55 protein-coding genes, 1 rRNA gene and 1 pseudogene (1 of these 57 cut by a window edge) are annotated in these 55,369 nt (G+C 71.7%); 36 read left to right on the top strand and 21 right to left on the bottom strand.

The window, feature by feature from the left end:
• Positions 1-24 carry the beginning of a KPN_02809 family neutral zinc metallopeptidase gene (ypfJ, locus tag ACZ4VK_RS00285; RefSeq protein WP_468346898.1) on the bottom strand. 867 nt of this gene lie to the left of the window's left edge, so 24 of the gene's 891 nt are visible here — the first part of the coding sequence; the start codon lies at positions 22-24; its stop codon lies off the left edge, out of view.
• 265 nt (positions 25-289) lie between these two features.
• On the opposite strand from ypfJ, the gene ACZ4VK_RS00280 reads away from it, so the two are divergent.
• The 3 genes from ACZ4VK_RS00280 to ACZ4VK_RS00270 all read left to right on the top strand — a co-directional run bounded on the left by ACZ4VK_RS00280 (position 290) and on the right by ACZ4VK_RS00270 (position 3,440).
• Positions 290-1,888, top strand: coding sequence for an ABC-F family ATP-binding cassette domain-containing protein (locus tag ACZ4VK_RS00280; RefSeq protein WP_468346895.1), 1,599 nt, complete (start codon positions 290-292; stop codon positions 1,886-1,888).
• Between the two features lie 398 nt (positions 1,889-2,286).
• A complete protein-coding gene (locus tag ACZ4VK_RS00275) occupies positions 2,287-2,508 on the top strand; it encodes a helix-turn-helix domain-containing protein (protein ID WP_005477683.1) in 222 nt (73 codons plus the stop codon).
• Between the two features lie 131 nt (positions 2,509-2,639).
• Positions 2,640-3,440 (top strand): enoyl-CoA hydratase/isomerase family protein, encoded by an 801-nt coding sequence (locus tag ACZ4VK_RS00270; protein WP_468346893.1) that lies wholly within the window; start codon positions 2,640-2,642, stop codon positions 3,438-3,440.
• A 54-nt stretch (positions 3,441-3,494) separates the two neighbouring features.
• On the opposite strand, the gene ACZ4VK_RS00265 is transcribed toward ACZ4VK_RS00270, so the two are convergent.
• Complete coding sequence (locus ACZ4VK_RS00265) at positions 3,495-4,202, bottom strand: hypothetical protein (RefSeq protein ID WP_468346891.1); 708 nt, start codon at positions 4,200-4,202, stop codon at positions 3,495-3,497.
• Positions 4,203-4,295: 93 nt separating this feature from the next.
• On the opposite strand from ACZ4VK_RS00265, the gene ACZ4VK_RS00260 reads away from it, so the two are divergent.
• From ACZ4VK_RS00260 to amaP, 5 genes are read left to right on the top strand one after another with little or no spacing between them, the layout of a single operon-like run.
• Entirely contained in the window at positions 4,296-4,769 is a 474-nt protein-coding gene (locus ACZ4VK_RS00260; RefSeq protein ID WP_468346889.1) for an Asp23/Gls24 family envelope stress response protein, read from the top strand.
• Positions 4,770-4,826: 57 nt separating this feature from the next.
• Positions 4,827-5,018, top strand: a complete 192-nt coding sequence (locus ACZ4VK_RS00255) for a hypothetical protein (RefSeq protein ID WP_468346887.1) — start codon at positions 4,827-4,829, stop codon at positions 5,016-5,018.
• Positions 5,019-5,021: 3 nt separating this feature from the next.
• Complete coding sequence (locus ACZ4VK_RS00250) at positions 5,022-5,378, top strand: Asp23/Gls24 family envelope stress response protein (protein WP_468346885.1); 357 nt, start codon at positions 5,022-5,024, stop codon at positions 5,376-5,378.
• Positions 5,375-5,995, top strand: coding sequence for a DUF6286 domain-containing protein (locus tag ACZ4VK_RS00245; RefSeq protein WP_468346883.1), 621 nt, complete (start codon positions 5,375-5,377; stop codon positions 5,993-5,995). The genes ACZ4VK_RS00250 and ACZ4VK_RS00245 overlap by 4 nt, the downstream gene beginning before the upstream one ends.
• Positions 5,996-6,000: 5 nt before the next feature.
• Entirely contained in the window at positions 6,001-6,588 is a 588-nt protein-coding gene (amaP, locus tag ACZ4VK_RS00240; protein WP_468346881.1) for an alkaline shock response membrane anchor protein AmaP, read from the top strand.
• 34 nt (positions 6,589-6,622) lie between these two features.
• Here amaP and ACZ4VK_RS00235 read toward each other — a convergent pair whose 3' ends face one another.
• From ACZ4VK_RS00235 to ACZ4VK_RS00215, 5 genes are all read right to left on the bottom strand, one after another.
• A complete protein-coding gene (locus ACZ4VK_RS00235) occupies positions 6,623-7,378 on the bottom strand; it encodes an SDR family oxidoreductase (protein WP_468346879.1) in 756 nt (251 codons plus the stop codon).
• Positions 7,379-7,382: 4 nt separating this feature from the next.
• Positions 7,383-9,173 (bottom strand): glycoside hydrolase family 15 protein, encoded by a 1,791-nt coding sequence (locus ACZ4VK_RS00230; RefSeq protein WP_468346877.1) that lies wholly within the window; start codon positions 9,171-9,173, stop codon positions 7,383-7,385.
• A gap of 34 nt (positions 9,174-9,207) precedes the next feature.
• Positions 9,208-10,023: an SURF1 family cytochrome oxidase biogenesis protein gene (locus ACZ4VK_RS00225; protein ID WP_468346875.1), complete on the bottom strand. Its 816-nt coding sequence runs from the start codon at positions 10,021-10,023 to the stop codon at positions 9,208-9,210.
• Positions 10,024-10,132: 109 nt separating this feature from the next.
• Positions 10,133-10,366, bottom strand: a complete 234-nt coding sequence (locus ACZ4VK_RS00220; protein WP_468346873.1) for a hypothetical protein — start codon at positions 10,364-10,366, stop codon at positions 10,133-10,135.
• 64 nt (positions 10,367-10,430) lie between these two features.
• Positions 10,431-11,417, bottom strand: a complete 987-nt coding sequence (locus ACZ4VK_RS00215) for a DEDDh family exonuclease (protein WP_468346871.1) — start codon at positions 11,415-11,417, stop codon at positions 10,431-10,433.
• Between the two features lie 493 nt (positions 11,418-11,910).
• Here ACZ4VK_RS00215 and ACZ4VK_RS00210 point away from each other — a divergent pair, with 493 nt between their 5' ends.
• The 5 genes and pseudogenes from ACZ4VK_RS00210 to ACZ4VK_RS00190 form a co-directional block, all read left to right on the top strand.
• Positions 11,911-12,624 (top strand): VIT1/CCC1 transporter family protein, encoded by a 714-nt coding sequence (locus ACZ4VK_RS00210; RefSeq protein ID WP_468346869.1) that lies wholly within the window; start codon positions 11,911-11,913, stop codon positions 12,622-12,624.
• 109 nt (positions 12,625-12,733) lie between these two features.
• Positions 12,734-13,615, top strand: a complete 882-nt coding sequence (locus ACZ4VK_RS00205; protein WP_468346868.1) for a sterol desaturase family protein — start codon at positions 12,734-12,736, stop codon at positions 13,613-13,615.
• Positions 13,612-14,244 carry a lysoplasmalogenase gene (locus tag ACZ4VK_RS00200; protein WP_468346866.1) on the top strand — a complete coding sequence of 211 codons (633 nt, stop codon included), beginning with the start codon at positions 13,612-13,614 and terminating at the stop codon, positions 14,242-14,244. Before ACZ4VK_RS00205 ends, ACZ4VK_RS00200 begins: the two co-directional genes overlap by 4 nt.
• Before the next feature lie 18 nt (positions 14,245-14,262).
• On the top strand, positions 14,263-14,454 hold the full coding sequence (locus ACZ4VK_RS00195; RefSeq protein ID WP_468346864.1) for a hypothetical protein: 192 nt from the start codon (positions 14,263-14,265) through the stop codon (positions 14,452-14,454).
• Positions 14,418-14,681 (top strand): annotated as a pseudogene (locus tag ACZ4VK_RS00190) (IMP dehydrogenase); the annotation flags it as partial. The gene ACZ4VK_RS00195 and the pseudogene ACZ4VK_RS00190, both read left to right, overlap by 37 nt.
• Here the strand turns inward: ACZ4VK_RS00190 and ACZ4VK_RS00185 are convergent.
• Complete coding sequence (locus ACZ4VK_RS00185; RefSeq protein ID WP_468346862.1) at positions 14,671-15,984, bottom strand: CoA transferase; 1,314 nt, start codon at positions 15,982-15,984, stop codon at positions 14,671-14,673. The pseudogene ACZ4VK_RS00190 and the gene ACZ4VK_RS00185 overlap by 11 nt on opposite strands.
• Positions 15,985-16,066: 82 nt before the next feature.
• Entirely contained in the window at positions 16,067-17,602 is a 1,536-nt protein-coding gene (locus ACZ4VK_RS00180; protein ID WP_468346860.1) for a S8 family peptidase, read from the bottom strand.
• A 273-nt stretch (positions 17,603-17,875) separates the two neighbouring features.
• Between ACZ4VK_RS00180 and ACZ4VK_RS00175 the strand changes: the two genes are divergently transcribed.
• The 3 genes from ACZ4VK_RS00175 (at position 17,876) to moaA (ending at position 21,069) form a co-directional block, all read left to right on the top strand.
• Positions 17,876-18,250, top strand: coding sequence for a DUF485 domain-containing protein (locus ACZ4VK_RS00175; RefSeq protein WP_468346858.1), 375 nt, complete (start codon positions 17,876-17,878; stop codon positions 18,248-18,250).
• Entirely contained in the window at positions 18,247-19,887 is a 1,641-nt protein-coding gene (locus ACZ4VK_RS00170; RefSeq protein ID WP_468346856.1) for a solute symporter family protein, read from the top strand. The genes ACZ4VK_RS00175 and ACZ4VK_RS00170 overlap by 4 nt, the downstream gene beginning before the upstream one ends.
• Positions 19,888-20,079: 192 nt before the next feature.
• Positions 20,080-21,069: a GTP 3',8-cyclase MoaA gene (gene moaA, locus ACZ4VK_RS00165; protein WP_468346854.1), complete on the top strand. Its 990-nt coding sequence runs from the start codon at positions 20,080-20,082 to the stop codon at positions 21,067-21,069.
• A 12-nt stretch (positions 21,070-21,081) separates the two neighbouring features.
• Here the strand turns inward: moaA and ACZ4VK_RS00160 are convergent, their stop codons facing one another.
• Both ACZ4VK_RS00160 and ACZ4VK_RS00155 read right to left on the bottom strand, forming a co-directional pair.
• Positions 21,082-21,309 carry a hypothetical protein gene (locus ACZ4VK_RS00160; RefSeq protein ID WP_468348769.1) on the bottom strand — a complete coding sequence of 76 codons (228 nt, stop codon included), beginning with the start codon at positions 21,307-21,309 and terminating at the stop codon, positions 21,082-21,084.
• A gap of 185 nt (positions 21,310-21,494) precedes the next feature.
• Positions 21,495-21,839 carry a DUF3099 domain-containing protein gene (locus ACZ4VK_RS00155; protein ID WP_468346852.1) on the bottom strand — a complete coding sequence of 115 codons (345 nt, stop codon included), beginning with the start codon at positions 21,837-21,839 and terminating at the stop codon, positions 21,495-21,497.
• Positions 21,840-22,008: 169 nt separating this feature from the next.
• On the opposite strand from ACZ4VK_RS00155, the gene ACZ4VK_RS00150 reads away from it, so the two are divergent.
• Positions 22,009-22,284: a GlsB/YeaQ/YmgE family stress response membrane protein gene (locus ACZ4VK_RS00150; RefSeq protein WP_389684448.1), complete on the top strand. Its 276-nt coding sequence runs from the start codon at positions 22,009-22,011 to the stop codon at positions 22,282-22,284.
• 117 nt (positions 22,285-22,401) lie between these two features.
• On the opposite strand, the gene tyrS is transcribed toward ACZ4VK_RS00150, so the two are convergent.
• From tyrS to ACZ4VK_RS00135, 3 genes are read right to left on the bottom strand one after another with little or no spacing between them, the layout of a single operon-like run.
• On the bottom strand, positions 22,402-23,670 hold the full coding sequence (gene tyrS / locus ACZ4VK_RS00145) for a tyrosine--tRNA ligase (RefSeq protein WP_468346850.1): 1,269 nt from the start codon (positions 23,668-23,670) through the stop codon (positions 22,402-22,404).
• A gap of 52 nt (positions 23,671-23,722) precedes the next feature.
• Positions 23,723-25,114 carry a metallopeptidase TldD-related protein gene (locus ACZ4VK_RS00140; RefSeq protein ID WP_468346849.1) on the bottom strand — a complete coding sequence of 464 codons (1,392 nt, stop codon included), beginning with the start codon at positions 25,112-25,114 and terminating at the stop codon, positions 23,723-23,725.
• Positions 25,111-26,634, bottom strand: a complete 1,524-nt coding sequence (locus tag ACZ4VK_RS00135) for a TldD/PmbA family protein (protein ID WP_468346847.1) — start codon at positions 26,632-26,634, stop codon at positions 25,111-25,113. Before ACZ4VK_RS00135 ends, ACZ4VK_RS00140 begins: the two co-directional genes overlap by 4 nt.
• 198 nt (positions 26,635-26,832) lie before the next feature.
• On the opposite strand from ACZ4VK_RS00135, the gene ACZ4VK_RS00130 reads away from it, so the two are divergent.
• The 5 genes from ACZ4VK_RS00130 (at position 26,833) to ACZ4VK_RS00110 (ending at position 36,685) form a co-directional block, all read left to right on the top strand.
• The gene (locus ACZ4VK_RS00130) at positions 26,833-32,751 is read left to right on the top strand and encodes a hypothetical protein (RefSeq protein ID WP_468346845.1); all 5,919 of its coding nucleotides are present in this window, start codon (positions 26,833-26,835) and stop codon (positions 32,749-32,751) included.
• A gap of 1 nt (position 32,752) precedes the next feature.
• A complete protein-coding gene (locus tag ACZ4VK_RS00125; RefSeq protein WP_468346843.1) occupies positions 32,753-34,447 on the top strand; it encodes a hypothetical protein in 1,695 nt (564 codons plus the stop codon).
• 190 nt (positions 34,448-34,637) lie between these two features.
• Positions 34,638-35,342 carry a 3-oxoacyl-[acyl-carrier-protein] reductase gene (gene fabG, locus ACZ4VK_RS00120; protein WP_468346841.1) on the top strand — a complete coding sequence of 235 codons (705 nt, stop codon included), beginning with the start codon at positions 34,638-34,640 and terminating at the stop codon, positions 35,340-35,342.
• A 5-nt stretch (positions 35,343-35,347) separates the two neighbouring features.
• Positions 35,348-36,124, top strand: a complete 777-nt coding sequence (gene fabI, locus ACZ4VK_RS00115; RefSeq protein WP_468346839.1) for an enoyl-ACP reductase FabI — start codon at positions 35,348-35,350, stop codon at positions 36,122-36,124.
• A gap of 174 nt (positions 36,125-36,298) precedes the next feature.
• Positions 36,299-36,685: a hypothetical protein gene (locus ACZ4VK_RS00110; RefSeq protein WP_468346838.1), complete on the top strand. Its 387-nt coding sequence runs from the start codon at positions 36,299-36,301 to the stop codon at positions 36,683-36,685.
• Here ACZ4VK_RS00110 and ACZ4VK_RS00105 read toward each other — a convergent pair.
• Positions 36,654-37,367 carry a FadR/GntR family transcriptional regulator gene (locus tag ACZ4VK_RS00105; protein WP_468346836.1) on the bottom strand — a complete coding sequence of 238 codons (714 nt, stop codon included), beginning with the start codon at positions 37,365-37,367 and terminating at the stop codon, positions 36,654-36,656. The two genes, ACZ4VK_RS00110 and ACZ4VK_RS00105, sit on opposite strands and share 32 nt — an antisense overlap.
• A 77-nt stretch (positions 37,368-37,444) precedes the next feature.
• On the opposite strand from ACZ4VK_RS00105, the gene ACZ4VK_RS00100 reads away from it, so the two are divergent.
• The 4 genes from ACZ4VK_RS00100 (at position 37,445) to ACZ4VK_RS00085 (ending at position 40,020) form a co-directional block, all read left to right on the top strand.
• A complete protein-coding gene (locus ACZ4VK_RS00100; protein ID WP_468346834.1) occupies positions 37,445-38,983 on the top strand; it encodes a CynX/NimT family MFS transporter in 1,539 nt (512 codons plus the stop codon).
• A 17-nt stretch (positions 38,984-39,000) separates the two neighbouring features.
• Entirely contained in the window at positions 39,001-39,117 is a 117-nt protein-coding gene (locus ACZ4VK_RS00095; RefSeq protein WP_366446183.1) for an SGM_5486 family transporter-associated protein, read from the top strand.
• A 145-nt stretch (positions 39,118-39,262) separates the two neighbouring features.
• Complete coding sequence (locus tag ACZ4VK_RS00090) at positions 39,263-39,466, top strand: hypothetical protein (RefSeq protein WP_468346831.1); 204 nt, start codon at positions 39,263-39,265, stop codon at positions 39,464-39,466.
• Between the two features lie 35 nt (positions 39,467-39,501).
• A complete protein-coding gene (locus ACZ4VK_RS00085) occupies positions 39,502-40,020 on the top strand; it encodes a SixA phosphatase family protein (protein ID WP_468346829.1) in 519 nt (172 codons plus the stop codon).
• Between the two features lie 138 nt (positions 40,021-40,158).
• Here the strand turns inward: ACZ4VK_RS00085 and serB are convergent, their stop codons facing one another.
• Complete coding sequence (gene serB / locus ACZ4VK_RS00080) at positions 40,159-41,373, bottom strand: phosphoserine phosphatase SerB (protein WP_468346827.1); 1,215 nt, start codon at positions 41,371-41,373, stop codon at positions 40,159-40,161.
• Between the two features lie 255 nt (positions 41,374-41,628).
• Between serB and ACZ4VK_RS00075 the strand changes: the two genes are divergently transcribed.
• Entirely contained in the window at positions 41,629-44,211 is a 2,583-nt protein-coding gene (locus ACZ4VK_RS00075; RefSeq protein ID WP_468346825.1) for an ABC transporter ATP-binding protein/permease, read from the top strand.
• 82 nt (positions 44,212-44,293) lie between these two features.
• Here the strand turns inward: ACZ4VK_RS00075 and ACZ4VK_RS00070 are convergent, their stop codons facing one another.
• Positions 44,294-45,073 (bottom strand): transglycosylase SLT domain-containing protein, encoded by a 780-nt coding sequence (locus ACZ4VK_RS00070; protein WP_468346823.1) that lies wholly within the window; start codon positions 45,071-45,073, stop codon positions 44,294-44,296.
• A 431-nt stretch (positions 45,074-45,504) separates the two neighbouring features.
• Here ACZ4VK_RS00070 and ACZ4VK_RS00065 point away from each other — a divergent pair, with 431 nt between their 5' ends.
• The 3 genes from ACZ4VK_RS00065 (at position 45,505) to ACZ4VK_RS00055 (ending at position 47,682) form a co-directional block, all read left to right on the top strand.
• Positions 45,505-46,650 (top strand): GAF domain-containing sensor histidine kinase, encoded by a 1,146-nt coding sequence (locus ACZ4VK_RS00065; protein WP_468346821.1) that lies wholly within the window; start codon positions 45,505-45,507, stop codon positions 46,648-46,650.
• Complete coding sequence (locus ACZ4VK_RS00060) at positions 46,643-47,287, top strand: response regulator (protein WP_468346819.1); 645 nt, start codon at positions 46,643-46,645, stop codon at positions 47,285-47,287. The genes ACZ4VK_RS00065 and ACZ4VK_RS00060 overlap by 8 nt, the downstream gene beginning before the upstream one ends.
• Before the next feature lie 152 nt (positions 47,288-47,439).
• A complete protein-coding gene (locus ACZ4VK_RS00055; protein WP_468346817.1) occupies positions 47,440-47,682 on the top strand; it encodes a chaplin in 243 nt (80 codons plus the stop codon).
• An 88-nt stretch (positions 47,683-47,770) separates the two neighbouring features.
• Here ACZ4VK_RS00055 and ACZ4VK_RS00050 read toward each other — a convergent pair whose 3' ends face one another.
• Positions 47,771-48,562 (bottom strand): hypothetical protein, encoded by a 792-nt coding sequence (locus ACZ4VK_RS00050; RefSeq protein WP_468346815.1) that lies wholly within the window; start codon positions 48,560-48,562, stop codon positions 47,771-47,773.
• 129 nt (positions 48,563-48,691) lie between these two features.
• Between ACZ4VK_RS00050 and ACZ4VK_RS00045 the strand changes: the two genes are divergently transcribed.
• From ACZ4VK_RS00045 to ACZ4VK_RS00030, 4 genes are all read left to right on the top strand, one after another.
• Positions 48,692-49,489 carry an ABC transporter ATP-binding protein gene (locus tag ACZ4VK_RS00045; protein WP_468346813.1) on the top strand — a complete coding sequence of 266 codons (798 nt, stop codon included), beginning with the start codon at positions 48,692-48,694 and terminating at the stop codon, positions 49,487-49,489.
• Positions 49,490-49,563: 74 nt separating this feature from the next.
• Positions 49,564-49,995, top strand: a complete 432-nt coding sequence (locus tag ACZ4VK_RS00040; protein ID WP_468346811.1) for an NfeD family protein — start codon at positions 49,564-49,566, stop codon at positions 49,993-49,995.
• A 93-nt stretch (positions 49,996-50,088) separates the two neighbouring features.
• On the top strand, positions 50,089-51,030 hold the full coding sequence (locus ACZ4VK_RS00035; protein WP_468346810.1) for an SPFH domain-containing protein: 942 nt from the start codon (positions 50,089-50,091) through the stop codon (positions 51,028-51,030).
• 92 nt (positions 51,031-51,122) lie between these two features.
• Complete coding sequence (locus ACZ4VK_RS00030; protein ID WP_468346808.1) at positions 51,123-51,896, top strand: sulfite exporter TauE/SafE family protein; 774 nt, start codon at positions 51,123-51,125, stop codon at positions 51,894-51,896.
• A gap of 66 nt (positions 51,897-51,962) precedes the next feature.
• Here ACZ4VK_RS00030 and ACZ4VK_RS00025 read toward each other — a convergent pair whose 3' ends face one another.
• The 3 genes from ACZ4VK_RS00025 to ACZ4VK_RS00015 all read right to left on the bottom strand — a co-directional run bounded on the left by ACZ4VK_RS00025 (position 51,963) and on the right by ACZ4VK_RS00015 (position 54,008).
• Entirely contained in the window at positions 51,963-52,469 is a 507-nt protein-coding gene (locus ACZ4VK_RS00025) for an HNH endonuclease (protein WP_468346807.1), read from the bottom strand.
• A 164-nt stretch (positions 52,470-52,633) separates the two neighbouring features.
• Complete coding sequence (locus ACZ4VK_RS00020) at positions 52,634-53,173, bottom strand: YbhB/YbcL family Raf kinase inhibitor-like protein (RefSeq protein WP_468346805.1); 540 nt, start codon at positions 53,171-53,173, stop codon at positions 52,634-52,636.
• Positions 53,174-53,225: 52 nt separating this feature from the next.
• Entirely contained in the window at positions 53,226-54,008 is a 783-nt protein-coding gene (locus ACZ4VK_RS00015; RefSeq protein ID WP_468346803.1) for a sporulation protein, read from the bottom strand.
• 87 nt (positions 54,009-54,095) lie between these two features.
• On the opposite strand from ACZ4VK_RS00015, the gene ACZ4VK_RS00010 reads away from it, so the two are divergent.
• Together ACZ4VK_RS00010 and ACZ4VK_RS00005 are read left to right on the top strand one after the other, a co-directional pair.
• The gene (locus ACZ4VK_RS00010; RefSeq protein ID WP_468346801.1) at positions 54,096-54,758 is read left to right on the top strand and encodes a DNA-3-methyladenine glycosylase; all 663 of its coding nucleotides are present in this window, start codon (positions 54,096-54,098) and stop codon (positions 54,756-54,758) included.
• Positions 54,759-55,282: 524 nt separating this feature from the next.
• Positions 55,283-55,369: ribosomal RNA gene (locus ACZ4VK_RS00005) — 16S ribosomal RNA — on the top strand; the annotation flags it as partial.

The raw sequence follows: 55,369 nt of genomic DNA, 5'->3' as shown, positions 1-55,369 counted from the left end.
ATCGGCGTCGTCGTCGAACTGCACGGCCCACCACCCTCCGCGTCTCCGCCGCGGCAGAGGCCGCCGCCTTGCGCCGAGTATCGGGCCATACCTGCGCATTCGCCCCTTTTGTGTGACATCGGCAGGAATGTGAGAAGGTTCCCGATCCGGCCCTCGCACCCCGCATGGCCGAAAAGCAGTTGCAGGGGCCCGTTAGACTGGCCGTATGGCCATTCTCCCCGTGCATTAGCGGCGTCGAAGCCCTTCCCAGCCGTCCTTCCGCCGTTTCCCACCGCCCTGGAGTCTGTCCGTGATCACCGCTTCCGGCATCGAGCTGCGCGCCGGCGCCCGTGTCCTCATCGAGTCCGCTTCCTTCCGCGTCGCCAAGGGCGACCGCATCGGCCTCGTCGGTCGCAACGGAGCGGGCAAGACCACCCTCACCAAGTGCCTCGCGGGCGAGGGCGTCCCGGCCGGCGGCACCATCGCCCGCTCCGGCGAGGTCGGCTACCTCCCGCAGGACCCGCGCACCGGCGACCTCGACGTCCTGGCCCGCGACCGCATCCTCTCCGCCCGCGGCCTCGACGTCCTCCTCAAGAAAATGCGGATGAACGAGGAGCGCATCGCCACCGGTTCCGGCGGCACCCGCGACAAGGCGATGCGGCAGTACGAGCGCCAGGAGACCGAGTTCCTGACCAAGGGCGGCTACGCGGCCGAGGCCGAGGCCTCCACCATCGCCGCCGCCCTCGGCCTCCCCGACCGGGTCCTCGGTCAGCCGCTGCACACCCTCTCCGGCGGTCAGCGCCGCCGGGTCGAGCTCGCCCGCATTTTGTTCTCGGACGCCGACACGCTCCTCCTCGACGAGCCGACGAACCACCTCGACGCCGACTCCATCGTCTGGCTGCGCGACTACCTGAAGACCTACCGCGGCGGCTTCATCGTCATCTCCCACGACGTCGACCTCGTCGAGACCGTCGTCAACAAGGTCTTCTACCTGGACGCCAACCGCTCCACGATCGACGTCTACAACATGGGCTGGAAGCTCTACCAGCAGCAGCGCGAGGCCGACGAGAAGCGCCGCAAGCGCGAGCGCCAGAACGCCGAGAAGAAGGCCGCGGCCCTCAACTCGCAGGCCGACAAGATGCGCGCCAAGGCCACCAAGACCGTCGCCGCGCAGAACATGGCCAAGCGAGCCGAGCGGCTGCTCTCCGGCCTCGAGGCGGTGCGCGCCTCCGACAAGGTCGCCAAGCTCCGCTTCCCCGACCCCGCGCCCTGCGGAAAGACCCCGCTGACGGCCGAGGGGCTCTCCAAGTCCTACGGTTCGCTCGAGATCTTCACCGATGTGGACCTCGCGATCGACAAGGGCTCCCGCGTCGTCATCCTCGGCCTCAACGGCGCGGGCAAGACCACGCTGCTCCGGCTGCTCGCCGGCGCGGAGAAGCCCGACACGGGTGAGGTCACCCCGGGCCACGGCCTCAAGCTCGGCTACTACGCCCAGGAGCACGAGACGCTCGACCCCGAGCGCAGCGTCCTGGAGAACATGCGCTCGGCCGCGCCCGACCTCGACCTCGTCCAGGTCCGCAAGACGCTCGGCTCCTTCCTCTTCTCCGGCGACGACGTCGACAAGCCGGCCGGGGTCCTCTCCGGCGGCGAGAAGACCCGCCTCGCCCTGGCGACCCTGGTCGTCTCCTCGGCGAACGTGCTCCTCCTGGACGAGCCCACCAACAACCTGGACCCGGCGAGCCGCGAGGAGATCCTCGGGGCCCTGCGCACCTACAAGGGCGCCGTCGTCCTCGTCACCCACGACGAGGGCGCGGTCGACGCGCTCGAGCCGGAGCGGATCATCCTGCTCCCCGACGGCGTCGAGGACCTGTGGGGCCCGGACTACGCGGACCTCGTGGCGCTCGCCTGACGCTCGCCTGACCACCCCGGGACCGCTCCGGAGCCCCGGAACCCGTCCCGACGCCCCGGTGAACGTCCCGGGTGATCATGGCGGGCTGGATCATTCGGCTCATGCGTGATCCTTCATCTGAGTGAGGGCGTCTCGTACCTCCCGGCGCGGTGCTCTGCTGAATCCTTCCGGCAGACCCGCGCCGTACGTGTGTTCCCACCGCGTCGCTGACCTGGCACTTCCTTCGCCGAGTGGCGTGGGACCACGCTTCCCGTCCGGCGGAATTCAAGCTTCCGGTCGTGTTGACGCGGCACTCGTCCACAAACCCGGCGGCATGGACCTTGTCGAATGGGTGGCCAGGACGGACGGGAGGGGTGATCATGAGAAGTCCAGAGCGCACTTCCCATGAGGAGGCACGGGTGGCCGAGACTCTGAAGAAGGGCAGCCGGGTGACCGGCGCCGCGCGCGACAAGCTCGCGGCAGACCTGAAGAAGAAGTACGACTCCGGTGCGAGCATCCGGGCGCTGGCCGAGGAAACGGGCCGCTCCTACGGATTCGTCCACCGGATGCTGAGCGAGTCCGGAGTCACGCTGCGCGGACGCGGCGGAGCGACCCGGGGCAAGAAGACAGCCTCGGCCTGACATCGGGGCGGCTCGACCGCCGGCCACCGGGTCTCTCGGTGGCCACCCGGTCGGTCCTCGGACCGGCCAGGTGGTTACTGTGCAGTCACTTAGCATCGGATGCAGTGCTGCACCGGAACCGGAGGCGCCCCATGACTACGCTCGACGACTCTGAGCTCGTATTCGACAAGGACGGTGTACGGCTCACCGTCGAGGACGCCGTTGCCACGGTGACCCTGACCAATCCGGCGAAGCGCAACGCTCAGTCTCCCGCTCTGTGGCGGGCGTTGACAGAAGCCGGCCGGTCGTTGCCCGGCAGCGTGCGGGTCGTTGTTCTGCGCGGCGAAGGCAAGTCCTTCTCCGCCGGACTCGACCGGCAGGCGTTCACGCCCGAGGGCTTCGACGGAGAGCCGTCCTTCCTCGATCTCGCGCGCGGTTCCGACGAGGACCTCGACGCGGAGATCGCCGCCTACCAGGAGGCGTTCACCTGGTGGCGCCGCAGCGACCTCGTGTCGATCGCGGCCGTCCAGGGGCACGCCATCGGCGCGGGCTTCCAGCTCGCCCTCGCCTGCGACCTGCGGGTCGTGGCCGAGGACGTGCAGTTCGCCATGCGCGAGACCAGCCTGGGGCTCGTCCCGGACCTGACCGGGACGCACCCGCTCGTCTCGCTCGTCGGCTACGCCCGCGCGCTCGAGATCTGCGCGACCGGCCGCTTCGTCCACGCGGAGGAGGCCGAGCGCATCGGTCTCGCCAACCTGTCCGTGCCCGTCGACGAACTCGACGCCGCGGTACGGGATCTGGCCGCCGCCCTGCTCGCGGCGCCGCGCGACGCGGTCACCGAGACCAAGGCGCTCCTCCAGGGTGCCGCCGGCCGCTCGTACGAGGAGCAGCGCGTCGCCGAGCGCGCCGCCCAGGCCCGCCGCCTGCGCGACCTCGCGGGCCTCGGCGACTGACGCCGACGCGACCTCGGGGGCCTCGGGGGCCGACGCCCGCCCGCCGGGCTCCGCTCACCCCCGCAGTTCCGACACCACAACCGTGACCGCGGCCTCCTCCGGGAGGGCCGCGGTCACGGCCGTCCGTACGGCCCGCGCCACGTCCAGGGGGCGGGCGCCGAGCGTCACGGCCAGTTCGACCCGCACCCCGTCGGGGCCCCGGCGCACCGGTGGGCCCAGCGCGTCCGTCACCGCCGCGACACCCGCCGCCCCGAGCGCCGCGAGGGCCACCGGGTCGTCCGTCGCGGGCGAGGTCCGGCCGGGTGGGGGAGCGGCCGGTCCCTCCTTCGGCGGTGCCGCGTCGAGAAGATCCGTCACCCGTAGGTCCACCGCCGCCGTCACCAGGCCGAGCCCGTCCCCGGCCGCCGCGAACAGGGCCGCCCTGAGCTCGTCGACGACTTCCGGGAGCGGCCGCCCGGCCACCACGCCGAACGAGGCGGAGACCCGCAGGGCCCCCGGTTCAGGGCGCGGTTCCGGCAGGGTCGAGCCCTCCGGCTCCGGTTTCCGCAGGGGCGGGCCCTCCGGTTCCGGCTCCCGGTCCGCGGGGCCGATCCGCAGTTCGCCGGGCACCACCCCCCGTACCGTCGCGGCGGCTCTGCCGAGCGCCTCGCGCGCCGCCCGCTCCGTGATCCACGCACCGTCCGCCGCCGTCCCGAGCGGCAGCAGCCTGCCCGGGGCGAGGCGGTCCCTCACCGCCGCGGTCCAACCGTCACTCGTCGTCATTGCCCCAGCCTGCCGTATCCCCGGGGCGAGACCGGGTAACCGCCCTTAGTGTGGGCGAAGAACCCCGAAATATCCCAGAAGGGGCGAAATCTGATGACGGACACCACCCACTCCGGCGCCACCGCCGCCGACGAACCCCGCCGCACCTCGGTCACCAAGCGGGGCGGCGGCGACCCGGCCTCCCGGGGCAGGACCACGATCGCCGACGGAGTCGTCGAGAAGATCGCCGGTCTCGCCGCCCGCGACGTCGACGGCGTCCACGCCATGGGCAGCGGCCTCTCCCGCACCTTCGGCGCCGTACGCGACCGGGTGCCCGGCGGCAGTGCCAAGTCGAGCGTCACGCGAGGCGTGAAGGCCGAGGTCGGCGAGGTACAGACCGCGCTCGACCTGGAGATCGTGATCGTCTACGGCGTCTCCATCGCGGATGTCGCCGGCGACGTCCGAGAGAACGTCATCGCGGCCGTCGAACGCATGACGGGCCTCGAGGTCGTCGAGGTGAACATCGCGGTCAGCGACGTGAAGCTGCCCGAGGACGAGGAGGAGGAGCCGGAACAGAGGCTCCAGTAGCCACCGGCGGCTGGGCACGGCACAGGGGGCCAGAAGATCCTCAGGAAGGGGTCAGGAATGAGCATGGCTGTGGTCGGCCTATTGGCCGGCATGGCCCTCGGCTTCGCCGGATACTTCGGCGGATTCGGGGCGTTTGTGCTGGTCGCGGCGTTGGGAGCGGTCGGCTTCGTGGCGGGCCGCTTCCTCGACGGCGACCTCGAACCCGGCGATCTGTTCCGCGGCCGCGAACGCGGCGACCGGCGGCGGTGACGGATGGCCCCGGAGCCGGCCCCGGACCCCGTACGGGGCCGGGGCGCGACCGTGATCGCCGACCGGGTCGTCGCGAAGATCGCCGCCCAGGCGGCCCGGGAAGCCCTGGACGCCGTCCCCGAGGGCGGCGCGCGGCCACACGCCTCCGTCGTCGTCCACCGGGACGTCGCCAGGGTCGCGGTGAGCCTCGAACTCGACTACCCCTCGGACGTCGGCCGCCGCTGCGGCGCCGTCCGGGGCCGGGTCCGCGCGCGTGTGGAGGAGCTCGTCGGCATGGAGGTCCACGAGGTCACCGTCCATGTGGAGCGCCTCCACTCCCCGCTGACCCGGCAGGCCACACGGAGGGACCGCCTGTCATGACGACCACGCCCGACCTGGACCCGGGCCCCGCCGCAGGCCGCGACGTACCCGTCCTGGCCGACGCCCCCGCCTCACCCGTCCGGCGCTTCTGGGCCGTACGCCGCATCCCCGCCGCCGTGCTCGCGGCCCTGTTCCTCGGAGCGGCCGGGCTGCTCCTCTACGACGTGGCGGCCGTACGGGCCGACCGCACCGCCATGGCCTGGCGGCGTGAACTCGCCGACGCCCTCGCGACCCGCCCGCTCGACGACCCCCTGATCCTCGTCGGCGCCTCCCTCGCGGTCGTCGTCGGCCTCTGGCTCCTCGTCCTCGCGACGACCCCCGGCCTGCGTGCCGTCCTGCCGATGCGCCGCGCGCACGCCGACGTACGGGCCGGACTCGACCGCGAGGCCGCGGCCCTCGCCCTGCGGGACCGCGCCATGGAGGTCTCCGGCGTGCAGTCCGTCCGGGTGCGCGTCGGCCGCGCCAAGGTGAACGCCAGGGCCGTCTCGCACTTCCGGGCCCTCGACGAGGTCCAAGCCGACGTCGAGAAGGCCCTCGCCGACGGCGTCGACGAACTGGCCCTCGCCCACCCGCCCGCCGTGACCGTACGGGTGGCCCGGCCGCCCAGAAAGGGGTGAGCGAGGTGACGGTCGTCCTCCGGCGCGTCAACCGCGTCCTGCTCGGCCTCGCCGGGCTGCTCCTCGTCCTCGGCGGCGGGGGAGTCCTCGCCGCCGCCCTCGACCTCTCCGTACCGTCCTGGTGGCCCTGGTCGGGCCCTTCGGACGTCCTGCTCTCCACCGCCGACCGGCAGCGCTGGCGGGACGAGGGCTGGTGGTGGCCGGTGGTCATCGCCGTCCTCGGGCTCGTCGTCCTGCTCGCCCTGTGGTGGCTGCTCGTCCAGTTCCGGCGGGCCCGGCTCGCCGAGGTCGCCGTCGACAGCGGCGACGGCGACGAGGCCGTCCTGCGCGGCCGTGCCCTGGAAGGCGTCCTGGAGGCGGACGCCGCAGCCCAGGAGGGCGTGGCGAGGGCCAGGGTCCACCTCACCGGCCGCAGGAGCGCCCCCCGCACCCGGGTCGCGCTCCACCTGGAGCCGTACGCCTCCCCGGGGGACGCCCTGGACACCCTCAGCACCCAGGCCCTCGCCCACGCCCGTACGTCCACGGGCCTTTCCGCCCTCCCCACCGAGGCGCGGCTGCGGGCGGTCAAGCACCGGGCCCGCCGGGTCACCTGATGGCGGGCCGGCCGGGGACGCCCCTGCCGGGTGCTCAGAAGCCGCTGCGCGCCCCGCCGTCCACCGGCAGCATCACGCCCGTCAGGTACGAGGCGGCCGGCGAGAGCAGGAAGGCCGCCGTCCGCCCGAACTCCTCGGGGGTGCCGTAGCGGCGCAGCGGGATGGCGGCCTCGTTGGCCGCGCGGGCCGCGTCCGCGTCGCCGGAGAGCGCGTCGAGGGACCGCACCCGGTCGGTGTCGATCCGGCTCGGAAGGAGTCCGACGACCCGCACCCCGCGCGGCCCCAGGTCGTTGGCGAGGGACTTCGCGAAGCCGGCGAGACCCGGGCGGAGCCCGTTCGAGAGGGTCAGACCGGGGATCGGCTCGTGGACCGAGGCGGACAGGACGAAGCCGATGACCCCGCCGTCGGTGAGGCTCTCGGCGGCCGCGCGGGCCAGCCGTACCGCCCCGAGGAAGACGGTGTCGAAGGCGGCCGCCCACTGCTCGTCGGTGTTGTCCGCCGCGAAGCCGGGCGCCGGACCGCCCACGCTGATCAGGATGCCGTCGAAGCCGCCGAAGCGGGCCCGCGCCTCGGCGACGAGCCGCGCCGGGGTCTCCGGGTCGGCGTTGTCGGCGGCGATCCCGGCCGCGCCGGGCCCCAGGCCCTCCACCGCGTCGGCGACGGTCTTCTCGTCCCGCCCGGTGACCAGCACCCGGGCGCCTTCGGCGAGCAGCGTCTCGGCGGAGGCACGCCCGAGCCCCCGCGTCGCCCCGGTCACCACGTACACACGGTCCTTCAGTCCAAGATCCATGGCCCTATCCTGCCGGGTCCCGATCCTCCCGGGCCAGCGCGAGCGCCGTGCCCACCAGGCCGATGTGGCTGAAGGCCTGCGGGAAGTTGCCCAGCTGGCGTCCCGCCACCGGGTCGTACTCCTCCGCCAGGAGGCCGACGTCGTTGCGCAGGACCACGAGGCGCTCGAAGAGCTCGCGGGCCTCCTCCGGCCTGCCGATCAGCAGGAGGGCGTCCGCCAGCCAGAACGAGCAGACCAGGAAGGTGCCCTCCTCGCCCGGCAGGCCGTCGATCGCGCCCGAGTCGGTGCTGTACCGGCGGAGGTATCCGCCGTGCGTCAGCTCCGCCCGTACCGCGTCCACCGTTCCCACCACCCGCGGGTCGTCCGGCGGCAGGAAGCCGACCTGGGGGATGAGCAGGGTCGCCGCGTCCAGTTCGAGCGAGCCGTACGACTGGGTGAAGGTGTTCCTGACGGGGTCGTAGGACCTGGCGCACACCTGCGCGTGGATCTCGTCGCGCATCGCCCGCCACCGGGCCGCGTCCCCCGGCAGTGAGGGATCGGCCTCCAGGGTGCGGACGGCGCGGTCGGCGGCGACCCAGGCCATCACCTTCGAGTGGGTGAAGTGGCGCCGCGGCCCGCGCACCTCCCAGAGGCCCTCGTCCGGCTCGCGCCAGGTCGACTCCAGGAAGCCGAGCAGGCTCAGCTGGAGGTTCCAGGCGTGCCGCTCCGGCGGGATCCCGGCCTCACGCGCGCGGTGGAGCGAGTCCATGACCTCGCCGTACACATCGAGCTGGAACTGGTCCACGGCCGCGTTCCCGGTCCTGACCGGCGCCGAGTCGGCGTACCCCCGCAGCCACGGCAGGGTGGTCTCGGGGAGCCGGCGCTCCCCGGCGGGCCCGTACATGATCTGCAGGTCGGCCGGGTCGCCCGCGACCGAGCGGAGGAGCCAGTCCCGCCAGGCGCGGGCCTCCTCGACGTATCCGGCGGCGAGCAGCGCGCCGAGGGTGAGGGAGGAGTCGCGCAGCCAGCAGGCCCGGTAGTCCCAGTTCCGTACGCCGCCGACCTCCTCCGGCAGGGAGGTGGTGGGGGCGGCCACGATCCCGCCGGTCGGGGCGTACGTGAGGGCCTTGAGGGTGATCAGGGAGCGCAGCACCGCCTCCCGGTACGGGCCCCGGTAGGTGCAGAGCGCCGCCCACTCCCGCCAGTCCGCGAGGGACTGCTCCAGGGCCTCGTACGGGTCGACGAGCGGGGGGCGCGGCTCGTGCGAGGGGTGCCAGGTCATGACGAAGGCCACCTTCTCGCCGGCGGCGACGGTGAAGGAGGAGCAGGTGGAGAACTGCTGGCCCCAGGTCTTCACGGGCGGTTCGCTGCGCAGCCAGACGGCGTCGGGACCCGCGACGGCGACACGGTGGCGGTCGGCGCGGCGCATCCAGGGCACGATCGAGCCGTAGTCGAAGCGGAGCCGCAGGACGGAGCTCATCTCGACGCTGCCGCTGACGCCCTCCACGATCCGCATGACGTCCGGGGCCCTGTCCCGCTGGGGCATGAAGTCGACGACCTTGACGGTGCCCGTACGGGTCTCCCAGTAGGTCTCGAGGACGAGGGTGTCCTCGACGTACCGGCGCGTGGCGCACGTCGTGGCGCCCTTGGGGGCGATCCGCCAGTGGCCGTTGTTCTCGTCGCCGAGGATCGAGGCGAAGCAGGCGGCCGAGTCGAACCGGGGCAGACACAGCCAGTCGACCGACCCGTCGCGGCCGACGAGCGCGGCGGTCTGGAGATCGCCGATGAGGGCGTAGTCGTCGATACGTTGCGTCACGCTTTGGGCTGTTCCCGGTTGAGGCGACGGCCAATCAGCGGGACGGAGTGGCCTGGATCGCGTCCGCGTCCTTCTCCGGGGCTCCGGAGTCGTCCGAACGGGCCGCCGCTTCCTGGTCGCGCTTCTCGCGGCGGACGAGGATCACCCAGCCGACGGGCACTCCGGCCGCGAAGAGCCACCACTGCACCGCGTACGCCATGTGGGCGCCGATCGAGTCGTGGTCGGGCTCCGGGATCAGTTCGGGGGTGTCGCCCGCGGGGGCGGGCTCGATCTGTTCGAGGTAGCCGCCGAGCACCTCGCGGCCGATGAGCTCGGCCTGCTGCCCGCTGTTGATCAGCATGACCTGACGGTCCGGCAGGCCCTTCAGGTCCTTGATGCCGCTCGCGCCGGTCGTCTCGTCGGCCTTGAGGCGGCCGATGATCGTGACCTCGCCCTTGGGGGCGGGCGGCACCGGCGGGAAGGAGTGCTGGTCGGCGGCGGCCGGGATCCAGCCGCGGTTGACCAGGACGATCCGGCCGTCCCGGAGGACCAGCGGAGTCAGGACGTGCACGCCGACCCGGTCGTCGGAGTTGGTGCGCCGGCGGACGACCACCTCGTGGGCGGTGTCGAAGGTGCCGGTGGCCGTGGCGGGCTTCCAGTAGTCGGAGCGCGGGACGGTGTGACCGGGGGAGGTGAGCCGCTCGACCGGGACCGGCTTCGCCGCGACGCTGTCCGCGATCAGGGCGTTCTGGGCGACCCGCCGTTCGTGCCGGTGGAACTGCCAGAAGCCCAGCTCGATCATCGTCGGAACGAGGACGAGAGCGATGAGGGTGAGGATCACCCATTGCCGGGACAACAGGAAGCGGTACACGCCGTCGACGGTACAACGTGACGAGAGGCCCCCTCACGGCGGGTGCCGCAGGGGGCCGGAAGCCATCAGAGGATCGTTTCATCACGTGTTGTCCGGACGCCGGGTCCGGTCACACCCTGTCCACGATGCCCACCTTTCCCTCCGCGCGGGCGCAGTGACCGCCGCAGTACCAGTTGCCGTCGACCTCGACGCCCTGTCCGATGATCTGGACCCGGCAGTGCTCACAGATGGGCGCCATGCGGTGGATGGCGCAGGCGAAGCAGTCGAAGACATGGATCGCGCCCTGCGCGTGGACTTCGAAGGACATGCCGTAATCGTTTCCGCAGACCTCACAACGTGCCATGCGCCACAGGGTGGGGGCTCCCGGCGGGCGTGCGCAGCTCGGCACGCCCGCAGGGCCCGGGGCGTCACCCGTCTGCCGGGCTCACGTCCCGGAGGAGCTGGGTGTACGCGGCCTCGTCGACGACCGGTGTGCCGAAGGACCTGGCCTTCAGGATCTTGGAGGTGGCGGAGTCCGGGTCGTTGGTGACGAGCAGGCTGGTCAGCCGGGAGACGCTGCCCGCGACATGGAGGCCGGCTTCCACGGTCCGGTCCTCAAGGAGCTCGCGGTCGACGGAGGTGTCCCCGGAGAAAGCCACCCGCATGCCCTGCTTGAGCGGTTTGTCCGTCTCGTACCGGCCGGGGTTGGGGTACGGGCACGCCGGACGCCTCCGCGAGGGACGCCAGCTGTTCGCCCGGTACGCCGAGGAGCCCGAGGCCTGGTGACCGATCCGGGGCCGCTCGGGAGACGGGGCCCACTCGGTCAGCGGCCGGCATTCGAGCAGCGGCAGCCGTACGCCCTGCTCGGCCGCCGCGTGCAGACTCGGCCGGAACGCCTCGGCGAGCACCCGCGCGTCGTCGAGCGCGTTGTGCGCGCGCCGCTGCACGACGCCGAAGTGAGCGGCGAGCGACTCCAGCTTGTGATTGGGCAGCGGCAGCGACAGCTCCTTGGCGAGCGCGATCGTGCACAGCCGCTGCCGCACGGGGGCGGCGGACTCCGCGCGCGCGTACTCCCGGGCGATCATCTGCCAGTCGAACATCGCGTTGTGCGCGACGAGGACCCGCCCGTCGAGCCGGGCCGCGAACTCCGCCGCGATCTCCGGGAAGAGCGGCGCGCCCTCCAGGACGTCACTCGTCAGGCCGTGGATCCAGACAGGACCCGGATCACGCTCGGGGTTGACGAGGGTGTACCAGTGGTCCTCGACGTTCCCCTGGGTGTCCAGCCGGTAGACGGCAGCCGACACTATCCGGTCGTCGCGGGCGAGTCCGGTGGTCTCCACGTCGACGACCGCGTACCCCTGCGGGTAGGCGGCCGGCCACGTCGCTGCTGTCGTACGGTCGTCAAGCACGGTCACTGAGAATACGGCCCGCGACCGACAACTCCGTCCCCGGTGTCCCGGCAGGCCGCCGGAACCGGCCGCGCCCGTCATCGGTGACGCGCCGTCCGTCGGGCGTCCCCCATGTCCGGATCCGGTCCGCGAAGGCCTCCACCGCCTCGTCGGTACCCCGCTCGTACACGCGCAGTTCGTCCGGCCCTCGTGGCCGCGCCGCAGCACGTGCACCGCGTCGGCCCGGGCGGCGGCATGCCGGAACGGCGACGTCGAAGCGGGACGCGGTGCCGAGCCGACGCGGCAGCTCGCTCTCCAGGAGGGCGCAGACCTCCTCGGCGAGCGCCGCCGACAGGGGCGCGCGCCGGTCGTCCGTCGTGTACGCGTGCGTGACCCTGCCGCGGGGGAAGAACTCCCGCCGTTCGCCCGGGAGAAGGTCCCGGAGGGGGCGACCGGCCCCGCCTTCGCCCCGGGCGGGTCGGTCCGTGTCTCGTGACGGACGGGGTGAGACCCTCCCGGGGTGACTGACGCACCCCTCGACGACTCCGCCCACGAGGGAGGACTCGGCACCCGTCTCAACTGGCTCCGGGCCGCCGTGCTCGGAGCCAACGACGGCGTCGTCTCCACCGCCGGTCTCGTCGTCGGCGTCGCCGGTGCCACCGAATCCCGGGCCACGCTGCTCACCGCCGGTCTCGCCGGGCTGCTCTCCGGTTCGCTGTCGATGGCGGCGGGGGAGTACGTCTCGGTCTCCACCCAGCGCGACTCCGAGAAGGCCGCGCTCGCCCAGGAGAAGCGCGAACTGCGGGACGACCCGGAGGCCGAACTCGACGAATTGACCGGGCTGCTGTCCGCCCGCGGCCTCTCCCCGGCCGTCGCGCGCGAGGCCGCCGAGCAGCTCACCGAGCGCGACGCCCTGCGCGCCCACGCGCGCGTGGAGCTGGGCATCGATCCGGACGACCTCACCAACCCGTGGCACGCGGCCGGGGCGAGCTTCCTCGCCTTCACCGTCGGCGCCCTGCTGCCCCTCCTCGCGATGGTCCTCCCGCCGGCCGCCGCGCGGCTCTGGGTCACGGTGCTCTCCGTCCTCGCGGCCCTCGCCCTCACCGGCTGGTGGAGCGCCCGCCTCGGCGAGGCGCCCCCGCGCCGCGCGGTCCTCCGCAACATGGCCGGCGGAGCCCTCGCGATGGCCGTCACCTACGGCGCGGGCTCCCTGCTCGGAGCGGCCGGGGTCTGAAGGCGCCCGCGTTGTCGGAAGGTGCCAAAGCTTGCTGACAAGTCGTCTCGCATACTTGTTGGTAACACCGTCTAGCCCCGCACCGCTCCCCGCCCCTACCGTCGACGGCATGCCGAACCTGCCCGATGTCGTGCTCTGGTCCATACCGGCGTTCGTCCTGCTCACCGTCCTCGAGATGGTCAGCCACCGGATCCACCCCGACGAGGACGCCGCCGGGTACGAGACCAAGGACGCCGCCACCAGCATCGGCATGGGCCTCGGGAGCCTGGCCTTCGACGCGCTGTGGAAGATCCCCGTGGTGGCGATCTACACCGCCGTCCACGAGCTGACCCCGCTCCGCGTCCCCGTCCTCTGGTGGACGATCCCGCTCATGCTGCTCGCGCAGGACTTCTTCTACTACTGGCAGCACCGCGGACACCACGTCATCCGCATCCTCTGGGCCTGCCACGTCGTCCACCACAGCAGCCGGAAGTTCAACCTCACCACCGCCCTGCGCCAGCCGTGGACCAGCGTGACCTCCTGGCCGTTCTACCTGCCGATGATCGCCCTCGGCGTCCACCCGGCGGCCGTCGCCTTCTGCTACTCGGTCAACCTCGTGTACCAGTTCTGGATCCACACCGAGCGGGTCGGCACACTGCCCCGGCCCTTCGAGTACGTCCTCAACACCCCCTCCCACCACCGGGTCCACCATGCCTCCCAGGGCGGCTACCTGGACCGGAACTTCGGCGGGATCCTCATCGTCTGGGACCGGATGTTCGGCTCCTGGGTCGGCGAGACCGACCGGCCGGTCTACGGGCTCACGAAGAACATCGAGACGTACAACCCGCTGCGGGTCGCCACCCACGAGTACGCCGCCATCGCCCGCGACCTCCGGGCCGCGCACGACTGGCGCGAGCGGGCCGGCCGGGTCTTCCGGGGCCCCGGCTGGCAACCAGGGCCGCCGGCCGAACCCCGGGCGCCGAAGACCACGGCGGCGGAGCCGGCCGCGTGAGGAACTCCTCACGGGCCCTGCTCGTCGCCTTCGGGCTCGCGGCCGCCGCCGACCTGATCTCCCTGCTCGCCGGCGCCGAGCTCGGCCACCAGCTCGCCAAGCCGCTCCTGATGCCGCTGCTCGCCGCGTACGCCGTCACACGCGGGGCCCCCAGGCTGCTGACCGCCGCGCTCCTCCTCGGCTGGGGCGGCGACGTCTTCCTGCTCTCCGACGCCGACTGGGCCTTCCTCGTCGGCATGGGCTCCTTCGCCGCCGGACACGTCTGCTACCTGGTCCTCTTCGGACGGCGCCGTACGTCCGTCCCCCTGGGGATCGCGTACACCGCCGCCCTCGCCGGCACCGTCGTCCTCCTCTGGCCCGACCTCCCCGCCGATCTGCGGATCCCGGTCGCCGGCTACTCGCTGCTCCTCACGGCGATGGCGTACCGCGCGAGTTCGCTGGGCCTCCTGGCCGGACTCGGCGGCGCCCTGTTCCTGCTGTCCGACACCCTCATCGCCACCGGGGTCGCCGAGTGGCCCCAGCTGCCCGTGCCCGACTTCTGGGTCATGCTGACGTACATCGCGGCGCAGTACCTGCTGACGGCGGGAGCGCTTCGCGCGATGTACGGTGAATGTCGTACAACCGACTGACAGCAAGGAACCACCGCGATGCGCGCCACCACCATCCACGCCCCGTTCGACATGCGCGTGGAGGACGTGCCCGACCCGGTGGTGCAGGATCCCACCGACGTCGTCGTCCGCGTCCTGCGCGCCTGCGTCTGCGGCAGCGACCTGTGGGCCTACCGCGGCGAATCCGCCCGGCAGGCCGGCTGGGGGTCCCCCCAGGCCCTCAGGGCCTAGGGGGAGGCACCGGACTCGACCTCTCCGTCGTGTTCGACCGGAACATCGCGCTGCGCGGCGGCGTCGCCCCCGTGCGCGCGTACATCCCGGAACTGCTCCCGGACGTCCTCGACGGCACCATCGACCCGTCCCCGGTCTTCGACCTCACCGTCGGCCTCGACGGCGTCCCCGGCGGCTACAAGGCGATGGACGAGCGCACCGCGCTCAAGGTCCTCGTCACGCCCTAGTCCAGGCAGGGGCATCGGTCCCGGCGACACCCGGCGGGCGCGACCAGCCCGCCGGGCCGCCCTCGTACGCGACCGGCGACAGCGCGTGCCGCAGCCGCCCGAGGGGGCCCTCCGACCCGGTGAGGTACCGCTCGGGCTCGTAGCGCGGCAGGCCGTGCGTCAACCAGTGGCCCGTCTGCGCGAGAGCCAGGCGTACGAGCCGTGTGCCGCCGTCCCGGTCCTGCTCGGTCAGCGAGCGCAGGACCGCCGCCGCGAGCAGATAGCCGGTGCCGTGGTCCAGGGCCTGCGCGGGCAGCGCGCCCGGCTCGTCGGCCGAGCCCTCGGTCGCGGCGATCCCGGTCGCCACCTGCACCAGGGAGTCGAAGCCGCGCCGCCCGCCCCACGGCCCGTAGTCGCCCCAGGCGGAGAGCCGGGCGGTGACGAGCCCCGGGCGGTGGAGGCCGAAGCGGTCGAGGGTGCCCGGCCGATAACCGGTGACGAGGACGTCGGCGGAGTCCAGGAGCTCGTCGAAGGTACGCCGGTCCGACGGCCGCTCCAGATCGAGCGCGGCGGTCCGCTTCCCGACGTCCGTGTCCGCGTGCTGGTCCGGCAGTTCGGGGTTGCCCGGCGGGTCGATCCGCAGCACGTCCGCGCCGAGCAGCGCGAGCGTCCGGGTCGCGACGGGACCGGCGATCACCCGGGTCAGGTCCAGGACCCGCAGGGGGCCCGTACGGCGCCGGGGCGGGGTCTCGTCGAGCCGCTCCCGGGTGAGCAGAGGGCTCGCCGCCACCGCACGGCCCTGTTCGTGCGCCGCCCACTCGCCGGGCGTGCGCAGGGCGACGGCCAGGCCTCCGGCGGCGAACACCGCCGTCTCGACCTCGACGGCCCTCCGCGCGCCGATCGCGGCCGCGACCGCCTCCACCGAACCCGAGGGAACCGCGAGCGCGGTGAGCAACGCGGCCCGGTGGTGCGGGTAGTTGGCGTGGGTGCGGACCCAGCCGTCGGCCGCGCGCCAGAACCGCGAAAGGGGCGCGAAGTTCACCGGCGCCCGCCCGTCGACCCGCAGATGACGCTCGCTCACGAAGGCGGTGGCGACGGCCCCGTCGTCCACCCGCACCCGCCCCGGAGCCCCCGCCCGTTCGGCGGCGGCGAGCCCGGCGACCGCGACCGTCGCCCGCGCCAGGTCCATCACCGGCAGCCGGGCCGGCAGCAGCCCCGAGGGCCCGACGAACGACACCCGGTCGACGAGGGCGGGATCGCCGCCGAGGGCCGACCACAACATCTCCGTACCGGAACGCACCGTGCTGTCCAAGACGTTGTCCATGACGGCAGTCTGGCACTCGGTGCCATGCGAAAGGGCCCCGGTGTGGCGCACCACACCAGGGCCCTCCGTCCGGCCGTACCGCTTACTTCACGGCGTCCAGCGCGTCGATCAGACCGGCCCCGTAGAAGCCGTTCTTGTTCGTGCCACCCTCACAGACGGCGTCGATCTTGCCGTCGCCCTCGATGTCGTACGGGTTCGTGCAGGCGCGGTCGTCGGCCTGCGCGTACAGCAGCGCCTTCAGCGCCGCCGGGCTCGCGTAGGGGTGCGTCGACTTGATGAGCGCGAGGACGCCCGCCGCGTGCGGCGCGGCCATCGACGTGCCGGCCTTGTAGTTGTAGCCGCCGTTGACCGTGGTCGACAGGATGCGGCCGTTGACCGCCGGGGCGCCCGGGGTCTGGTACTCGGTGCGGTCGCCGCCGGGGGCGGAGACGTCGATGACGCCGAGACCGTAGTTCGAGTAGGACGCCTTCAGGTCCTTGGCACCGGTCGCGGAGACGGTGACGACGCCCGGCAGCATGGCCGGGTAGTCGAGGCACACCTTCGGGTCGATGACCCGCTCGACCGGGGTGGTGTCGTTCGGGCTGCTCTTGTCGACGATCGAGTCGGCCGCGAGGTCGAACTTCGAGTTGCCGGCCGCCGCCACGTTGACCGTGCCCTTGTGCTCCGCGTAGCGGGTCGCACGGGTGACCGCCTCGATGAGGGCCTTCTGGTCCTCGTCGGTCTTGCAGGCGAACATCCACGGGTCGGTGTAGTAGCTGTTGTTCGTGATCTCGACGCCCTGCTCGGCCGCCCACATGAAGCCGCAGACCACGGCCTCGGTGTAGAAGAAGCCGTCCGGGGTGGACACCTTGATGCCCGAGACCTTGACGCCCGGGGCGACACCGGTGACGCCGACGCCGTTCTTGGCGGCGGCGATGGTGCCGGCGACGTGGGTGCCGTGGTCGCTCTCGCCCGGGTTGGGCCGCCACGAACCGGGGGTCGTGTCCGGCTTGCCGGACACGCAGTTGGCGGAGGCGGCGACGTCGAAGTTCGGCGCCAGGTCCGGGTGGGTGTCGTCGACGCCCGTGTCGATGACGGCGACCGTCACTCGCTTGCTGCCCAGCGTCTTCTGGTGGGCCTTGTCCGCCTTGATGGCGGGGAGGTCCCACTGCAGGGGCTCCAGCGGGTCCTGCTCGTCCGAGGCGGTGGCCGCGGCGGCCTTGGCCTCGGCCGCGGAGAGCGACTGGGCGCCCTCGTCGACGGCGGTGTCCGTCTGGGCGGACAGCGGGGCGGTACGGGTCGCACCGGCCGACACCACACCACGCGCCGTACGGATCGTCTTCGCGAACTCGGGGTTCTGCGAGTGGACGACGATCACGCCTATCTGGTCGTACGAGACGACCACCTCGCCACCGGCGGCGGCTATCGCCTTCTTCACCGAGGCGGCGGTCCAGCGACCCCCGGCCACGTTGACGACGTACGTCAGCTTCGGCCCGTTCGTCGCCACGGCGGACGTCGGTGCGTCACTCAGTTCCGCGGCGGAGGCGGCGCCGGAGGGAAGGAAGCCGAGCGAGGCCGTGAGCGCGAGACCAACCGGCAGAGCAAGAGCTCGGCCGCGCCTCGATCCCAGATGAGCCATGGGTTCTCCACATCATCCGTATGTACTGCCGACGCGCGGGTTTGCGCGCGGGCAGGTGCATGACGAGTGAAGCTATCGCTGATCTTCCCGGTGCTTCAATGAGTTGAGAAGACTTCATGAAGATCTGTGCGAATAAATCCCTCCGGTGAACCGCTTCGCTTCTCGCTCCGTGCCGTTGTGCAGGGGAGGGGTTCCGCTCGGAACCCCGGTTCCCGCACCCCTGGTGAGGCCCCCTTGACCAAGCCGTCCGCCCCCGCGTCACGAGGAGATTCCGTGGCTACCGAAGCACCGCCGCCGCCCAGAAAAGGGACGGAGGCCGCATCTGCTCCCGTATCGCCCACGACGGAACAGTTCGTCGAGGTACAGGAGGGCGCCGAGTTCGGCGAACTGCGCCAGACCTACCGCTCCTTCGCCTTCCCCCTGACTCTCGCCTTCATCGCCTGGTACCTGCTGTATGTGCTGCTCTCCAACTACGCGGGCGGCTTCATGGGGACCAAGCTCTTCGGCAACATCAACGTGGCGCTCGTGCTGGGCCTCGGCCAGTTCCTCACCACCTTCCTCATCGCCTGGCTCTACTCGCGGCACGCGGCGAACCGGCTCGACCCCAAGGCCGAGGCCATCAGACACCGTATGGAGGGCGACGCATGACCACCCCCGTCCTGCTCGCGGCCGACAGCGCCACCAGCGAGCACCGGCCCCTGATCATCGCCCTCTTCGGCGCCTTCGTCATCGGGACCCTGATCATCACCGTCTGGGCCGGCCGCCAGACCCGCAGCGCCGCCGACTTCTACGCCGGCGGAGGCCAGTTCACCGGCTTCCAGAACGGCCTCGCGATCTCCGGCGACTACATGTCCGCCGCGTCCTTCCTCGGCATCAGCGGCGCCATCGCCCTCTACGGCTACGACGGCTTCCTCTACTCGATCGGCTTCCTCGTCGCCTGGCTCGTCGCCCTGCTCCTGGTCGCCGAACCGCTGCGCAACTCCGGCCGGTTCACCATGGGCGACGTCCTCGCCTACCGGATGCGCCAGCGACCCGTCAGGACCGCCGCCGGCACCTCCACCATCGTCGTCTCGATCTTCTACCTGCTCGCGCAGATGGCCGGCGCCGGCGTCCTCGTCTCGCTGCTCCTCGGCATCACCAGCGACGGCGGCAAGGTCGCGATCGTCGCCCTCGTCGGCGTTCTGATGATCGTGTACGTGACCATCGGCGGCATGAAGGGCACCACCTGGGTGCAGATGGTGAAGGCCGTCCTGCTCATCGCGGGCACGCTCCTCATCACCTTCCTCATCCTGCTGAAGTTCGACTTCAACCTCTCGCAGCTGCTCGGCGCCGCCGCCACCAACAGCGGCAAGGGCGACGCCTTCCTGGAGCCCGGCCTCAAGTACGGCGCCAGCGCGCTCTCGAAGCTCGACTTCCTCTCCCTCGGCATCGCCCTCGTCCTCGGCACCGCCGGCCTGCCCCACATCCTGATCCGCTTCTACACGGTGCCGACCGCCAAGGCCGCCCGTAAGTCGGTCAACTGGGCCATCGGCATCATCGGCGCCTTCTACCTGATGACGATCGTCCTCGGCTTCGGCGCCGCCGCCCTGCTCAGCGGCGACACCATCACGGCGTCCAACAAGGCGGGCAACACGGCGGCCCCGCTCACCGCCCTCGAGGTCGGCGGCGGCGCCGACTCCACCGGCGGTGCGATCCTCCTCGCCGTGATCTCCGCCGTCGCCTTCGCCACCATCCTCGCCGTGGTCGCCGGTCTGACCCTGGCATCCTCCTCGTCCTTCGCGCACGACATCTACGCGAACGTGATCAGGCGCGGGAAGGCCACCGAGAAGGAGGAGATGCGGGCCGCCCGCTGGTCCACCGTCCTCATCGGCATCGTGTCGATCGCACTCGGCGCCCTCGCCCGCGACCTCAACGTCGCCGGTCTCGTCGCCCTCGCCTTCGCGGTCGCCGCATCGGCCAACCTGCCGACGATCCTCTACTCGCTCTTCTGGAAGCGGTTCACCACCCAGGGCGCGCTCTGGTCGATCTACGGCGGCCTGATCTCCTCCGTCGTCCTCGTCCTCTTCTCGCCGGTCGTCTCCGGCGGGCCGGCCTCGATGTTCAAGGGCGTGGACTTCCACTGGTTCCCGCTGGAGAACCCCGGCCTCGTCTCCATCCCGCTCGGCTTCCTCCTCGGCTGGCTCGGCTCGCTCCTCTCCAAGGAGGAGCCGGACGCCGGCAAGTACGCGGAGCTGGAGGTCAAGTCCCTCACCGGGGTCGGCGTCGCCGCCGCCGTCAAGCACTGAGGCGTCGCCGCCCCGGTCGAGCGGTGACCGGAGCGCAGCGGGTCGTATACGTTCCGCGACTCCCCGTCGGCCGCGTCGTAGAGTTCTACGACGCGGCCTCACCGGTCCTCGTGACAATCTGCCCTGCTCGTTGTCCGTGCGCTCACGTAGGCTCGAACCACACGCAACCGCTAGACGGGGAGGGGGCCCACAGTGCTCATCGACACCTATGGCCGGGTGGCCACCGACCTGCGCGTCTCGCTCACGGACCGGTGCAACCTGCGCTGCACCTACTGCATGCCCGAAGAGGGACTGCAGTGGCTCGCGAAGCCGGATCTGCTCACCGACGACGAGATCGTCCGACTGATCCGCATCGCCGTCACCGACCTCGGCGTCACCGAGGTCCGCTTCACCGGGGGCGAGCCGCTGCTCCGCCCCGGCCTCGTCGGCATCGTCGAGCGCTGCGCGGCCCTGGAGCCCCGCCCTCGGATGTCCCTCACCACCAACGGCATCGGCCTGAAGCGCACGGCCGCCGCCCTCAAGGCCGCCGGTCTCGACCGGGTCAACGTCTCCCTGGACACGCTGCGCCCCGACGTCTTCAAGACCCTCACCCGCCGGGACCGCCACCGGGACGTCCTCGACGGCATGGTCGCCGCCCGGGACGCCGGCCTCACCCCGGTCAAGGTCAACGCGGTCCTGATGCCCGGGCTCAACGCGGACGAGGCCCCCGACCTCCTCGCCTGGGCGGTGGCTGAGGGTTACGAGCTCCGCTTCATCGAGCAGATGCCCCTCGACGCCCAGCACGGCTGGAAGCGCGACGGCATGATCACCGCCGGTGACATCCTGGAGTCCCTGCGCACCCGCTTCACGCTGACGCCCGAGGGCTCCGACGAGCGCGGTTCGGCGCCCGCCGAGCGCTGGGTCGTCGACGGCGGACCGCACACCGTCGGCGTCATCGCCTCCGTCACCCGCCCGTTCTGCCGGGCCTGCGACCGCACCCGGCTCACCGCCGACGGCCAGGTGCGGAACTGCCTGTTCGCCACCGAGGAGACGGACCTTCGGGCCACGCTCCGTTCGGACGCGCCGGACGACGAGGTCGCCCGGATCTGGAAGCAGGCCATGTGGGGCAAGAAGGCCGGCTCGGGCCTCGACGACCCGAGCTTCCTCCAGCCCGACCGCCCGATGTCGGCGATCGGCGGCTGAGCGCGGGGGTCCTCAGTCCTCGCCGGACTCCCACTCCGCGAGCGGCACGACATCCTTGAGGAAGCCCCGTACGCCCAGGAACTGGGAGAGGTGTTCGCGGTGCTCCTCGCACGCGAGCCAGGTCTTGCGGCGCTCGGGCGTGTGCAGCTTGGGGTTGTTCCACGCGAGCACCCAGACGGCGTCGGCGCGGCAGCCCTTGGCGGAACAGGTCGGCTTCTCTTCGCTCACGGGACCATTGATCACCTGATCATTGTCCAGCAAGGGCGATGCCGAGCAGCCACGGGGGGAGCTGCCCGGCATCGGTCCGTCGCTCCGACGGGGGATGCGGAGCGCGTAGGCAGTATGTCACGGCACATGGGGTGCGGTGCACCGGAACTTCACGATTGATCTGAGCTTTTCTTGAGCTTTCCGGCCACTGTCCGTGATCAGTTCCGGCCGTACGGACGCTCCGTCTCGGCGTCCTCCGAGGCCTCGGCCGCACCGAGCGCGGGCCGCGTCGGAGCCGGTACGAAGGTGGAGGGAAGGGACGGAGTCGTCTCGCGGCCCGCGTTCGCGATGACCACGGCGACATAGGGGAGCAGGATGCCCAGGGCGAGGGCCACGACGGCCACGTGCCGTTCGACGTTCCACAGCACCGCGGCCGCGATCACGGAGAGCGTCCGCACCGTCATGGAGATGATGTAGCGCCGCTGCCGTCCGCGGACGTCGTCGGTGAGCCCCTGCCGCGCTCCCGTGATCCGGAAGACCTCGGTTCCGCCACGCTTCGGCATCGCCGTCACCACCCACCGGTCGCGCCGGACGCTCCCCGGTCCGGACCTCCACTCCACGGTACGCCCGCCCTCCGGCGGCGACGAGACCGGGGCACGTATGGCGCTGTCCGACATGCGCCGCATGGCCGGTACGTCGAGACTGGGCCCACATGCGTACAAGGAGGAGACGATGGGTTGGTTGTGGGCGATCATCGTGGGACTGGTCCTCGGCCTGATCGCGAAGGCGATCCTGCCGGGGAAGCAGCAGATCCCGCTGTGGCTGACGGTCGTGTTCGGCATTCTCGGCAGCGTGCTCGGCAACGCGGTCGCGACCTGGATCGGAGTCAACGACACCAAGGGCATCGACTGGACCCGCCACCTGCTCCAGCTGGCCGGCGCTGTCGCCGTGGTCGGGGTGGGCGACATGCTGTGGGCTTCGATGAAGGGCACCCGCCGACGAGCGTGACGCCCGCCGGGAGACCGGAAGCCCGGAAGGCCGGAATACCGAAAGACCGGAAGACCGGAGGCCCGGTACCGCACACCGTTGTGTGCCGTACCGGGCCTCCTGGCGTACGCGTACCGGTCAGGCGCCGGCGAACTCGATCGCCGCCAGGTTCTTCTTGCCTCGCCGCAGCACCAGCCAGCGGCCGTGCAGCAGCTCATCCGCCGCCACCTCGGCGTCCTCGGCGGTCACCTTCACGTTGTTCACGTAGGCCCCGCCCTCCTTCACCGTGCGGCGCGCGCCCGACTTGCTCGGCGCGAGCCCGACCTCGGTGAACAGGTCCACGACCTGGCCGAGCTCGGTCACCCGCGCGTGCGGCAGCTCGGACAGCGCGGCGGCAAGCGTCGCCTCGTCCAGCTCGGCCAGGTCGCCCTGACCGAACAGCGCCTTGGAGGCGTTGATGACGGCCGCGCACTGCCCGGCGCCGTGTACGAGGGTGGTGAGCTCCTCGGCGAGCGCCCGCTGCGCGGCACGCGCCTGCGGCCGCTCGGTGGTCTGCAGCTCCAGCTCCTCCAGCTCCTCGCGGGACTTGAAGGACAGGATCCGCATGTACGTCGAGATGTCCCGGTCGTCCACGTTCAGCCAGAACTGGTAGAACGCGTACGGCGTCGTCATCTCCGGGTCCAGCCAGACGGCCCCGCTCTCGGTCTTGCCGAACTTGGTGCCGTCCGCCTTGACCATCAGCGGGGTCGCGAGCGCGTGCACCTCGGCGCCCGGCTCCACGCGGTGGATCAGGTCGAGCCCGGCCACCAGGTTGCCCCACTGGTCCGAGCCGCCCTGCTGGAGCGTGCAGCCGTAGCGGCGGTACAGCTCGAGGAAGTCCATGCCCTGGAGCAGCTGGTAGCTGAACTCGGTGTAGCTGATGCCCTGCTCGGACTCCAGACGCCGGGCGACGGAGTCCTTGGTCAGCATCTTGTTGACCCGGAAGTGCTTGCCGATGTCCCGCAGGAACTCGATCGCCGTCATGCCGGCGGTCCAGTCCAGGTTGTTCACCATGATCGCCGCGTTCTCCCCCTCGAAGGAGAGGAACGGCTCGATCTGGGTCCGCAGCCGGTTCACCCAGTTCGCGACCGTCTCGGGGTCGTTCAGGGTGCGCTCGGCCGTCGGCCGCGGGTCGCCGATCTGACCGGTCGCCCCGCCGACCAGCGCCAGCGGCCGGTGCCCGGCCTGCTGGAGCCGGCGGACGGTGAGGACCTGGACCAGGTGGCCGACGTGGAGACTGGCCGCGGTCGGGTCGAAACCGCAATAGAAGGTGACGGGACCGTCCGCGAGAGCCTTGCGCAGTGCGTCCTCATCGGTGGACTGGGCGAAGAGCCCACGCCACTTCAGCTCGTCGACGATGTCCGTCACGACCGTCAGTCTCCTCAGGTTGTTGGTGGTACGACGACTCAGTCTAGGTGGGTCAGACCCCCTTGCTGACCGAGCTCATGTTGAAGTCGGGCACCCGCAGGGCGGGCATCGCCGCCCGGGTGAACCAGTCGCTCCACTCGCGCGGCAGCGTCTTCTCCGTCCGGCCCGCCTCCGAGGCCCGCGACAGCAGGTCCACCGGCGACTCGTTGAACCGGAAGTTGTTCACCTCGCCGACCACCTCGCCGTTCTCGACGAGGTAGACGCCGTCCCGGGTCAGACCGGTGAGCAGCAGCGTCGCCGGGTCGACCTCGCGGATGTACCAGAGGCAGGTCAGCAGCAGACCGCGCTCCGTCGCGGCCACCATCTCCTCCAGAGAACGCTCGCCGCCGCCGTCCAGGATCAGGTTCCCCGCTCCGGGAGCCATGGGCAAGCGAGTAAGTTCCGCGGTGTGCCGGGTGGTGATCAGGCGCTCGAGCCGCCCGTCCCGCATCCAGTCCGTCGGCGCGATCGGCAGCCCGTTGTCGAAGACGGAGGAGTCGTCGCCCGAGGAGTGCGCGATCACGAACGGCGCGGACTCCAGACCCGGCTCGTTCGGGTCGCTGCGCAGCGTCAGCGGCAGCGGGGAGAGGGTCTCGCCGATCCGGGTGCCGCCGCCGGGCTTGGAGAAGACCGTACGGCCCTCCACCGCGTCCCGGGCCGCCGACGACCACAGCTGGTAGATCAGCAGGTCGGCCACCGCGGTCGGCGGCAGCAGCGTCTCGTACCGCCCGGCGGGCAGCTCGATCCGCCGCTCCGCCCAGCCGAGCCGGGTCGCGAGCTCGGCGTCGAGCGCGGCCGGGTCGACGTCCTTGAAGTCCCGGGTCGACCGCCCGGCCCAGGCGGAGCGCGAGCGGTCGGGCGACTTGGCGTTCAGCTCCAGGGTGCCCTTGGGCTGGTCGTGCCGGAGTCGCAGCCCCGTGGACGTACCCAGGTAGGTGGAGTTCAGCTCGTGGTTGGCGAACCCGTAGAGCTCACGGCCGCCGGCCCGGGCACGGGCGAAGGCCTCACCGAGCGCCGGGGCGAAGTCGGCGAAGACGGCGGAGGAGGTCTCCGCCGGGGCGTCCGTGAAGTCGGGCGACGAGGGCACGTCCGCCACCAGCGGCTGGGCGTCCTCGGCGGGCCCCGCGGTACGCGCGGCGGCCTCGGCGGCCCGGACCAGGGGCTCCAGGTCGTCGACGGTCACGGCGGACCGGGAGACGACACCGGAGGCGGTGCCCTGCGCACCGTCGACGGTCGCGATCACCGTGAGGGTCCGGCCCCGGGTGACACCGTTGGTGGTCAGCGCGTTCCCGGCCCAGCGCAGATTCGCCGAGGACTCCTCGTCGGCGATGACGACACACCCGTCGGCACGGGACAGCTCAAGGGCCCGCTCGACGATCTCGTACGGCTTGCTGACGCGGCTCATCGTCCCGCCTCCTGCGTCGTGTTCAGAATGTTGACGCCCCGGAAGAGGGCGGAGGGGCAGCCGTGGGAGACCGCGGCGACCTGGCCCGGCTGGGCCTTGCCGCAGTTGAACGCGCCGCCGAGGACGTACGTCTGCGGACCGCCGACCTGCTCCATCGAGCCCCAGAACTCGGTGGTCGTCGCCTGGTACGCCACGTCCCGCAGCTGCCCGGCGAGCCGCCCGTTCTCGATGCGGAAGAACCGCTGCCCGGTGAACTGGAAGTTGTAGCGCTGCATGTCGATCGACCAGGACCGGTCACCGACCACGTAGACGCCCCGCTCCACGCCACCGATCAGGTCCTCGGTGGACAGGCCGCCCGGATCCGGCTGGAGCGAGACGTTCGCCATCCGCTGCACCGGCACGTGCGCGGCGGAGTCCGCGAAGGCGCAGCCGTTCGACCGGCCGAGGCCCGTGAGCTTCGCGATCCGCCGGTCCAGCTGGTAGCCGACGAGCGTGCCGTCCTTCACCAGGTCCCAGGACTGCGCCTCGACGCCCTCGTCGTCGTACCCGATGGTCGCGAGACCGTGCTCGGCGGTCCTGTCACCCGTCACGTTCATGATCGAGGAGCCGTATGCCAGCTTGCCCAGCTGGTCGAAGGTGGCGAACGAGGTGCCCGCGTACGCCGCCTCGTAACCGAGGGCCCGGTCGAGCTCGGTCGCGTGCCCGATCGACTCGTGGATCGTCAGCCAGAGGTTCGACGGGTCCACGACCAGGTCGTACCGCCCCGCCTCGACGCTCGGCGCACGCATCTTCTCGGCGAGCAGCCCCGGGATCTCGTCGAGCTCCTTGTCCCAGTCCCAGCCGGTGCCCGTCAGGTACTCCCAGCCCCGCCCGACCGGCGGCGCGATCGTCCGCATCGAGTCGAACTCACCGGTCGTCTCGTCGACGGCGACCGCCGTGAGCTGCGGATGCAGCCGGACCCGCTGCTGCGTGGTGACCGTGCCCGCCGTGTCCGCGTAGAACTTGTTCTCGTGGACGGTGAGCAGCGAGGCGTCCACATGCGCCACGCCCTCCGCCCGCAGCAGCCGCGCGCTCCAGTCGGCGAGCAGCGCGCTCTTCTCCTCGCCGGGGACGGAGAAGGGGTCGATCTCGTACGAGGAGACCCAGGTGCGCTCCTCGTGCACCGGCTCCTCGGCCAGCTCCACCCTCTCGTCGGACCCGGCCGCCGCGATCACCTTCGCCGACAGCTTGGCCATCGCCACCGCCTGCGAGGCGACCCGCGCGGCCCCGTCCATGGTCAGGTCGACCCCGGACGCGAAGCCCCAGGCCCCGCCGTGCACCACCCGCACCGCGTAGCCGAGGTCCGTGGTGTCCGAGGAACCGGACGGTTTGGCGTCGCGCAGCCGCCAGGAGGCGCTGCGCACCCGCTCCAGACGGAAGTCGGCGTGCTCGGCACCGAGCGCACGCGCTCGGGCGAGCGCCGCGTCGGCGAGCGCCCGCAGGGGCAGCGCGACGAACGAAGGGTCGATCTGATGGACCACGAGCGGCCTCGCTCTCGGTGATCGGAAGGGGGGTCGATCTGCCCCGGAAGTCAATCACGGGACGCGTCTCCGGGTCGGCGCATTGATGTGCGCCCGCAGCGGAACCCGCGCCAACCCGCCTGCCCGACAAGCCGATTGGGCGGTCGGAATAGGGCACGGGCATAGCACGCGTGGTGGTGGGATGAGATGATCGACGCCATGCACGGGTGGGTGAACGGAGTCAGGTCCTGGCTGTCGTCCCTTGACGAGGACGCACTCCGATCCCTGCTGACCTGGCACCACTGCCTACGGGGCGACAGACACCCCCACACCTCGGACCGGCCCCCGTCCCCTCCCTCGCGACGGGAACTGCACGCCGCTCGGGTACGGCTCGCCAAGGCGCAGCAGGGACAGCTGACCGGCATCGCCGCCTGTGGACTCGTCTGGGCCGTGAAGGCGCTCCACACGGAGTACGGGTTCTCGCAGCGCGCCCTGACGGACCCCACCCTCGACGAGCTCCACGCCATGCTTAGGGTGCTCGACCCGCCCCTCGCCCGCTGCGCCCTCTACGGGATGCTCCTGCCCGGCACCAGCCGGCTTCCGGTCGGACCGCTGGCGGCGCTCCACGAGGCGGCGTTACGGACGGCGGCGGACAGCAGCCCGCCGCCCGACGCGCACGAGATCGGCCCGCGCTTCGAGGACCCGGAGAGCGTTGCCGTCTCCGGCTCCACACCCCTGATGACGAACCCCGAGTGTGAGGGAGCCGCTCCCGTGGCCGTACCCCAGGCGCCGGCCGGCCTCGCCGCGTCGCTCGACCTCCTGAAGCTGTCCGGCGAGCGGCTGGCCGTCGTCCTGCGCGGTGCGGCGGACGCCGTCGAGGCCGGACTCCTCCCCGTGGACGCCCCCGGCGACGGGTTCGCCGCCTGGACGCGGGAGCGCGAGCGGCTCGCCGGGGCGCTCGCCGCCGAGGGGGTCACCTGGGGACCGGACCTCGGATACGCCGAGGCGGGCGCCGAGTTGAACCGGCTGCGGGAGGCGCGGGCGGAGCAGATCGACGCACTGCGCCGCAAGGCGAGCCGGTACGCCGAGCTCCTGGAGTGGGCCGACGACGAGGAGGAGGCCGCCGACCTCCGCCGCCACCTCGAACGCACGGAGACGCAGCTGCGCGAACTCGACGCCGTGCCGGGGGAGGAGCCCGTCGCGGCCGTCCCCGGACCGGCCGGGGCCGCCGAGGCGCCCGCCGGGCCGGTCGGCGAGAGCGCCGCACCGGGGGAGGAGGTCCCGTCGGGGCGGACCGAGCACGGCACCGGTGACGCGACCCCGCTGACGGGCCGGGCCCGCGTGGGCGCCTCCGCGATCGAGGCCGTCCGCCGTGCGGTGGAGCCTCGGCCGCCGGCCCTCCCGCCCACGACGACGGCACCGCCCCTGACGACCACACCGCCCCCGACGGCCCCGACCGCCACGCCGTCCCCGACGACCACCCCGCTCTCGCCGTCCCCGTCCCGGGCGCTCCAGCCGCCACCGTCCCCGCCCGCGCCACCGTCCCCGCCCGCGCCGCCGTCCCCGCCCACGCCGGCCTCCGCGCCGACCCCCGTCCCCGCGCAAGCCCCCGCCCCCGCCTCGGCCGTCGTCCCCGCGCAAGCCCCCGCCCCCACCCCCGCCCCCCTCCCCGTCGAGGACGAGTCGTGGCCGCCCGGGGTCGACGCGCCCGACTGGGACCCGTACGCGCCCTGGGAGACCGGGAGCGAGCCGCCCGTCGGCAGGCTGCTGCGGGAGGGGCGGGCCGCCGAGGCGTACTGGATGACCGTGGCCTCCCGCGAGAGCGCCGCACGGGCGCGGGCCCTCGCCTTCGCCGCCGCCGCGTTCAGCTGCGTCTCGGACAGCGAGGCCACCCCCGTACAGATGGCGCACGAGCTCGACCCCGCCCTCGCCGCACAGGACCGCGAGGCCCACCTCGTGGCCGTCGCCGCCGCCCTGCGCACCGGACTCACCACCCGCTGGCCGCACGTCCTGATCAGCGGTTTCGTCATGCCGTCCGGGCTCACCACCCCCTGGCAGCAGCTGCTCACCGTGCTCGTCGCCGCCGTCCGGGACGGCCGCGCCTTCGAACCCGGCATGCTCCAGGGCAGCGCCGAGGACCAGGAGGCCGCCACCCGCGAGGAGATCGGGCTCACCGCCCGGCAGCTGCTCGACGACCTGCCGCGCCGCAAGATGAAGTACCAGCGGGCGTCCCAGGTGCTCCAGTACCTCGTCGGCCCCTCCGGCCCGGTGCGCCACGCGTTGAACGAGGTCATCGAGTGGTCCGGCCAGAGCCCGGCGCAGTACACCGGCACGCCCGGCTTCCGCGCCCTCGGCGAGGAGCTGTGGCGGGCGGAGGACATCGACCGGCTCATCGAGGACACGGACGCCCTGTTCCGTACGTCGAAGCAGGCCAAGGAACCGATCACCGCCGGCGCGCTCCGGCAGCTGCACACCGCCTGCCGGTCCGTCGGCGAGCTCCTCATGCGCGCCGAGGCCGCCCACACCGCCGCCCGGCCGCACCAGGGCGTGAGCGACCGCGGCATCCCCGAACTGACCTCCGTCCTCCGGGACGTCGCCGAGGAGCCCGCCCCGGCCGGCACGGGAGGCGCGGCGCTCGCGCTGCTGCGGTCCTGGCTGACCGGCGAGCACGTACGGTCCGAGGACACGGACGCCGACCGGCTCCGCGAGGACGGCGGCCCCGTGCCGCCCGCCGACGTCCTCCTCCGCCTGCCCGACCTGCCCCGGGACACCGAGGGCGACCCGGACCTCACCGACCCCAGGGCGGCCCGCCGGATCGCCGCCCTGCTGACCCCCGCCGACGCCGAGTACGCCCTCGTCCGCTACCTCGACGACGGTGACCTGCACCTCGCGAAGGCACTGATCGCTGCGGTCGAGCGTGAGCCGGAGGAGTACGGCTGCACCGACCCCGACTGGCACGAGACGGCGGTCCGGCGGCTCGCCCAGAGCCACGAGGAGTGGCGGCGCGAGGTCGCCGAACGCCACCGCGCGGCCGCCGGACGGCTCGCCGAGATGCGGACGCTCAACCAGCTGGCGGCCGACCAGGAACGGGAGTTCGTCGGCCGTCTCCAGCAGTTCGCCGACGGCGAGGAGTCGGGCCGCTACCGCTTCGCCGTGAACTCCCTCCGCACCCTGGAGGCCGAGCTCCGCACCCTCGTCGCGGACTACACCCGGCAGCTCCGCGAGAACCTCGCCCAGCTGCGCTCCCGCCCCGACCGGCCGCTCTCCGCCGGTGACCACGACCGCATCGCCCGGCTCATCGACGAGAAGGACACGGTCACCGCCCAGGAGTTCCTCGCCCTCGCGACCAGCCACAAGCCGCTGCCGGAACGCCCCGCCGACGACGGCTCCGAGCTCGCCGCGTTCCTCACCGGCGTCACCGCGCCCGACGCCCCGAAGGCCGGTGGCGAGGGCATCGACGCCGAGTGGTGGGCGAAGCACTACGGCGACCCGGACGCCTCCCTCACCCCGGCGGCGGGCAACGGCCTGGAGTCCTGGGCGGCCCTCTGCACCCCCCAGGGCCGGCGCGGCGAATGGCAGCAGCACATCCCCCGGCTGCTGCGCCTGCTCGGCCTCGAACTCTCCACCCACCAGGTCACCGCCGAGCGGGTGGCCCTCGGCCAGGGCATGCGCCGCTTCAAGGTGCGCGCCCGCGTCGCCGAACGCGCCGGGTACGTCGCCGCGCTCGGCTCCCGGGCCTCCTCGTACACCGTCCTCCTCATCTGGGAGGAGCAGCCGGCCGACGGCCCGCTCGCCCACCTGGAGGACGCCGACGTCGGCGCCAACATCGTGCTCTACCTGCACCCGCTCGGCATGGAGGGGCGGCGCGGCCTCGCCGAGTCCGCCCGCTCCTTCGCCCAGCAGGCGCTGGTCGTCGACTCCGCGGTGATGGGCTGGATGGCCGCCCGCGCCCCCGGCTCCTTCCGCTCGCTCCAGCGCGTGACCCTGCCCTGGGCCGCCTACAACCCGTACACGCCGTTCGTCGCCGGCCTCGTCCCGCCCGAGGTGTTCTACGGCCGCGACGAGGAGATGCGGGAGGTCATGGGCCGTGAGGGCGGCATGTTCCTCTACGGCGGCCGCCAGCTCGGCAAGTCCGCGCTGCTGCGCCGGGTCGCCGAGATCTTCCCCAGCCGCGCCGACGCCCACGTCGCCGTCTACCTCGACCTGCTGAAGGCGGAGATCGGCCACGCGGAGGCCCCCGACCGGATCTGGAGCCGGCTGGTCGAGGACCTCAAACGCAAGGGTGTCTTCACCAACAAGATGTCGGAACAGGCCAACCCCGACGTCGTCGTACGCAATATCCAGTCCTGGCTGGAGGCGGACGACACCCGGCGGATCCTGGTCCTCGCGGACGAGGCGGACGCCTTCCTCAACACCGACTCGCGCCGCGCCTACCGTGTCGGCAGCGAGTCGACGTTCCCCAACGTCATGCACTTCCAGCGCCTGATGGAACAGACCGAACGACGCTTCAAGATCGTCTTCGCGGGTCTCCACCAGGTCCAGCGCTTCGGCCACCTCTCCAACGTCTCCACCGTGCACGGCGGCCCCGACGTCCTCGTCGGCCCGCTCGGCACCCAGGCCGCCGTCCGGCTCGTCACCGAACCCATGGCCGCGCTCGGCTACTTCTTCGAACGCCCCGAGCTGGTCTGGCGGATCCTCGCCATCACCAACTACCAGGCCAACCTGGTGCAGATCTTCTGCCGCGAACTCGTCCGCGTCCTCCACGACCGCCCGTACACCTGGTCCGGGAGCCCGGTCCGGATCACCGAGGACGACGTCCAGAAGGTCGCCGCGTCGGAGACCGTACGCCGGCAGATCGCCGAGCGGCTCCGCTTCACCATCAACCTGGAGGACCGCTACCGGGTCCTCGCCCTCGTCATCGCCCTCCGCAGCCTCAAGGACAGCTACCGCGGCGACTACTCCGCGAGCGAACTGCTCCAGGAGGCCCGGGAGGCGTGGCCCGAGGGCTTCGAGATGCTCAGCGCCAAGCAGGCGCAGATCTTCCTCACCGAGATGGTCGGCCTCGGCCTGCTCATCCAGCTCGGCGACCGCTCCCGCTTCGCCGTTCGCAGCCCCAACGTCGTCAACATGCTCGGCACCCGGGAGGAGCTCGAACTCGAGCTCCGCGAGACCGAGTTCGGCCTCCCGTACGACTACAACCCGCACGCCGCCCGGCGCATCCTCGGCCGCGACGCCCGGCACGTGCAGACGTACAGCCCGCTCACCGAGGAACAGCTCCACGAGACCGCCCAGTCCGGCGTCAGCCTGATCGGCACCACCGCGCTCCACCGGCCCGAGCTCGTCCGCCAGGCCGTGACCGCCTTCGCCGTCAACCGGGGCGTCGACGTCGTCCCGTACGCCCACGGCGAGGACCTCGCCACCCTCCTCAAGAGCCGCCGCCGCAAGGCCCATGTCATCGTCGCGGACCTCCGCGGCGCCCCCACCGCCGCACTGCGCGAGACCGTCCGCGCCCTGCTCGTCCACGCCGGTCCCGCCGCCGACCGCCTCGTCCGGCAGACCGAGCGGCGCAGCGGCGGCAACGAGAACCGCTCCGTCGTGGTCCTCGCCGACGCGGCGGGCCTCGCCGAACTCGCCGCCGACGACGGACACGAGGAGCTGTCCGTACGGTGGCTGCGCCCCGAGCGGTGGACCGCGGACGCCCTGCGCGCCTGGTCGGAGTGCCCTTTCGTCTCCCGTGAGGACCGCGACCGGCTCGTCGCCGCGACCGGCGGCTGGCCCCGCTGGATGGAGGCCGCGGTGACCGACGTGTCCGTGCACGGGGCGACCCTCGACAGCGCCGTCGAGCGGATACGCGCCCTCATCGCCGGCCCCCGCAACATGGAGGAGCACCTGCGGCTCTCCGGACTCGACGCCCGGGACCTGGACCTCCTGACGGCCTGGACGGGCTATGTGGGGGAGGGCCAGGGCGTGCCGCGCGACGACGTGGCGGCGGCGGTCGAACTCTCCGACGCGGACACCGACGCCTGGCTGCACCACCTGGGCCGGTTCGGTGTCCTCGACGAGACGCCCGAGGGCTTCGCGGTGGAACCGGTGACGTACCGCGCGGTGCGGTCCCGGGCGGCCGCCGGGGAGAAGTGAGGTGACGGAGACGGACTCCCGCACGGACCCGCCCGCCGCGCGGACGGGCAGGTCGCCGGATCTCACGGACCCGCCCGCCATGCGGACGGACAGATCGCCGTTTCTCACGGACCCGCCCGCCGTGCCGACCGGTGACCTGCCGGGCGTGCGGGGCCGGCTGCGCGGGGTCGTCGCGGACCTCGCCGCCGGGCTCAACTGCCTCTGGCTCGTCACCGACGCCATGGTGGAGTCGGGGCTCGCGGACGAGCTGTACCGGGGTGCGCTGTACGGCACTCCGGTACGCGTCGACGTACCGGCACCCGCGTCCGCACGCGCGCGCGAGGAGGAGCCCGCGCCGGAGCCGGCCGCCGCGGAGGAGGAACCGGACTGGTGGGCGGACGCCGATGAACTGCCCTTTCTCGACCTGCCCGACGACGGCTTCGACCTCGACCTCGGCTGGTCCCTCGAAGGCCGCCCGCCCCGCGTGCCGGCGCCCCGGGCACGGCCCGCCGGCCCCCGGCACGACCCCCACGGGCTCCTCGCCCGCCTCGGCAAGGAGCTCTCGGTCGACGCGGACGACGCCGTCGCCGCCCTGGTCGCCCCGGGCCGTGACCGCCGCCCGGTCGTCGGCATCCGCGCCTGGGCGGAGAACGACGGCGGTACGGGGACGGGCCCGGGTGACGGCCGTACGGACACGGACACGCGCGCGGGTGGGCGGCCGCCCGCCGGCACCGGAACGCGCGGCACCGACGTCGAGCGGCTGTTCCGCCTCCTCGCCGCCGCCGTCAGGGCGGCCGGGCTCCCCCCGGGCGAACGCCCCCGCCTCCTGGTCGTCGCCCGCGTCGGCGACCTGCCGGAATCGCTCCCCGACGAGCTCCGGCACGGCCTCGGCGACACGGCCGTGCACTGGTGGTGGGGCGCGCTCGGCAGGCTCGACACGGCCACCGCGATCGCGCCGATCCTCGACCACGTGCCCGACACCTCCGGACGCGACCGCGACCCGCTGAGGGAGCGGATACGCCGCGCGGTGCGGTCCGAGACCGTCGTCGAGATCTGCGGCCCCGACCTGGAGCTCGCGCGGCTGCTCGCCCTGGAGTGGGACGGCACCCAGCACACCCTCGGCGCCGTCCTCGGCCACTGCCTCGCCCGGCTGCCCGGCGGCCCCGCCCCGGCCGACTGCCCGCCGCTGCGACGGATCGGCGCCCTCCTCCGGCCCGGCGCGGAACTCCGCCAGGCGTGGGCCAGGGGCGCCGTCGTCTCCTGGGAGGGCCGGCTCCGCGCGCACGTGGGCGTCTGGCACCCGGCGGCTCCGACGTACGGTCCGGGCGACGCCGACGTACGGGCCCGGCTCGACGCCCTGGTCTCCCAGGCGCAGCAACGGGTCCTCGCACCCTGGATCGAGGAGGCCCGGCAGCGCCTCGCCGTCCGGGCGCTCGGCCACCTCAACCGGCCGGTCGCCGCAGTCGTCGCCGACCACGCCGACCGTCCCCCCGCCCACCTGGGCGCCGCCCCCGAGCGGGCCTTCCTGGAACTACAGGTCGGGGAGCTGCTGCGGGCCCACATCAGCGGGGCGCTCGCCCTCCCCCCGGCCGACGCGCGGCTCCTGCGGCTCCTCGTCACCACGAGGAACGTGCTCGCGCACCGGTCCGTGCTGTACGACCGGACACTCGACGAGCTGTGCGGCGAGCTCTCCCAGGCCGACCTCAGGGCCCCGTAGAGCCACGGAGGGCCACGTCAGGGACGGCCCGGGGCCGTCCGGCGGACGGCGGGCCGCCGACCGGCACCGCCCCCGAGCTGTAGGGACCCGACAGTGACACCCGTACGCCACTGTCGGAGGTCGATTCCTCATGTCGGGGGCGATACCGATAGGTTTTCGGCTACCAGACCGCTATCGAAAGGGTGATCCGTTGAGCCGCTCGGTTCTCGTCACCGGAGGAAACCGGGGCATCGGCCTCGCCATCGCCCGCGCGTTCGCCGAGGCCGGCGACAAGGTCGCGATCACGTACCGCTCCGGCGAGCCGCCCGAGGGCTTCCTGGCCGTCCGGTGCGACATCACCGACGGCGAGCAGGTCGAGCAGGCGTACAAGGAGATCGAGGAGAAGCACGGTCCGGTGGAGGTCCTCGTGGCCAACGCCGGCGTGACGAAGGACCAGCTCCTCCTGCGCATGTCCGAGGACGACTTCACATCCGTCATCGACACCAACCTCACCGGCACCTTCCGGGTCGTCAAGCGTGCCAACCGGGCGATGCTGCGCGCCAAGAAGGGCCGCGTCGTCCTGATCTCCTCGGTCGTCGGTCTGCTGGGCTCCGCGGGTCAGGCCAACTACGCCGCCTCCAAGGCAGGCCTGGTCGGCTTCGCCCGCTCCCTCGCGCGGGAGCTCGGCTCCCGCAACATCACCTTCAACGTCGTCGCCCCCGGTTTCGTCGACACCGACATGACCGCGGTGCTCACCGACGAGCAGCGCGCCGGCATCGTGTCCCAGGTGCCGCTGGGTCGCTACGCGCAGCCGGAGGAGATCGCCGCCACGGTGAAGTTCCTCGCCTCCGACGACGCCTCGTACATCACTGGAGCCGTCATCCCGGTTGACGGCGGATTGGGCATGGGTCACTGATCACCATGAGCGGAATTCTCGAAGGCAAGCGCATCCTGATCACCGGTGTGCTGATGGAGTCCTCCATCGCCTTCCACACCGCCAAGCTGGCCCAGGAGCAGGGTGCCGAGATCATCCTCACGGCGTGGCCGCGGCCGTCGCTGACCGAGCGCATCGCCAGGAAGCTCCCCAGGCCCGAGAACGTCAAGGTCCTGGAGCTCGACGTCTCGAACGACGAGCACCTCGCCCGTCTCGAGGGCCAGGTCCGCGAGCACCTCGGTGACCGTCTCGACGGCATCGTGCACTCGATCGGCTTCGCCCCGCAGGACGCGCTCGGCGGCAACTTCCTCAACACGCCGTTCGAGTCGGTCGCCACGGCGATGCACGTCTCCGCCTTCTCGCTGAAGTCGCTGACGACGTCGCTGCTGCCGCTGATGACGGAGGGCGGCTCGGTCGTCGGCCTCACCTTCGACGCGCAGTACGCCTGGCCGCAGTACGACTGGATGGGCCCGGCCAAGGCCGCCCTCGAGGCCACCAGCCGCTACATGGCCCGCGACCTGGGCAAGCAGAACATCCGCTGCAACCTGATCTCGGCGGGCCCGATCGGGTCGATGGCCGCCAAGTCCATCCCGGGCTTCAGCGAGCTGGCCGCCGTCTGGGACAGCCGCTCCCCGCTGGAGTGGAACCTCGCCGACCCCGAGCCGGCCGGCCGTGGCGTCGTGGCGCTGCTCTCCGACTGGTTCCCGAAGACGACGGGCGAGATCGTCCACGTGGACGGCGGTCTGCACGCGATCGGCGCCTAGCGCGCGCCAAGCAGCTGAAGAGGGCCGTGGCCCGCCCCCCCCGGCGGCCCACGGCTCTCGCGTTTCCGCAACTCCTGCCCGAGTCGAAAAGTCGAGCGAACCACCCCAGACTGGGGCAGAGCGTGAAGTTCCTGCTACTGCGGTTCCTTTTACGGACGGGGAGGAGGTACGGGTATGCACGCCATACGCAACGGCTTCGGAGCCTTCGCCTCCGTAGCCGTACTGCTCACCGGAATAGCCGTCGCCGCCGAGGTACGAGCCGCCCCCGCCCCCACCGAGGAACTCCCCGTCACCGCCCCCGCGGCCGACGAGCCGGAGAACTTCGGCGCCTCCTGCCGCACCGTCGTCCAGGGCTCCCGCGTCACCGCCCACTGCCGCAACCCGTTCCCGAGCACCGACCGGGTTCGCCTCCACGTCGAGTGCGAGCGCTGGTGGGACGTCGACAGCGACAGCGCGCCCGTGGACGTCGAACCCGCCGCCCACGCGCAGGTCACCGGACGCTGCTGGAAAGAGGTCCGGGCCGCCTGGGTCACGCACCAGCCGGCGGACCAGGCTCCGTGACCGCCTCCCGCTCGGGGCTCCGCAGGCACATGAAGGGGTAGCCGGCCGCCTCGGTACCGGCCCGCTCCGCGTCGCCGTCCCGGATCGCGTCCACCAGACGCGCGTGGTCCATGTGGTTCTCGGGCCGAAGGACCTGCCCCACGTCGTCGCGCAGCCACTCCCGCAGCAGATCGCCGAGGTCCGCGTACAGCTCCGTGAGCACCTCGTTGCCCGAGGCGGCGACGACCGCGTGGTGGAAGGCCGCGTCGGTCGTCACGAACCGCTCCGCGTCACCGGACTCCCACGCCTCCTCCCGGCGTACGAGCAGGGCGTCGAGCTGCTTCAGATCCCGCTCGGTGCGCCGCCCGGCCGCGAACCGCGCCGCCGCGGACTCCAGCGTCGAGCGCAGCTCGGCGACGTGCCGGGGGTCGGAACCGGCGAAGCGGCGGTGCATGACGCCCGCCAGCTCACTGGTGGCGATGACGTAGGTGCCGGAGCCCTGGCGGATGTCGAGCAGCCCGTTGTGGGCGAGCGCCCGTACGGCCTCGCGCACGGTGTTACGGGCCACTCCCAGCTGCTCGACCAGCTCGGGTTCCGTCGGGATGCGTGAACCGACCGGCCACTCGCCCGAGGTGATCTGGTTCCGCAGCTCGGCGATCACCTGGTCGGAGAGGCCTGAGCGCCGCGGGTGACCGAGGGCCATGAAGCACCTTCCCATTCGTTCGGGACTGGTCGTTCGACATTGGACAACCAATCATCCCATGATTCTATGATGGCCTCATGCCTGACGAGCCGAAGACCCTCGACCCTGCCGCGCGAACGGCCAGGACCACCGCTCCGGCGGCCACCAAGGCGGCGCCGGGACCGGCCGCCACCGCAGCGGATTCTCCCGCACCGGACCGCGACCACCGGACCGGCGGGGGCGCCCCCTCCGGCACCGCGGCCCCCGCGCACCGCTGGACCCTCGGGCTCGTCACCGTCGGACTCGTCCTGGCCGCGCTGAACCTGCGCCCCGCCATCACCAGCCTCGGCGCCCTCCTCGAAGAGGTCAGCCAGGGCCTCCACATGAGCGGCAGCGTCGCCGGCGTCCTCACCTCCGTACCCCCGCTCTGCTTCGCGGTCTTCGGCATCACGGCCCCCCGCCTCGCCCGCCGCTTCGGCCCCGTCGCCGTGGTCTGCGCGGGCATGGCCGCGATCTTCACGGGCCTCGTCCTGCGGCCCTTCGCGGGCGGCACCGCCGGCTTCCTCGCCGCCAGCGCCCTCGCCCTGATGGGCATCGCCGTCAGCAACGTCCTGATGCCCGTCATCGTCAAGCGGTACTTCCCCGACCGCGTCGGCAGCATGACCGGCCTGTACTCCATGGCGCTCGCCCTCGGCACCTCCGTCGCCGCGGCCGCGACCGTCCCGATGACCGACGCCCTCGGCGGGGACTGGCGCGCCGGACTCGGCGTCTGGGCGGCCGTCGCCGCACTCGCCGTCCTGCCCTGGCTCCCGCTGCTGCGCGACCGCGACGGCTCGGGAGGCACGGGGAAGGGCGCTGCCGCAGAAGCGGTCACGAACGCGGGAGGACCCCCGGCCGCGACCCCGACTGCGACCCCGGCCGCGTCCTCGTCCCAGGCCCCGGCCTCGATCCCGGCCCCGGCCCCGGCCCCGGCCCCGGCCCCGGCCTCGTCCCCGGCCCCGGCCTCGATCCCGGCCCCGACCCCGCCCACCGTCACCGCGCGGGCCGCCGCCGCCCCGTCCCGCATCACCCGCAGCCGTACCGCCTGGGCCCTCGGCTGCTTCTTCGGCCTCCAGGCCACCGGCGCCTACATCACCATGGGCTGGATGCCGCAGATCTTCCGCGACGCCGGCGTCCCCGCCTCCACCGCGGGCGTGCTCCTCGCCGTCACCATGGTCATGGGCGTCCCGCTCGCCTTCGTCATCCCCCGGCTCGCCACCCGGATGAGGACCCAGGGCCCGATCGTCGTCGCGCTCGGCCTCTGCGGCCTCGGCGGGTACACCGGACTCCTCCTCGCCCCGGCCGCCGGCGCCTGGGCCTGGGCGCTGCTGCTCGGCGTCTCCAACTGCGCCTTCCCGCTCGCCCTCACCATGATCGGCATGCGCTCGCGCACCGGCGGCGGAGTCGTCCGACTCTCCGCCTTCGCGCAGAGCGTCGGCTACCTCATCTCGATCCCGGGCCCCCTCCTCGTCGGCGTGCTCTACCAGCACAGCGGCGGCTGGGAACTGCCGATCGCGCTCATGGGCGGACTCATGGTGCCGCAGATGATCGTCGGCGTCCTGGCGGGCCGGGACCGGACCGTCGAGGACGAGTACTGAGATGAGAGACTGGGGCCATGCCAGTTCTCGAACCCAACCCCCCGAACGGCCAGAAGAAGCTGCTCATCGTGTTCGGCGCGATGATCGGCATCACGGTGGTCATCGGCGTCATCGCCTCGCTCGCCTCGCCGTGACCCCCGGGGGTGGGGACAACCCCCGCATCCCCTAGGGGGTGAGTGTCAGGGTGAACTGGGTGGATCACCTGATGGGCCGGAGGACCCCCGATCCGTACGTTGGAGACAACGCGGAAAAGCGGTTCCCCACCCCTCGGAGGCGGCCATGACGGCCCGATCGCACACCAGCACCCGGCCCCTGCCGACCGGCGTCGACACCCGGCTGCCCTGGTGGGCGCTCGTCCTCCCCGTGGCCGCGTTCACCGCACTGCTGCTGCTGATAGCAGGGCCCGGCGGGGCTCACGCGGCGGCTGGTGATCCGGGGGTCGGCGGCGTCCTGGAGCAGATCCAGCAAACGTTCTCTCTCTGAGTCGGCGCGGGCCGTTTCGTGCGAAGCTGATGACCATGAGCGTCGATACATCCCGCAGGATCGTGCTGCTCCGACACGCGAAGGCGGACTGGAACCAGGAGTCCGACCACGAGCGCCCCCTCGCCGAGCGAGGCCGCGCGGACGCCCCCGTGGCGGGCCGAAGGCTCGCCGAGACCGGTATCGCCTTCGACCTTGCCCTCTGCTCGACCGCCGTCAGAACGCGCGAGACCTGGAAGCTGGCCGTGCAGGCACTTCCGGAGCGCCCCAAGACCGTGTACGAGGAGCGGCTGTACGAGGCCTCGCTCGGCGAGCTCATCGCCCTGCTCAACGAGACCTCGGACGACGTCTCCGACCTCCTGGTCATCGGCCACAACCCCGGCGTGCACGCGCTCGCCGACGCCCTGGCCGGCGACGCGGAAGGCGACACCCTCTCCCGGATGAACCGCAGCGGCTTCCCGACCTCCGCCTTCGCCGTTCTCACCTTCAGCGGCGACTGGAAGTCCCTGGAGCACGGCGCCGGACGGCTCGTCGACTTCTGGACGCCCCACGCCTGACCGGCATGCCTGACCGGCACGCCTGACCGGCACGCCGGCCGGGCCACCCCGACCGGCACCCCCTGGACCGTACGGAGAAGGGCCCGGCCGTCCCACGACGACCGGGCCCCTTCGGCGTACACGCGCCGTCGGCACCGCTCAGTGCAGCAGGTCCTCGGGACCGTCCGCCGCCTCGACCTCTTCCCGCGTGATGCCGAGCAGATAGAGCACGGTGTCCAGGAAGGGCACGTTCACCGCCGTGTGCGCGGCCCGGCGCACCACCGGCTTCGCGTTGAACGCCACCCCGAGCCCGGCCGCGTTCAGCATGTCCAGGTCGTTCGCCCCGTCGCCGATCGCCACCGTCTGCGCCAGCGGCACACCGGCCTCCGTCGCGAACCGGCGCAGCAGCCGCGCCTTGCCCGCCCGGTCCACGATCTCGCCGGTCACCCGCCCGGTGAGCTTGCCGTCCACGATCTCCAGGGTGTTGGCCGAGGCGAAGTCGAGCCCGAGCCGCTCCTTCAGATCGTCGGTGACCTGCGTGAACCCGCCGGAGACGACGCCCACCTGGTAGCCGAGCCGCTTGAGCGTACGGATCAGGGTCCGCGCCCCGGGCGTCAGCCGCACCTCGGCGCGGACCTTGTCGACCACCGAGGCGTCGAGCCCGGCGAGCAGCTCCACCCGCGCGTGCAGGGACTGCTCGAAGTCCAGCTCGCCGCGCATCGCGGCCTCCGTCACCTCGGCGACCTTGTCCTCACAGCCGGCGTGCGCCGCGAAGAGCTCGATCACCTCGTCCTGGATCAGGGTCGAGTCGACGTCCATGACGACGAGCCGCTGGGCGCGCCGGTGCAGCCCGGCCGACACCACCGCCACGTCGACCCCGATGGTGTGCGCCTCGGTGGCCAGTGCGGTCCGCAGCGGCTCGGTCTCGCAGCCGGACACGGCGAACTCGACGGCCGTGACCGGATACTTCGCCAGCCGGAAGATGCGGTCGATGTTGCCGCCGGTCTCCGCGATCCTGGCCGCTATGGCCGCCGTCTGCTCCGCGGTCAGCGGGTGCCCGAGCACGGTCACATGGGAGCGCCCACTGCCGCGCGGCCGGTTGTCACCCGTACCGGAGATGATCTCGGCCTGCAGCTTCTGCGACTCGGCCCAGCTGTGCACGGTGGCCCTGAGCTCGCCCTGCGAGGCGACCGTCGGTTCGGTGACGAGCGCGCACAGGACGAGTCGGCCGCGGGAGACGACCTGCTCGATGTCCACGACGTCGACGGAGTAGGCGGCGAGGGTGTCGAAGAGTCCCGCGGTGATCCCGGGACGGTCCTTCCCGAAGATCTTGACGAGAAGGGTGGGAACGTCTGAGGTCTGCGATGCGCTCATGGTGCTTCCACCGTATCGGGCACCGCGTGCCACCCGACCCCCCGTCCCGCCCAGCGGACACCCGAGTGGCCGCGCCCCCGCCCGGTGGAGGCCCGTGTGGTACCGCGCGGGCACTTCCCGGAGCGTTCTCCCGCGAGCCCGCGCGGGGTCTTCACGCGGCCCGACTTTCGGAGAGGGGACCGGGCCTGAAATAGTTCCCCACGATGTTCGCCATCCCTAGACTCCCAGCGACGGGGGTACATCGGGGGACAAGTAGTGGGGCATGGAGTGCCAGAACTCGTACTGGAATTGAATGGAAGGACCTGGACGCTCGATCCGTCCAGGTCGTACACCCTGGGGCGTGATCCGCAGGGTGACCTGGTGATCGACGACGCCCGGGTCTCGTGGCGCCACGCCACGATCAGCTGGGGAGGCCGGAGCTGGGTCATCGAGGACCACGGCTCGACCAACGGCACGTTCCTGCACGGGCAGCGGATCCACCAGGTGGAGATCGGTCCCGGCTCGGCCGTCCACCTCGGCAACGCGACCGACGGCCCGCGGCTGAATCTCGCCGCCGGAGCCCAGGGAGCGCCGCAGGGCCGGCAGCCGCAGGCGCAGCACGTCCCCGCGCACCAGGCGGCGGAGCAGGCCGCCCAGGCCGAATGGATCGCGCACCAGGCCCCGCCGCAGCACCAGGCCCAGCAGCACCAGGCCCCGCCGCAGCAGCAGGGCTGGCAGCCGCAGTCCCCGCCGCCCGCGCAGCAGCACGTGCCGCCGCAGCAGCAGGTGCCGCACCAGCAGGGACACGGTCAGCACGGCGCCGCCGCGGGGGCGTCGTCGGCCTACGCGGACCGCAGCCCCACCACGTTCCACCAGCTGGCCCTCGGCCACGTCATGCGGATCGGCCGTGCCCTCGAGAACGAGCTGGTCGTCTCCGACCTCCAGGTCTCGCGGCACCACGCCGAGTTCCACGCGACGCCCGACGGCCGCTTCGAGATCCGCGACCTCGGCTCGCACAACGGCACGTACGTCAACGGTCAGCCGATCACCAAGGGCGGCACGGCCCTCCTCGGCCCGCAGGACATCGTCGGTGTCGGTCACTCGACCTTCCGGCTCGTCGGCGGCCAGCTAGAGGAGTTCGTCGACACCGGCTCGGTCTCCTTCTCGGCCCGCCACCTCACGGTCACCGTCGACGGCGGCAAGCAGATCCTCAAGGACGTCTCCTTCGGCGTCCCGGAGAAGTCGCTGATCGGTGTCATCGGCCCGTCCGGCTCCGGAAAGTCCACCCTCCTCAAGGCGCTGACCGGCTACCGCCCGGCCAACGAGGGCGATGTCCTCTACGACAACCGGAGCCTCTACAAGCAGTTCGCCGAGCTGCGCCAGCGCATCGGTCTGGTCCCGCAGGACGACATCCTGCACAAGGAGCTGACCGTCCAGAAGGCGCTGCGGTACGCGGCCAAGCTCCGCTTCCCCGGTGACACCGCCACCGCCGAGCGCGAGGCCCGGATCGACGAGGTGCTGCGCGAGCTCAAGCTCGACATCCACAAGGAGAAGAAGGTCACCTCCCTCTCCGGTGGTCAGCGCAAGCGCGTCTCGGTCGCCCTGGAGCTCCTCACCAAGCCCTCGCTGATCTTCCTGGACGAGCCGACCTCCGGCCTCGACCCGGGCATGGACCGCGACGTCATGCAGCTGCTCCGCGGCCTCGCGGACGACGGCCGCACGGTCCTCGTCGTCACCCACTCGGTGGCCGAGCTCGGTCTCTGCGACAAGCTCCTCGTCATGGCCCCCGGCGGCTCGGTGGCGTACTTCGGCCCGCCGGACGAGGCGCTGAACTTCTTCGGCTACTCGACCTGGGCCGATGTCTTCTCCGCCTTCGAGAACTACCGCGACTACGACTGGGCGGGCCGCTGGAAGGGCTCGCAGCACTACCAGCTCTACGCCGCGGACATCGACGCCGTCGCCGCCCAGCCCGTCCAGATGCCGCAGCAGGCGATGTCGAGGCCGCCGAAGCCGCAGGGCTGGGGCTCCCAGCTGTGGACCCTGATGCGCCGCTACGTGTCGGTGATCGCCTCCGACAAGGGCTTCCTCGGCCTGATGGTCATCCTGCCCGCCGTCCTCGGCGCGGTCTCGGTGGTCATCCCCGCCGACTTCGGCCTGGGCTCCCCGAAGCCGCCGTCCCGCTTCAACGGTGACGCCGGCACGATCATGCTGATCCTCGCGGTCGGCATGTGCTTCAGCGGCGCGGCCAACTCCGTCCGAGAACTGATCAAGGAACGGGTCATCTACGAACGGGAGCGCGCCACCGGCCTCTCCCGCTCGGCGTACCTGATGTCCAAGGTCATCGTCCTCGGTGTGATCACGGCCTTCCAGGGCGTCATCATCTGCGGCATCGGCTTCTCCACCCGGGCGCTGCCCGAGGAGGGCCTCTTCATGCCGCCGGCCGTCGAGCTGTGCGTCCAGGTGATCGCGCTCGGCCTCACCTCGATGATGTTCGGCCTGGTCATCTCCGCGCTCGTGAAGACCGCCGAGAAGACCATGCCCCTGCTGGTCATGTTCGCGATCATCCAGGTCGTCTTCACCGGCATCCTCTTCCAGGTGTACGGCTCGCCCGGCCTGGAGCAGTTCGCCTGGCTGATGCCCTCCCGCTGGGGCATCGCGGGCGCCGGCACCACGCTCGACCTGGCCCGCCTCATGCCGCCGTGGGACCCGAAGAACCCCACCAACACCGACCCGCTGTGGGAGCACACGGTCGGCCAGTGGAGCATGGACCTCGGCATCCAGCTGCTGATGGCCGTCGTCTGCTGCGTCGTCGTGGCGCGGCTGCTGCGCCGCCACGAGCCCGAGGTCATGCGCAAGTAGCCACGGGAACGGCAGTACGCCGAAGGGCGGCACCCCGCACGGGGGTGCCGCCCTTCGGCGTACGACAGCGGACCGACCGGGATCAGTAGGCGCTGTTGACGTTGTCGATCGAGCCGTAGCGGTCGGCCGCGTAGTTGGCGGCGGCGACGAGGTTGGCGACCGGGTCGTACTGGTCGAACTTGGTACCGGGGATGTGGTACGCCTTGAAGGTCGGGTAGATGACCTGCAGCAGACCCTTGGACGGGACGCCGTTGATGGCGTTGATGTCCCAGTTGTTGATGGCCCGCGGGTTGCCGCTGGACTCCCGCATGATGTTCTTGTGCAGGCCGTTGTAGGTGCCCGGGATGTTGTGCTTGTCCATGATGAACAGCGCCTCGCGGATCCAGCCGTCGAGGTTGTTCGCGAAGACCGGGGTACGGGCCACGGAACGGCTCGCGGCCGCCTTCTCCGCGGCGCGCTTCTTCGCCGCGGCCTTCGCCTGAGCCTGGGCCTTCGCCTTGGCGTCCGCCTTGGCCTTCGCATCGGCCTTGGCCTTGGCGTCAGCCTTCGCCTTCGCCGCGGCGGCCTTGGCCTGCGCGTCGGCCTTGGCCTTCGCCTCGGCCTCCTGCTTGGCCTTCAGACCGATGGTGGTCTGCTGCTCGGTGACGCTGGCGGCCAGCGCCTTCGCCTGGGGGCTGTTCGCGTTGTACGACCAGGCCACCTGCTGGGTACCGGAGAGAGCCACGGGCTCCGTCTCGGTGCTGCCGTTGCCGGGTACGAGGGAGAGAGTGAGCGCTGCGGCGCCCAGAGCGGCGACGCCGGCGATCGTGGCCTTGTGGGTCTTCTTCAGACCACGACTGTGGCCAGGGGTGTTCGTAGACATACCGGACTACCTCTTCGAATCGCTGGGGTGTCGCTCCGCCAGGAGTGGCGCTGCGCCTGCTCGGCGGCGACGTTGGCAATTCTTAGCGGCAGCAAAATCCTGTGGCAAAGGTGTGACGTACGATCCCGGGTAGTGGATCAGGGGCCCGTGCACGGGCCACGGAAGGGCCCTTATGTCGGACTCACCCCACCATGCCCAGGCCTCTGGACGTCCACTAGGGGACTTCGTAAGTGATGTGGGTCCTATGCCCGGGCTCACATCGGGCCGGTACCCACCTCACGACCCGTTGCGGCAGCAATGCACACAGTGAGCCCCCTCCTCCTGAGGGATGACACCACCCCCGGGGGCCGTGCGACCTAGGTCCCCGGTCCCCCTCCTCCGAGGTCTCCGGACGGATACGCACCGTCACGGCCCGCCGGTACGGTGACCCCATGAGCCATCGACCGAGCTCCGGCCTGGCCGCCGTGAGCACCGCCCTCCTGGCGATGAGCCGCCACCTGGAGGTCCGCGACGTCCTCAAGACGATCGTCGCCTCCGCCCGCGAGCTGCTCGACGCCGAGTACGCCGCCCTGGGCGTCCCCGACGACCACGGCGGCTTCGCCCAGTTCGTCGTCGACGGCGTCAGCGACGAGCAGTGGAAGGCGATCGGCCCGCTGCCCCGGCAGCACGGCATCCTCGCGTCGATGCTCCACAAGGCCGAGCCCGAGCGGCTCGCCGACGTCCGCGAGGACCCCCGCTTCATGGGCTGGCCCGACGCCCACCCCGAGATGTCCGACTTCCTCGGCCTCCCCGTCAGGGACGGGGACGAGATCCTCGGCGCCCTCTTCCTCGCGAACAAGCGCTGCCCGAAGGAGGGCGGCGGCTGCGGCTTCACCGCCGAGGACGAGGAACTGCTCTCGATCCTCGCCCAGCACGCGGCCATCGCCCTCACCAACGCCCGTCTGTACGAGCGCAGCCGCGAGCTCACCATCGCCGAGGAGCGCTCCCGCCTCGCCCACGAGCTGCACGACGCCGTCAGTCAGAAGCTCTTCTCCCTCCGGCTCACCGCCCAGGCCGCCGCCGCCCTCGTCGACCGCGACCCCGCCCGGGCCAAGGGCGAGCTCCAGCAGGTCGCCTCGCTCGCCGCCGAGGCCGCCGACGAACTGCGCGCCGCCGTCGTCGAGCTCCGCCCCGCCGCCCTCGACGAGGACGGCCTCGTCCACACCCTCCGTACCCAGATCCAGGTCCTGGACCGCGCCCACACCGCCCGGGTCACCTTCGAGAGCCAGGGGACCCGCGCGCTGCCCGCCGCCCAGGAGGAGGCCGTGCTCCGCGTCGCCCAGGAGGCCCTGCACAACGCCCTGCGGCACGCGGACGCGCAGCTCGTCACCGTCTCCCTCACCCGCGCCGGCCAGGGCGCGCGGCTCACCGTCACCGACGACGGCAAGGGCTTCGACCCGCGTACGGTCCGCAGCGCGGGGCGCCACCTCGGCCTCGTCTCCATGCGGGACCGCGCGAGCGGCGTAGGCGGATCGCTCACCGTGACCTCGGCCAGGGGCGAGGGCGCCACGATCGAGATGGAGGTTCCCGGTGGCTGACAACCGGATCCGTGTCCTGCTCGTCGACGATCACCAGGTCGTCCGACGGGGGCTGCGCACGTTCCTGGAGGTACAGGACGACATAGAGGTCGTGGGGGAGGCCTCCGACGGCGCCGAGGGCGTCGCCAGGGCCGAGGAGCTCCGCCCCGACGTCGTCCTCATGGACGTGAAGATGCCCGGTACGGACGGCATCGAGGCGCTGAAGAAGCTCCGCGAGCTCGCCAACCCGGCCAGGGTCCTGATCGTCACCAGCTTCACCGAGCAGCGCACGGTGGTCCCCGCGCTCCGCGCCGGCGCCTCCGGATACGTCTACAAGGACATCGACCCCGACGCGCTCGCCGGCGCGATCCGCTCCGTCCACGCGGGGCACGTCCTGCTCCAGCCCGAGGTCGCGGACGCGCTCCTCGCCCGGGACGACTCCCCGGGGGGCACGGGACGCGGCTCGACGCTCACGGAGCGGGAGCGCGAGGTCCTCGGCCTGATCGCGGACGGCCGGTCCAACCGCGAGATCGCCCGTGCGCTCGTCCTCTCGGAGAAGACGGTCAAGACGCACGTCTCGAACATCCTCATGAAACTCGACCTCGCGGACCGCACCCAGGCGGCCCTCTGGGCGGTCCGCCACGGCCACACCAACTGACGCGCCCCCTCGCGCGCCGGGCGCACGACCGTTCAATACTTCATACCGTCGTGTGTATGTCCCCCGTTCGGCGCAACCTATGGGGATGTACGGCGTTCTCCATGGCGTGCTGCGGCTGACCGGCCGCAGCGATGACCAGGAGGATGTACCAAGTGAAGAACCTCAAGAAGGCCGCTGCCCTCACCATGGTCGCCGGTGGCATCGTCGCCGCCGGCGCGGGTGTCGCCTCCGCCCACGGCGCCGAGGCCACGGGCAAGGCCCTCAACTCGCCGGGCATCGCCTCCGGCAACCTGGTGCAGGCCCCGGTCCACGTCCCCGTGAACGTCTCCGGCAACACGGTCAACGTGATCGGCCTGCTCAACCCGGCCTTCGGCAACCACGCCCTCAACGGCTGACCCCCGCCCCCGAACCCCCGGCCACGGAAGATCCCCCCGCGGCCGGGGGTTTGCCACGCCACCCCGAAGCTCACCGCGCAGCGGAGAATCAGACCCCCCGCTCCCGCTCCCTCTCCTCCACATACGCGTTGTACGCCGCGACCTGCGCCCGCCGAGCCACCCGCTCCACCGGCCGCAGCGCCTCCCCCCGCGCCGCCATCTCCGACGCGCTCACCGCACCCCCGTGACCGTGGTCGTACGCCAGGTCCACAAGCAGGCCGATCCGCTGCGCCAGCTCAAGGACCCGGACCGCCCGTGGCGGGTACCCGGGGGCCAGTACCTCGCGGCCCACCTCCGCCCGCGCCCGGTACGCCTCACGTGCCGCGTCCGCCGCCGGGCCCGAGGCCGCCACGTCCAGACGCGTCAGTACCGCCGTCGCGTCCCGCAGGGCCTCCGCGAGTTCCCGCTCGGCCTCGCCGAGCGAGGGCACGTCCGCCGGCGGGGCCTCCCGCACGGTGAGGCAGCGCCAGACCACCTCCACGTGCACGTCACCCACGGGACCCGCCTCGGAGACCTCCGGCACGAGACCGTACGGCGCTCCGAAACCCACCACCGCCTCCTCCGCCTCCAACGCGCGCGCGTTGAAGTCCGGCGGCCCGCTGAGCCCCAGCGGATGCCCCGGCGCCGGCAGTGCCACCCGCCACCCGGTCACCCCGAGCCGCCGCAGCCGGCCGAGCGCCAGCGTCAGCCCCACCGGCCGTGCCTCACCCGGCAGCCCCTCCACGCGGTGCACCGCGTCCTCCCCGACAATGGCAAGGGCCGCCTCGTCCGGCGACACCGCCCCGGCCAGCAGGGCGTTGCCCCAAGCGGCCAGGCGTCCTGAGCGTGGTTCCGAAAGCATCCCCCCAGACTAGAGGGGCGCCCTAGGGACGGCCCCGCTCCGTCGATAACGTAGGTTTTCCCCTGGACGCCGCGCCCACCCGGCGCAAGGCGACGACTCGACTCGACCGCAAGGGGAGACAACGCGCTCATGAGCGATGTACTGGAGCTGGTGGACGTATCCGTGGTCCGCGACGGACGGGCTCTGGTGGACGATGTCTCCTGGTCGGTCAAGGAGGGCGAGCGCTGGGTCATCCTCGGCCCGAACGGCGCCGGAAAGACCACCCTCCTCAACATCGCCTCCAGCTACCTCTTCCCCACCAACGGCACCGCCGACATCCTGGGCGAGCGGCTCGGCGGCGTCGGCACCGACGTGTTCGAGCTCCGCCCCCGCATCGGCATGGCCGGCATCGCCATGGCGGAGAAGCTCCCCAAGCGCCAGACCGTCCTCCAGACCGTCCTCACCGCCGCGTACGGCATGACCGCCACCTGGCACGAGGACTACGACCCGGTCGACGAGGAGCGCGCCAAGGCCTTCCTCGACCGGCTCGGCATGAACGACTACCTGGACCGCAGGTTCGGCACCCTCTCCGAGGGCGAGCGCAAGCGCACCCTGATCGCCCGCGCGATGATGACCGACCCCGAGCTCCTCCTCCTCGACGAGCCCGCCGCCGGCCTCGACCTCGGCGGCCGCGAGGACCTGGTCCGCCGTCTCGGCCGCCTGGCCCGCGACCCGTACGCCCCCTCCATGATCATGGTCACCCACCATGTCGAGGAGATCGCGCCCGGCTTCACCCACGTCCTGATGATCCGTCAGGGCAAGGTGCTCGCCGCGGGCCCCGTGGAGATGGAACTGACCTCCCGTAACCTCTCGCTCTGCTTCGGCCTGCCGCTCGTCGTCGAGCGCGTCGCCGACCGCTGGACCGCCCACGGACTGCCCCTGAAGTAGCGGACACAGCGCCGGCGTCCCGCACAGCCGCCCGCGCCCTGTCCCCGAGGACCCCACCGCCCTACCATGACCATGTGGACATCGACGCATGGGTCTGGTGGCTGATCGGCGCGGTGGGGCTCGGCATTCCGCTGGTCCTGACCGCGATGCCGGAGTTCGGCATGTTCTCCGTCGGAGCGGTCGCCGGGGCGGTGACCGCCGCCCTCGGCTTCGGCGTCGTCGCCCAGGTGCTCGTCTTCGTCGTCGTCTCGGTGGCGCTTCTCGCGGTGGTACGCCCGATCGCCGCCCGCCACCGCGACGGCAGACCCGGACTGAGCACCGGGGTCGACGCCCTGAGGGGCCGTCAGGCCGTCGTCCTGGAAAGGGTCGACGCCACCGGCGGCGGCAGGATCAAGCTCGCCGGCGAGATCTGGTCCGCCCGCGCGCTCGACACCGGACAGACCTTCGAGCCGGGCGACCAGGTCGACGTCGTCGAGATCGACGGAGCGACCGCCGTCGTCATGTGACCGAACCTCGCCCATGACGTTCCGTCGTCTGCGAAACTCGATCTTGCAAGGCCAACCGGCAGTCAACCGGCAGCGAAGGGCACGGGGAACACGATGTCAGCAGTCATCATCGTCCTGATCATTCTGGTGGTGCTCGTCTTCATCGCCCTGATCAAGACGATCCAGGTCATCCCGCAGGCGAGCGCGGCGATCGTGGAGCGCTTCGGCCGCTACACCCGCACGCTCAACGCGGGACTGAACATCGTCGTCCCGTTCATCGACTCGATCCGCAACCGGATCGACCTCCGCGAGCAGGTCGTCCCGTTCCCGCCGCAGCCGGTGATCACCCAGGACAACCTGGTCGTCAACATCGACACGGTCATCTATTACCAGGTGACCGACGCCCGGGCCGCGACCTACGAGGTCGCCAGCTACATCCAGGCGATCGAGCAGCTCACCGTCACCACCCTGCGCAACATCATCGGTGGCATGGACCTGGAGCGGACCCTCACCTCCCGCGAGGAGATCAACGCGGCCCTCCGCGGCGTCCTCGACGAGGCCACCGGCAAGTGGGGCATCCGCGTCAACCGCGTCGAGCTCAAGGCGATCGAGCCGCCGACCTCCATCCAGGACTCGATGGAGAAGCAGATGCGCGCCGAGCGCGACAAGCGCGCCGCGATCCTCACCGCCGAGGGCACCCGCCAGTCCGCGATCCTCACCGCGGAGGGCGAGAAGCAGTCCGCGATCCTCCGTGCCGAGGGCGAGTCCAAGGCCGCCGCCCTGCGGGCCGAGGGCGAGGCCCAGGCCGTTCGTACGGTCTTCGAGGCCATCCACGCCGGCGACCCGGACCAGAAGCTCCTCTCGTACCAGTACCTCCAGATGCTCCCGAAGATCGCCGAGGGCGACGCCAACAAGCTCTGGATCGTGCCCAGCGAGATCGGCGACGCCCTCAAGGGCCTCTCCGGCGCCTTCGGCAACAACGGCATCGGCGGCACCCCCGGCTTCAACACCAAGGACGGCGGGACCGAAAGGCGAGACGAACCGTCGGTTGACTGACACGTACACGTAAGCCTCGTGCATGATCGGTGCGAGCCCCTCGACCCTGACGACCTCAGGGCGGGGAGGCGACTCACTGACCATGTAAGGAGATGGCGTTGTCCATCTGGGAAGCCCTGGCAGTCCTCGCCGCCGGCATCGGCGCCGGCACCATCAACACCATCGTCGGATCGGGAACGCTCATCACGTTCCCCGTCCTCCTCGCGACCGGACTCCCCCCGATCACCGCGAACGTCTCCAACGCCCTCGGACTCGTCCCCGGTTCCCTCAGCGGAGCCATCGGCTACCGGCGCGAACTCAAGGGCCAGAAGAACCGCATCCTCCGCCTCGGCGGCGCCGCCCTCCTCGGCGGTCTCGTCGGCGCGATCCTGCTCCTGGCGCTGCCGTCCGAAGCCTTCGACGCGATCGTGCCGGTCCTCATCGGCCTCGCGCTCGTCCTGGTCCTCTTCCAGCCCCGGATCTCCGCCGCCGTCAAGCGCCGCCGCGAACAGACCGGCACCGAGGCCCACCCCGACGGCGGCCCCGTCCTCCTCGTCGGCCTCTTCCTCGCCAGCATGTACGGCGGATACTTCGGCGCCGCCCAAGGGGTGCTCTACCTCTCCCTCATGGGCCTGCTGCTCCACGACAACCTGCAGCGGATCAACGCCGTCAAGAACATCCTCGGCGCCCTCGTCAACGGCGTCGCCGCCGTCTTCTTCCTCTTCGTCGCCGACTTCGACTGGACGGCCGTCCTGCTCATCGCCGTCGGCTCCACCATCGGCGGCCAGATCGGCGCCAAGGTCGGCCGCAAGCTGCCCCCCGGCGTGCTGCGCGGAGTCATCATCGCGGTCGGCGTCGTCGCGATCCTCCAACTGACGCTCCGCTAGCGGAGACGACGGAAGGGCCCGCCTCCCCCCACGCGGGGAAGACGGGCCCACACCGTACGAGACGGGTCACGCGGCCGCTTTCGCCAGCCACTCCGGAAGCTCCGACCGCTCGCTCGCCCTCATCGCCAGCAGCATCGCGTCGGCCGGCGTCGGCTCGAACGGCTGGTGCAGCAGCGGCATCCCCGCCTGCTCCGGCGTCCGGTCGGCCTTGCGGTGGTTGTCCTCGGTGCAGGAGGCGACCGTGTTCAGCCAGCTGTCCCCACCGCCCTGGGCACGCGGCACCACGTGGTCGACGGTCGTCGCCCGCCTCCCGCAGTACGCGCACCGGTGCTGGTCCCGCACCAGCACCCCCCTCCGCGACCACGGGGCCTGTCTTCGGAAGGGCACCCGTACGTAGCGGCAGAGCCTGATCACCCGCGGCACCGGAAGGTCGACCGCGGCACCCCGCACCCGCAGATCGGGATGGGCGTGCTCGACGACGGCCTTGGCCTGCAGGACAAGCACCACCGCACGGTTGAGAGTGACCGTCGAAAGCGGCTCGAAGCTCGCGTTGAGTACCAGCGTGTCCCGCATTGTGCCCACCTCCCGTGTGCAGGCCCGGCCCCGGACGGGGCTGTCGGGCCTGGATCAACGATGGCCGGGCCGGCCGGGGTCGGACAACGCAATTTCCCGCGCAACAAAAGATGCCCGCTTCTGATCTCTCCAAGACCAGAAGCGGGCAAACAACAAACGAACGATCAGCCCGCCGCGGGAGCCGCGTACTCACCGATCAACTGGGCCCGACCGAGCGTGTGGAAGCGGAGGTTGAACCCGACGGCCGCCGGCGAGGCATCGGCGTCCGGGCCGAGCTTCTCGCTGTCGACTGCGTACACCGTGAAGACATAGCGGTGCGCCGGATCCCCCGCCGGGGGAGCCGCACCGCCGAACTCCTTGGAGCCGTAGTCGTTCCTGGCGTGCACGGCCCCGGCCGGCAGCCCCTTGAACGAACCCGACCCGGCACCCGCGGGCAGCTCCGTCACCGACACCGGAATGTCGAACAGCACCCAGTGCCAGAACCCGCTGCCCGTCGGGGCGTCCGGGTCGAAACAGGTGACGGCGAAGCTCTTCGTCTCCGCCGGAAACCCCTCCCAGCGCAGCTGCGGCGAGGTGTTCCCCTTCGCGTACACCTGAGCGTCCTTCAGGACCCCACCCGCCGCGATGTCGTCGCTCACCACGGTGAACGCCGGCACCGGCGGATGGAAATCATGGGGGAGCGGCGCCCTCTTGCCCTCGGACACGTCGAAACCTCCGTATCGCCCGTACTGCCTCAGAAGCCTTACGGGGCCGAGCCTAGAGCCAGTTGCGACGGCCACCGACCTCGGCGAGCCACTGGTTCAGATATGCCGCCCAGTCGGTGGTGTGGAAGTCGTCCAGACCCACCTTGAAGGCACGGAAGGAGTCGCTGCCCTCACCGAACAGACCCGGCTTCTTGTCCATCTCCAGGACGACGTCCATCTCACGGTCGTCCGCGACGAAGCTGACCTCGACCTGGTTCAGACCGCGGTACTGCTGCGGCGCGAAGAACTCGATCTCCTGGTAGAAGGGCAGCTTCTGCCGCGTCCCCCGGATGTGGCCGCGCTCCATGTCCGCGCTCTTGAAACGGAAGCCCAGCTGGAGGAAGGCGTCCAGGATCGCCTGCTGCGCCGGCAGCGGGTGCACGTTGATCGGGTCCAGGTCACCCGAGTCCACGGCACGGGCGATCTCCAGCTCGGTCGTCACACCGATGTTCATGCCGCGCAGCCGCTGCCCGGCGACGGAGGTCACCGGCGTCTCCCACGGGATCTCCAGACCGAACGGCACCACGTGCACCGCGCCGGCCTTCACCTCGAAGGCGCCGCCCAGACGGAGCTTGGCGAACTCGATGTCCTGCTTCTGCTCCTGGTCGCCGCCCTCCACCTCGACCCGCGCCTGAAGCCCGACGGAGAGCCCCTCGATCTGCTGGTCGACACTGCCGCCCTGGATACGCACCTCGCCCTGGACGACACCGCCCGGAACCACGTTCTCCTCGGTGAGCACCGTCTCCACGGAGGCCCCACCGGCACCCAGGCTCGCGAGCAGCTTCTTGAATCCCATGAACTTCACTCCTTCTCGGTTCTGACCCCTACATACGCGCGACGACCGTAGCCGGTTCCCCGCGGGTCACCGTTACGCTCGGACGCCATGAGCGAGAGCCCCGACCGTACGCCGCTCCCGCGGACCTTCTTCGAGCGCCCGGTCCTCGAGGTCGCCCCCGACCTCCTCGGCCGCATCCTCGTCCGCAACACCGACGAGGGCCGGATGGAACTGCGCCTCACGGAGGTGGAGGCGTACGCGGGCGCGATCGACCCCGGCTCGCACGCCTTCCGCGGCCGCACGGCACGCAACGCCGTCATGTTCGGCCCGCCCGGACACGCGTACGTCTACTTCACGTACGGCATGTGGCACTGCCTGAACCTGGTGTGCGGCCCCGAGGGCCACGCGAGCGGGGTCCTGCTCCGCGCGGGCGAGATCCTGCGGGGCGCCGACCAGGCCCGCCACCGCAGGCGCTCGGCCCGCTACGACCACGAGCTGGCCAAGGGCCCGGCACGTCTTGCCACGGCCCTCGACGTCGCCCTCTCCCTGAACGGCACCGACACCTGCGACGGCCCGGACGCCCCGCTGACCGTCCTCACCGGCACCCCTCCCGACCCGGACCGCATCCGCACCGGCCCCCGCACCGGAGTGGGCGGAGAAGGCGCCCCCCACCCCTGGCGCTTCTGGATCGACGAGGACCCGACGGTGAGCCCGTACCGCGCCCACACCCCCCGGAAGCGGAGACTTGACTCCGGAGAACCGAACGCCTAACGTAGCCCGAGCAGCTGGTTAAGGGCCTGCTTCTTCAAGCACCCCCTCAGCAGCCACCCACTACTGAAGACCATGCCCCCGGCGGGGGTCTGGTCGGCGTGCTGGAATTCGAATTCGAATGGCTCGGTTATGAGTCACCGAATGGATCAGCTAAAGTAGTGACAACGCCGAGAGGCGAAAGGCAGCCGACAGGCCGCCGGATTCAAACTCCGAACCGGAAACGGAACGGAAACGGATCTGGTAAGGTTGGAAATACGAAATACCGAAGGGAAGCCCGGAGGAAAGCCCGAGAGGGTGAGTACAAAGGAAGCGTCCGTTCCTTGAGAACTCAACAGCGTGCCAAAAATCAACGCCAGATTAGTTGATACCCCGTCCATCTTCGGATGGCGAGGTTCCTTTGAAAGTCCTGCCGGCCCTTGTGGCGGGTAGGCAACATACACAGCGAGGACGCTGTGGACAGTCGGCCTTATTCCGGCCTGACTGTCCCGCTCAACGCGAGTGTCTCACCGGATAGCCGGTAAACATTCACGGAGAGTTTGATCCTGGCTCAGGACGAACGCTGGCGGCGTGCTTAACACATGCAAGTCGAACGATGAAGCCCTTCGGGGTGG

Source organism: Streptomyces sp. NPDC028711 (assembly GCF_055565415.1).
Note: the sequence above shows the minus strand (reverse complement) of the source record. Positions and strands in the feature narration are given on the sequence as shown.

Excerpts from the sequence above, each read along its gene's own strand:
- ACZ4VK_RS00050 (WP_468346815.1), bottom strand. The coding sequence starts at position 48,562 with ATGCTTTCGGAACCACGCTCAGGACGCCTGGCCGCTTGGGGCAACGCC.
- ACZ4VK_RS00140 (WP_468346849.1), bottom strand. The coding sequence starts at position 25,114 with ATGAGCCGCGTCAGCAAGCCGTACGAGATCGTCGAGCGGGCCCTTGAG.
- ACZ4VK_RS00195 (WP_468346864.1), top strand. The coding sequence starts at position 14,263 with ATGCGCGCCACCACCATCCACGCCCCGTTCGACATGCGCGTGGAGGAC.
- ACZ4VK_RS00090 (WP_468346831.1), top strand. The coding sequence starts at position 39,263 with ATGACGGCCCGATCGCACACCAGCACCCGGCCCCTGCCGACCGGCGTC.
- serB (WP_468346827.1), bottom strand. The coding sequence starts at position 41,373 with ATGAGCGCATCGCAGACCTCAGACGTTCCCACCCTTCTCGTCAAGATC.
- ACZ4VK_RS00205 (WP_468346868.1), top strand. The coding sequence starts at position 12,734 with ATGCCGAACCTGCCCGATGTCGTGCTCTGGTCCATACCGGCGTTCGTC.
- ACZ4VK_RS00110 (WP_468346838.1), top strand. The coding sequence starts at position 36,299 with ATGCACGCCATACGCAACGGCTTCGGAGCCTTCGCCTCCGTAGCCGTA.
- ACZ4VK_RS00105 (WP_468346836.1), bottom strand. The coding sequence starts at position 37,367 with ATGGCCCTCGGTCACCCGCGGCGCTCAGGCCTCTCCGACCAGGTGATC.
- ACZ4VK_RS00180 (WP_468346860.1), bottom strand. The coding sequence starts at position 17,602 with ATGGCTCATCTGGGATCGAGGCGCGGCCGAGCTCTTGCTCTGCCGGTT.
- ACZ4VK_RS00035 (WP_468346810.1), top strand. The coding sequence starts at position 50,089 with ATGTCAGCAGTCATCATCGTCCTGATCATTCTGGTGGTGCTCGTCTTC.
- ACZ4VK_RS00030 (WP_468346808.1), top strand. The coding sequence starts at position 51,123 with ATGGCGTTGTCCATCTGGGAAGCCCTGGCAGTCCTCGCCGCCGGCATC.
- ACZ4VK_RS00015 (WP_468346803.1), bottom strand. The coding sequence starts at position 54,008 with ATGGGATTCAAGAAGCTGCTCGCGAGCCTGGGTGCCGGTGGGGCCTCC.
- ACZ4VK_RS00150 (WP_389684448.1), top strand. The coding sequence starts at position 22,009 with ATGGGTTGGTTGTGGGCGATCATCGTGGGACTGGTCCTCGGCCTGATC.
- ACZ4VK_RS00270 (WP_468346893.1), top strand. The coding sequence starts at position 2,640 with ATGACTACGCTCGACGACTCTGAGCTCGTATTCGACAAGGACGGTGTA.
- ACZ4VK_RS00065 (WP_468346821.1), top strand. The coding sequence starts at position 45,505 with ATGAGCCATCGACCGAGCTCCGGCCTGGCCGCCGTGAGCACCGCCCTC.
- ACZ4VK_RS00045 (WP_468346813.1), top strand. The coding sequence starts at position 48,692 with ATGAGCGATGTACTGGAGCTGGTGGACGTATCCGTGGTCCGCGACGGA.
- ACZ4VK_RS00235 (WP_468346879.1), bottom strand. The coding sequence starts at position 7,378 with ATGGATCTTGGACTGAAGGACCGTGTGTACGTGGTGACCGGGGCGACG.
- ACZ4VK_RS00250 (WP_468346885.1), top strand. The coding sequence starts at position 5,022 with ATGGCCCCGGAGCCGGCCCCGGACCCCGTACGGGGCCGGGGCGCGACC.
- fabI (WP_468346839.1), top strand. The coding sequence starts at position 35,348 with ATGAGCGGAATTCTCGAAGGCAAGCGCATCCTGATCACCGGTGTGCTG.
- ACZ4VK_RS00070 (WP_468346823.1), bottom strand. The coding sequence starts at position 45,073 with ATGTCTACGAACACCCCTGGCCACAGTCGTGGTCTGAAGAAGACCCAC.
- ACZ4VK_RS00255 (WP_468346887.1), top strand. The coding sequence starts at position 4,827 with ATGAGCATGGCTGTGGTCGGCCTATTGGCCGGCATGGCCCTCGGCTTC.
- ACZ4VK_RS00265 (WP_468346891.1), bottom strand. The coding sequence starts at position 4,202 with ATGACGACGAGTGACGGTTGGACCGCGGCGGTGAGGGACCGCCTCGCC.
- ACZ4VK_RS00245 (WP_468346883.1), top strand. The coding sequence starts at position 5,375 with ATGACGACCACGCCCGACCTGGACCCGGGCCCCGCCGCAGGCCGCGAC.
- ACZ4VK_RS00095 (WP_366446183.1), top strand. The coding sequence starts at position 39,001 with ATGCCAGTTCTCGAACCCAACCCCCCGAACGGCCAGAAGAAGCTGCTC.
- ACZ4VK_RS00185 (WP_468346862.1), bottom strand. The coding sequence starts at position 15,984 with ATGGACAACGTCTTGGACAGCACGGTGCGTTCCGGTACGGAGATGTTG.
- ACZ4VK_RS00170 (WP_468346856.1), top strand. The coding sequence starts at position 18,247 with ATGACCACCCCCGTCCTGCTCGCGGCCGACAGCGCCACCAGCGAGCAC.
- ACZ4VK_RS00260 (WP_468346889.1), top strand. The coding sequence starts at position 4,296 with ATGACGGACACCACCCACTCCGGCGCCACCGCCGCCGACGAACCCCGC.
- ACZ4VK_RS00155 (WP_468346852.1), bottom strand. The coding sequence starts at position 21,839 with ATGCCGAAGCGTGGCGGAACCGAGGTCTTCCGGATCACGGGAGCGCGG.
- ACZ4VK_RS00220 (WP_468346873.1), bottom strand. The coding sequence starts at position 10,366 with ATGGCACGTTGTGAGGTCTGCGGAAACGATTACGGCATGTCCTTCGAA.
- ACZ4VK_RS00100 (WP_468346834.1), top strand. The coding sequence starts at position 37,445 with ATGCCTGACGAGCCGAAGACCCTCGACCCTGCCGCGCGAACGGCCAGG.
- ACZ4VK_RS00025 (WP_468346807.1), bottom strand. The coding sequence starts at position 52,469 with ATGCGGGACACGCTGGTACTCAACGCGAGCTTCGAGCCGCTTTCGACG.
- ACZ4VK_RS00130 (WP_468346845.1), top strand. The coding sequence starts at position 26,833 with ATGCACGGGTGGGTGAACGGAGTCAGGTCCTGGCTGTCGTCCCTTGAC.
- ACZ4VK_RS00010 (WP_468346801.1), top strand. The coding sequence starts at position 54,096 with ATGAGCGAGAGCCCCGACCGTACGCCGCTCCCGCGGACCTTCTTCGAG.
- ACZ4VK_RS00085 (WP_468346829.1), top strand. The coding sequence starts at position 39,502 with ATGAGCGTCGATACATCCCGCAGGATCGTGCTGCTCCGACACGCGAAG.